Annotated in this window: 49 protein-coding genes and 1 riboswitch (1 of these 50 running past the window's edge); of the genes, 21 read left to right on the top strand and 28 right to left on the bottom strand. The window is 38.2% G+C overall.

The window, feature by feature from the left end; genetic code table 11:
• Positions 1–103: 103 nt before the first annotated feature.
• The 3 genes from fadA to WAX86_RS16015 are packed head-to-tail and all read right to left on the bottom strand — an operon-like array spanning position 104 to position 4,753.
• Positions 104–1,267: an acetyl-CoA C-acyltransferase FadA gene (fadA, locus tag WAX86_RS16025; RefSeq protein WP_065171490.1), complete on the bottom strand. Its 1,164-nt coding sequence runs from the start codon at positions 1,265–1,267 to the stop codon at positions 104–106.
• 14 nt (positions 1,268–1,281) lie between these two features.
• Entirely contained in the window at positions 1,282–3,429 is a 2,148-nt protein-coding gene (gene fadB, locus WAX86_RS16020; protein WP_341489670.1) for a fatty acid oxidation complex subunit alpha FadB, read from the bottom strand.
• A 16-nt stretch (positions 3,430–3,445) separates the two neighbouring features.
• Positions 3,446–4,753 (bottom strand): acetyl-CoA hydrolase/transferase family protein, encoded by a 1,308-nt coding sequence (locus WAX86_RS16015; protein ID WP_237030497.1) that lies wholly within the window; start codon positions 4,751–4,753, stop codon positions 3,446–3,448.
• Positions 4,754–5,019: 266 nt separating this feature from the next.
• Between WAX86_RS16015 and WAX86_RS16010 the strand changes: the two genes are divergently transcribed.
• Positions 5,020–6,051, top strand: coding sequence for an AraC family transcriptional regulator (locus WAX86_RS16010; protein ID WP_065171487.1), 1,032 nt, complete (start codon positions 5,020–5,022; stop codon positions 6,049–6,051).
• A gap of 35 nt (positions 6,052–6,086) precedes the next feature.
• Here WAX86_RS16010 and WAX86_RS16005 read toward each other — a convergent pair whose 3' ends face one another.
• The 5 genes from WAX86_RS16005 to WAX86_RS15985 form a co-directional block, all read right to left on the bottom strand.
• Positions 6,087–7,652 carry an MFS transporter gene (locus tag WAX86_RS16005; protein WP_341489669.1) on the bottom strand — a complete coding sequence of 522 codons (1,566 nt, stop codon included), beginning with the start codon at positions 7,650–7,652 and terminating at the stop codon, positions 6,087–6,089.
• 52 nt (positions 7,653–7,704) lie between these two features.
• Entirely contained in the window at positions 7,705–9,363 is a 1,659-nt protein-coding gene (locus tag WAX86_RS16000) for an MFS transporter (RefSeq protein ID WP_341489795.1), read from the bottom strand.
• Between the two features lie 34 nt (positions 9,364–9,397).
• Positions 9,398–11,065 (bottom strand): amidohydrolase family protein, encoded by a 1,668-nt coding sequence (locus tag WAX86_RS15995; RefSeq protein WP_341489668.1) that lies wholly within the window; start codon positions 11,063–11,065, stop codon positions 9,398–9,400.
• A gap of 36 nt (positions 11,066–11,101) precedes the next feature.
• Positions 11,102–11,932 (bottom strand): hypothetical protein, encoded by an 831-nt coding sequence (locus tag WAX86_RS15990; protein WP_341489667.1) that lies wholly within the window; start codon positions 11,930–11,932, stop codon positions 11,102–11,104.
• 117 nt (positions 11,933–12,049) lie between these two features.
• On the bottom strand, positions 12,050–12,964 hold the full coding sequence (locus tag WAX86_RS15985) for a LysR family transcriptional regulator (RefSeq protein WP_005304687.1): 915 nt from the start codon (positions 12,962–12,964) through the stop codon (positions 12,050–12,052).
• A gap of 297 nt (positions 12,965–13,261) precedes the next feature.
• Here WAX86_RS15985 and WAX86_RS15980 point away from each other — a divergent pair, with 297 nt between their 5' ends.
• Positions 13,262–15,283: an FAD-dependent oxidoreductase gene (locus tag WAX86_RS15980; RefSeq protein ID WP_341489666.1), complete on the top strand. Its 2,022-nt coding sequence runs from the start codon at positions 13,262–13,264 to the stop codon at positions 15,281–15,283.
• Positions 15,284–15,351: 68 nt separating this feature from the next.
• On the opposite strand, the gene WAX86_RS15975 is transcribed toward WAX86_RS15980, so the two are convergent.
• From WAX86_RS15975 to WAX86_RS15965, 3 genes are all read right to left on the bottom strand, one after another.
• Positions 15,352–15,879 (bottom strand): NADPH-dependent FMN reductase, encoded by a 528-nt coding sequence (locus tag WAX86_RS15975; protein ID WP_238055778.1) that lies wholly within the window; start codon positions 15,877–15,879, stop codon positions 15,352–15,354.
• A gap of 242 nt (positions 15,880–16,121) precedes the next feature.
• The gene (locus WAX86_RS15970; RefSeq protein WP_341489665.1) at positions 16,122–16,910 is read right to left on the bottom strand and encodes a sulfite exporter TauE/SafE family protein; all 789 of its coding nucleotides are present in this window, start codon (positions 16,908–16,910) and stop codon (positions 16,122–16,124) included.
• Between the two features lie 127 nt (positions 16,911–17,037).
• Entirely contained in the window at positions 17,038–19,089 is a 2,052-nt protein-coding gene (locus tag WAX86_RS15965; RefSeq protein ID WP_341489664.1) for an FUSC family protein, read from the bottom strand.
• 285 nt (positions 19,090–19,374) lie between these two features.
• Between WAX86_RS15965 and WAX86_RS15960 the strand changes: the two genes are divergently transcribed.
• Positions 19,375–19,665, top strand: coding sequence for a putative quinol monooxygenase (locus WAX86_RS15960; RefSeq protein WP_036765555.1), 291 nt, complete (start codon positions 19,375–19,377; stop codon positions 19,663–19,665).
• A gap of 62 nt (positions 19,666–19,727) precedes the next feature.
• On the opposite strand, the gene WAX86_RS15955 is transcribed toward WAX86_RS15960, so the two are convergent.
• A complete protein-coding gene (locus WAX86_RS15955; RefSeq protein WP_341489663.1) occupies positions 19,728–20,630 on the bottom strand; it encodes an SDR family oxidoreductase in 903 nt (300 codons plus the stop codon).
• A 146-nt stretch (positions 20,631–20,776) separates the two neighbouring features.
• Here WAX86_RS15955 and WAX86_RS15950 point away from each other — a divergent pair, with 146 nt between their 5' ends.
• On the top strand, positions 20,777–21,664 hold the full coding sequence (locus WAX86_RS15950; RefSeq protein ID WP_068969438.1) for a LysR family transcriptional regulator: 888 nt from the start codon (positions 20,777–20,779) through the stop codon (positions 21,662–21,664).
• Between the two features lie 2 nt (positions 21,665–21,666).
• Here WAX86_RS15950 and WAX86_RS15945 read toward each other — a convergent pair whose 3' ends face one another.
• The 4 genes from WAX86_RS15945 to murQ form a co-directional block, all read right to left on the bottom strand.
• Positions 21,667–22,362 (bottom strand): class I SAM-dependent methyltransferase, encoded by a 696-nt coding sequence (locus WAX86_RS15945; protein ID WP_068969439.1) that lies wholly within the window; start codon positions 22,360–22,362, stop codon positions 21,667–21,669.
• A gap of 24 nt (positions 22,363–22,386) precedes the next feature.
• Positions 22,387–22,707 (bottom strand): YbjQ family protein, encoded by a 321-nt coding sequence (locus WAX86_RS15940; RefSeq protein WP_237031736.1) that lies wholly within the window; start codon positions 22,705–22,707, stop codon positions 22,387–22,389.
• A gap of 27 nt (positions 22,708–22,734) precedes the next feature.
• A complete protein-coding gene (locus WAX86_RS15935) occupies positions 22,735–23,079 on the bottom strand; it encodes a hypothetical protein (RefSeq protein ID WP_065171985.1) in 345 nt (114 codons plus the stop codon).
• 194 nt (positions 23,080–23,273) lie between these two features.
• Complete coding sequence (gene murQ / locus WAX86_RS15930) at positions 23,274–24,170, bottom strand: N-acetylmuramic acid 6-phosphate etherase (protein WP_237031735.1); 897 nt, start codon at positions 24,168–24,170, stop codon at positions 23,274–23,276.
• A 221-nt stretch (positions 24,171–24,391) separates the two neighbouring features.
• On the opposite strand from murQ, the gene WAX86_RS15925 reads away from it, so the two are divergent.
• Positions 24,392–25,843, top strand: a complete 1,452-nt coding sequence (locus tag WAX86_RS15925; RefSeq protein ID WP_081283014.1) for a lytic transglycosylase F — start codon at positions 24,392–24,394, stop codon at positions 25,841–25,843.
• Between the two features lie 59 nt (positions 25,844–25,902).
• Here the strand turns inward: WAX86_RS15925 and WAX86_RS15920 are convergent, their stop codons facing one another.
• Positions 25,903–27,543 carry a phosphoethanolamine transferase gene (locus WAX86_RS15920; RefSeq protein ID WP_237031733.1) on the bottom strand — a complete coding sequence of 547 codons (1,641 nt, stop codon included), beginning with the start codon at positions 27,541–27,543 and terminating at the stop codon, positions 25,903–25,905.
• Positions 27,544–27,934: 391 nt separating this feature from the next.
• On the opposite strand from WAX86_RS15920, the gene WAX86_RS15915 reads away from it, so the two are divergent.
• Positions 27,935–28,366 carry a hypothetical protein gene (locus WAX86_RS15915; protein ID WP_005304671.1) on the top strand — a complete coding sequence of 144 codons (432 nt, stop codon included), beginning with the start codon at positions 27,935–27,937 and terminating at the stop codon, positions 28,364–28,366.
• 58 nt (positions 28,367–28,424) lie between these two features.
• On the opposite strand, the gene WAX86_RS15910 is transcribed toward WAX86_RS15915, so the two are convergent.
• The 3 genes from WAX86_RS15910 to WAX86_RS15900 form a co-directional block, all read right to left on the bottom strand.
• The gene (locus tag WAX86_RS15910) at positions 28,425–28,661 is read right to left on the bottom strand and encodes a DUF3389 domain-containing protein (RefSeq protein ID WP_036765547.1); all 237 of its coding nucleotides are present in this window, start codon (positions 28,659–28,661) and stop codon (positions 28,425–28,427) included.
• Positions 28,658–29,092, bottom strand: coding sequence for a hotdog fold thioesterase (locus tag WAX86_RS15905; protein ID WP_065171904.1), 435 nt, complete (start codon positions 29,090–29,092; stop codon positions 28,658–28,660). Before WAX86_RS15905 ends, WAX86_RS15910 begins: the two co-directional genes overlap by 4 nt.
• 137 nt (positions 29,093–29,229) lie before the next feature.
• Positions 29,230–30,237 (bottom strand): OmpA family protein, encoded by a 1,008-nt coding sequence (locus WAX86_RS15900; protein ID WP_341489662.1) that lies wholly within the window; start codon positions 30,235–30,237, stop codon positions 29,230–29,232.
• 387 nt (positions 30,238–30,624) lie between these two features.
• On the opposite strand from WAX86_RS15900, the gene WAX86_RS15895 reads away from it, so the two are divergent.
• Positions 30,625–32,103: an NAD(P)-binding protein gene (locus tag WAX86_RS15895; RefSeq protein WP_341489661.1), complete on the top strand. Its 1,479-nt coding sequence runs from the start codon at positions 30,625–30,627 to the stop codon at positions 32,101–32,103.
• Positions 32,104–32,178: 75 nt separating this feature from the next.
• Here WAX86_RS15895 and dbpA read toward each other — a convergent pair whose 3' ends face one another.
• From dbpA to WAX86_RS15870, 5 genes are all read right to left on the bottom strand, one after another.
• A complete protein-coding gene (gene dbpA, locus WAX86_RS15890; protein ID WP_065171906.1) occupies positions 32,179–33,570 on the bottom strand; it encodes an ATP-dependent RNA helicase DbpA in 1,392 nt (463 codons plus the stop codon).
• 130 nt (positions 33,571–33,700) lie between these two features.
• Positions 33,701–34,003 (bottom strand): antibiotic biosynthesis monooxygenase, encoded by a 303-nt coding sequence (locus WAX86_RS15885; protein WP_065171907.1) that lies wholly within the window; start codon positions 34,001–34,003, stop codon positions 33,701–33,703.
• Positions 34,004–34,195: 192 nt separating this feature from the next.
• On the bottom strand, positions 34,196–35,773 hold the full coding sequence (locus tag WAX86_RS15880; RefSeq protein ID WP_341489660.1) for an alkaline phosphatase: 1,578 nt from the start codon (positions 35,771–35,773) through the stop codon (positions 34,196–34,198).
• Between the two features lie 207 nt (positions 35,774–35,980).
• Complete coding sequence (locus tag WAX86_RS15875; protein WP_341489659.1) at positions 35,981–37,600, bottom strand: sulfatase-like hydrolase/transferase; 1,620 nt, start codon at positions 37,598–37,600, stop codon at positions 35,981–35,983.
• Positions 37,601–37,796: 196 nt separating this feature from the next.
• On the bottom strand, positions 37,797–38,345 hold the full coding sequence (locus tag WAX86_RS15870; RefSeq protein WP_341489658.1) for a carboxymuconolactone decarboxylase family protein: 549 nt from the start codon (positions 38,343–38,345) through the stop codon (positions 37,797–37,799).
• 232 nt (positions 38,346–38,577) lie between these two features.
• Here WAX86_RS15870 and WAX86_RS15865 point away from each other — a divergent pair, with 232 nt between their 5' ends.
• The 8 genes from WAX86_RS15865 to WAX86_RS15830 all read left to right on the top strand — a co-directional run bounded on the left by WAX86_RS15865 (position 38,578) and on the right by WAX86_RS15830 (position 45,992).
• Positions 38,578–39,165 (top strand): TetR/AcrR family transcriptional regulator, encoded by a 588-nt coding sequence (locus WAX86_RS15865; RefSeq protein ID WP_341489657.1) that lies wholly within the window; start codon positions 38,578–38,580, stop codon positions 39,163–39,165.
• Positions 39,166–39,263: 98 nt separating this feature from the next.
• Positions 39,264–39,363, top strand: a riboswitch (TPP riboswitch).
• Positions 39,364–39,459: 96 nt separating this feature from the next.
• The gene (gene thiD, locus WAX86_RS15860) at positions 39,460–40,293 is read left to right on the top strand and encodes a bifunctional hydroxymethylpyrimidine kinase/phosphomethylpyrimidine kinase (protein ID WP_284634729.1); all 834 of its coding nucleotides are present in this window, start codon (positions 39,460–39,462) and stop codon (positions 40,291–40,293) included.
• 9 nt (positions 40,294–40,302) lie between these two features.
• A complete protein-coding gene (locus WAX86_RS15855) occupies positions 40,303–41,070 on the top strand; it encodes an ABC transporter ATP-binding protein (RefSeq protein ID WP_341489656.1) in 768 nt (255 codons plus the stop codon).
• Positions 41,063–41,854: an ABC transporter permease gene (locus WAX86_RS15850; RefSeq protein ID WP_341489655.1), complete on the top strand. Its 792-nt coding sequence runs from the start codon at positions 41,063–41,065 to the stop codon at positions 41,852–41,854. The genes WAX86_RS15855 and WAX86_RS15850 overlap by 8 nt, the downstream gene beginning before the upstream one ends.
• A gap of 35 nt (positions 41,855–41,889) precedes the next feature.
• Entirely contained in the window at positions 41,890–42,837 is a 948-nt protein-coding gene (locus WAX86_RS15845; RefSeq protein WP_376788122.1) for an ABC transporter substrate-binding protein, read from the top strand.
• Positions 42,838–42,891: 54 nt separating this feature from the next.
• Entirely contained in the window at positions 42,892–43,551 is a 660-nt protein-coding gene (locus WAX86_RS15840; protein WP_341489653.1) for a TenA family protein, read from the top strand.
• Positions 43,552–43,965: 414 nt separating this feature from the next.
• On the top strand, positions 43,966–44,628 hold the full coding sequence (locus tag WAX86_RS15835) for a TrkA family potassium uptake protein (RefSeq protein ID WP_036765538.1): 663 nt from the start codon (positions 43,966–43,968) through the stop codon (positions 44,626–44,628).
• Complete coding sequence (locus tag WAX86_RS15830; RefSeq protein WP_068945389.1) at positions 44,625–45,992, top strand: TrkH family potassium uptake protein; 1,368 nt, start codon at positions 44,625–44,627, stop codon at positions 45,990–45,992. Before WAX86_RS15835 ends, WAX86_RS15830 begins: the two co-directional genes overlap by 4 nt.
• A gap of 56 nt (positions 45,993–46,048) precedes the next feature.
• On the opposite strand, the gene WAX86_RS15825 is transcribed toward WAX86_RS15830, so the two are convergent.
• On the bottom strand, positions 46,049–46,882 hold the full coding sequence (locus WAX86_RS15825; RefSeq protein ID WP_068945388.1) for a hypothetical protein: 834 nt from the start codon (positions 46,880–46,882) through the stop codon (positions 46,049–46,051).
• A gap of 211 nt (positions 46,883–47,093) precedes the next feature.
• Between WAX86_RS15825 and WAX86_RS15820 the strand changes: the two genes are divergently transcribed.
• The 5 genes from WAX86_RS15820 (at position 47,094) to WAX86_RS15800 (ending at position 53,673) form a co-directional block, all read left to right on the top strand.
• Positions 47,094–47,705, top strand: coding sequence for a 2OG-Fe(II) oxygenase (locus WAX86_RS15820; protein WP_265413876.1), 612 nt, complete (start codon positions 47,094–47,096; stop codon positions 47,703–47,705).
• 197 nt (positions 47,706–47,902) lie between these two features.
• Complete coding sequence (locus tag WAX86_RS15815) at positions 47,903–49,282, top strand: endonuclease/exonuclease/phosphatase family protein (protein WP_341489652.1); 1,380 nt, start codon at positions 47,903–47,905, stop codon at positions 49,280–49,282.
• 324 nt (positions 49,283–49,606) lie between these two features.
• The gene (locus WAX86_RS15810; protein ID WP_086368129.1) at positions 49,607–50,701 is read left to right on the top strand and encodes a NapC/NirT family cytochrome c; all 1,095 of its coding nucleotides are present in this window, start codon (positions 49,607–49,609) and stop codon (positions 50,699–50,701) included.
• Positions 50,702–50,722: 21 nt separating this feature from the next.
• The gene (locus tag WAX86_RS15805) at positions 50,723–53,170 is read left to right on the top strand and encodes a molybdopterin guanine dinucleotide-containing S/N-oxide reductase (protein WP_138241423.1); all 2,448 of its coding nucleotides are present in this window, start codon (positions 50,723–50,725) and stop codon (positions 53,168–53,170) included.
• Positions 53,171–53,310: 140 nt separating this feature from the next.
• Positions 53,311–53,673 (top strand): VanZ family protein, encoded by a 363-nt coding sequence (locus tag WAX86_RS15800; RefSeq protein ID WP_068969456.1) that lies wholly within the window; start codon positions 53,311–53,313, stop codon positions 53,671–53,673.
• 30 nt (positions 53,674–53,703) lie between these two features.
• On the opposite strand, the gene WAX86_RS15795 is transcribed toward WAX86_RS15800, so the two are convergent.
• Positions 53,704–54,390, bottom strand: a complete 687-nt coding sequence (locus WAX86_RS15795) for a VC0807 family protein (protein ID WP_341489651.1) — start codon at positions 54,388–54,390, stop codon at positions 53,704–53,706.
• Positions 54,391–54,882: 492 nt separating this feature from the next.
• On the opposite strand from WAX86_RS15795, the gene arcC reads away from it, so the two are divergent.
• Entirely contained in the window at positions 54,883–55,812 is a 930-nt protein-coding gene (gene arcC / locus WAX86_RS15790) for a carbamate kinase (protein ID WP_036765535.1), read from the top strand.
• Positions 55,813–56,557: 745 nt separating this feature from the next.
• On the opposite strand, the gene WAX86_RS15785 is transcribed toward arcC, so the two are convergent.
• Positions 56,558–57,671 carry the 3' portion of a divalent metal cation transporter gene (locus tag WAX86_RS15785; protein WP_331434048.1) on the bottom strand. Its footprint extends 155 nt past the window's final position, so only the last 1,114 of its 1,269 coding nucleotides appear in the window; its start codon lies beyond the right edge, outside the window; the stop codon is at positions 56,558–56,560.

Genomic DNA, 57,671 nt, shown 5'->3' with positions numbered 1-57,671 from the left:
AATTAAAATATTTGACCTTTTTTATTTGACTAATCAATTCTTCAACTAATAAAAAAGCCACCCAAATGGATGGCTTAGATTTTCAAACAGGTTAGTTTATATATTAATAACGCTCGATTACAGTTGCTATACCTTGTCCCATGCCAATACACATAGTCGCAAGGCCGTAATGTCCATCTTTTTGTTCCAGAATATTAAGCAAAGTTGCAATCAAACGAGCACCTGAACAACCTAGAGGATGACCCAGAGCAATTGCACCACCATGTAGGTTTACTTTGTCATCTCTTACATCCCACAGATCAAGATCTTTAAGGCATGGAATAGATTGCGCAGCAAACGCCTCATTAATTTCCACATAATCCATATCATGAATGGTCAGTTGGGCTTTTGCTAATGCTTTTGACGTTGCAGGAACTGGACCGTACCCCATAATTGCAGCAGGCACACCCGCAGTAGCCATTGAGATAATTTTTGCTCTTGGTTTAATACCTAAGGCTAACGCTTTTTCTTCGCTCATCACGACTAAACATGACGCGCCATCAGATAAAGCAGACGAAGTTCCCGCAGTTACCGTACCATTTACAGGATCAAACACAGGGCGAAGTTGCGCAAGAGTCTCTTCTGTGGTTTCTGGGCGTATCACTTCATCGTGCTTGACTAAAAACGGAATACCATTTTCGTCATGCCCCATCACAGGAACAATTTCATTATCAAATAACCCTTCCAACGTTGCTTGATGAGCTAAACGATGAGAACGCGCACCTAATGCATCTTGCTCCTCACGAGTACATTTATGAATTTTACCCAGAGCTTCAGCCGTTAATCCCATCATCGCGGATGCTTGTGCTAACGTTTTATCATTAGATGGGTTCATATTGATGCCTTTAGTCATAGGAACATGTCCCATATGCTCAACACCACCCACTAGAATCATATCGGCATCTTCCGCTTTAATCGCACGAGCCGCAATATGAAGTGCATCCATAGACGATCCGCATAAACGATTAACCGTTGTAGCTGGAACTTCAACAGGAATATCAGCAATGAGAGCAGCATTACGCGCAACATTAAGCCCTTGTTCTTCTGTCTGCTGAACGCATCCCCAGATAATATCATCAACCATAGTTGGTGCGAGTTGAGGATTACGTTTAAACACGGCTTTCATCAATTCAGCAGAAAGATCATCGGCGCGAACATGACGAAATACACCATTTTTTGAGCGTCCCATTGGGGTACGAACGGCATCAACAATAACAACATTTTTCATAGTTTATCCCTCTCTTATTTTGTATAAAACGTTTGTTTTTGTTGCGCACGATTTAGAACACCTTCAGGAATCTGGTATAGCGTTCCTAAATGTTCAAATGTCTCAGCCAACGAGATCAGCTTCTCCATACCAAGTTGATCCATGTAGTAGAACAAACCACCTCTAAAGGCTGGGAAACCCGTTCCATAAAGCATGGCAATATCAGCCTCTTCAGGACTTGCTACAATGCCTTCATCGAGACAACGAACCGCTTCAAACATCATAGGGAGCATCAATCGCATCATCATTGTTTCAGCGTCATCCTCGCATTGAGAGGCAGCAAGTTTAGCAATCAATTCATCACTTTGAGTATTGCGCTGAGGTTTGAGGCGTCCCTTACGATCTGCCACATGTTGGTAAAAACCTTGATGGTTCTTCTGACCTAAATATCCCTCATCGACTAAGGTCTGAATAATGTTTTTTTGCGGTTTTTGTAATCGATCAGGGAATGCATCGTCCATCACATCAATACAGTGCGCTGTTGTATCAAGCCCAATAACATCTAACAGCATTGCAGGCCCCATTGGCCAACCAAACTGCTTTGTCATGATCTTATCGACAACAGAGATATCAGCACCGTCAGTCAGTAGTTGGTTAAATGCAAGGAAGTACGGTGTTAAACAACGATTGACCAAAAAGCCTGCACAATCATTGATAACAATTGGTGTTTTTCCAAGTTGTTTTACATATTGAACCGCTTTATTGATGGTTTCATCTGATGTTTTCTCTCCCTTAATCACCTCAACCAATGGCATACGATGAACAGGGTTAAAGAAGTGAATTCCGCAGAAATTTTCTGGGCGTTGTAGTGACTTAGCCAATCCTGAAATATTTAATGTTGAGGTATTAGAAGCAATCAGGGCATTTGGGGCTTTCTGTTCAATATCTGCCAAGACGTTTGCCTTAACATTTGGATTTTCAACCACCGCCTCAATCACAAGCTCCGTCTCCGCTAATGAGATATCATGCAGTGTCGGTTGAATACGATTTAGAACTTGTCCCATTGCCAGCGGTGTTTTTCTTTTCTTAGTAACTTGCTTTGATAACAATTTGTTGGCTTCTTCTAGACCTAAATCCAACCCCTGCTGATTAATGTCTTTTAAATGAACATGCATGCCCTTATCAGCTGAAACATAAGCGATGCCCCCACCCATAATTCCTGCACCAAGAACAGAAATATCATTAAGAGGCTTTTGCTCTGAACTGAATCCTTTTGTTTTAGCTTTCACTGCCATATCACTTAAGAACACAGATACCAAAGCATCAGCAACGCCCGTTTTCACACATTGACATAAGTGTTCACGCTCAATAGCCAGAGCTTCATCTCGACATGATCCTGCGGCTTTTTCAATGGCATTTAGCATAATCATTGGTGCAGGATAGTGTTTACCTGCTGTTTTAGCGATCATGCCTTTTGCAACACTTACTGACATACCCAGTTCGTATTGATTCATTCGCAGCGATGATAATTTCTCTTTTTTGCGCTCTTGCCAATCTAACTCACCTTTAAGGCATGAATTTAAAACTTGAATTGCAGCTTCAACTGGATCTTGTTTATTGGAATCAATCACACCATCAGCAAAATGGCATGTCAGCGCTTTACTTGCATTAAATTTCTTTCCAGTCGTTAACCATTGCAATGCAGTATCTAAACCTAATAGTCTTGGCAAACGCGTTAGGCCACCCCAACCAGGGAAAATACCTAGTTTAACTTCAGGGAAAGTAACAGCAGCATCGGTGGTCATCAAACGGTAATCTGCAAGTAGAGCTAACTCTGCGCCACCACCTGCGGTAAATCCATTTAGCACGACAACCTTTGGTATTTCTAAATCTTCAATACGGTTATAAATACTATGAACCCATGTTAGATAGTCATTAACCGCTTGTTCTCCCTGAGCAAAAAGAGCGCGAAACTCCTTAACGTTTGCCCCTCCGCAAAATAGCTTTTTATCAGAACGAATGATCAAACCAGAAAGATCAGATTGATCTATCGTATCCAATATTCTTGATAGTTCTTCTAACGCAGCCTTACCTAACGTATTTACGCTGTCTTTTGTTGAGGATAAAATTAGCTCACCAAAACTTTGGTTGCGTTTTAATTGAAAATATTCGCCTTGGTACATAAATAAATCCCTCTTTTTACAGTAAGCCAACTGCTTTTGCTTGTTCTATTAATTCATTACGAAAATCTGGATGAGCAATCTTAATCAGTTCTTGAGCACGAGCATTTGTCGTCAAACCGCGAAGATCGGCATAACCATATTCAGTCACAATAATCTGAACATCATTACGAAGAGTTGTAATTGGCGTTCCTGCAGGAAGAGCCAATTTTATGGTTGAATCAACAGTTCCAGCTTTTTTGTCTGTATGGGTAGAAGCCAATGCAATAATAGAAAGGCCATTGTTTGACATACGAGCACCACGAACAAAATCAACTTGCCCACCAGAACCTGATATTTGTTGATGTCCAATCCCTTCTGAAGCTACTTGGCCGGTTAAATCCACCATGATGCAGGTATTGATAGAGACAAAATTATCATTTTTGGCAATTTCGACGGGATCATTAACAACACAGACATCCCCTATCTCAATATTGTCATTACCATCAACAAAATCGATAAGCTCTTGAGATCCAGCAGCAAAAGCCGCTACAATTTTATTAGGTTTGTAATTTTTACGAGAGCCGTTAATTACCCCTAATTTACAAAGTTCCATCATAGATTCAGTAAACATTTCAGTATGAATACCTAAATCTTTATGATTAACCAACCCCATACCTAAAGCATTTGAAATTGTACCGATACCAATTTGGATCGTTGAACCATTAGGAATGAGTGGTAACACATGGTCGGCAATATTTTTTTCAATTTGACCTGGTTGTTCGGGTTTTGGTCCCGCAATGGGATGATTACCAATTGCAAGAAAATCAAACTCATCAACATGAATTAAGTTATCTTCATTGGCGATAAATGGTTGATATTCATTGATAATTCCGATGATAAGCTCAGATGATTCGAGACCATATTTATTACCTACACCACCACATGCGCCAAGAGATACATAGCCAGCTGCATTTGGAGGTGTGACCTCAATAACTGAAACATTACAATTTGCTTGTTTTAACACTTCGTCTGCGTTAGACAAATGATAAGGAACAATTTTCGCATTTCCACCATGCTGAAATTTCTTTTCTAATGGCCCCATGAAAAGACTATTATAATTAAGATGCCCTAAATATTCAGGCTTAAGAAATTCATAAGGATAAGTTAATAATCCAGCATATAGTGTCGTATTCTCTAAGTTAGAGGCCTTTTTACTTAACTCTTGTAGAAAACACACTGGGACTGATAAGTATCCGCCAGCCCATACATTATCTCCAGATTTTATTTTATTTGCAGCGTCTTCTAAAGAAATGATTTTATTATCACAATTATTATAAACGTTCATTGTATGTCCTCTTATATTCTAGACACTTTATCTGTTCCACAACTTGATAATATCGAATATAAAAAGACTATTTTTTCTTATCCTGCCATAAATTTAGCCTAAATTGACAAATATATAATATATGACAAGAATCACATATTTACATAACAAATAATTCTTTTAGGTTTATTTAAATATAAAATAGTTTACCGCCAATTATTACGTTCAAGATCAAATAAATTTATAAATATCCTTGTATAATAAATTTAAGTATAAGGAAATATTTTATGAATAAAAAACCAAATAAAAAGAACCTCTCCATAAATACGGGATGGTATAAGTTACTTAAACTGTCAGCTGAATATCTAAACATCGAATGTATTGATCCAGAACATACAAGTGATAATATCAATTTCAATTCCTTAGATGTACGAAGTGTAAGAAATTTCCAACGTTACTTAACAGAGCAAAAAAGTGATCCTCTTGTTTCGATAACCGCCGCGAAATTTGTCAATCCCCTTTCTTTTGGCCATTTTAGTTTGTGCTTATGGACTGCTCCTAACTTACTTACCCTTTTAACAACAGCTTGCGATTACAGTAAAAGTCTTGGCAGTCCTATTAAGCTTCATTTTAAAATGACATTAAAAGGAGATGCTGAGATTTATATCATTCAACATGAGCCTTATGATAAAGAGACCGTAATTACTCAACTTGGTCTCAATCTCTTCATTTCAACTATTATAGAAATCATCAATAAAACAAGCGATTACTCTGTAGTAAGTCATATCATGCTCCCTTCTTGGCCATTTTCAGATACAGATAAAAAATGGATTGAAAATGAAACTAATTGTAATATTCATACAGGAAGTACCATGCGTAAAATTATTATTGAGCGCAGATACCTTTATACAGAACTAAAAGATCGTGATCATGATGTTTATACAACAAGTCTTAATGCACTAAGACAACAGGTAATAGATTTAGAATCTAATGATATTCGATTATTAGTCTATAACTTTTTAGATAAACAAAGTAATTTAATCGATATAAATGGAACTGATATAGCCTCTTATTTAGGTATAAGCTTTAGGACATTAAATAGAAGACTTGCAGAAGCAGAAACCAGTTATCGTAGTATTTTACAAGAATATCGATTAGAAAAAGCACTAAATCTTTTGAATAACGATAAAATCAATATGGCCGAAATTGCGTTTCGATTAGGGTTCTCAGACCTTAGTACATTTTCTAGAGCATTCAAGAGATGGACGGGGGAATGTCCTAGTAAACTCAATGTTAATAACTATCGTCCAAATCTATAATAATAAGGCCACAATTATAAATAGTGGCCTATTAGTTAACAACTTGCTACTTTATTACCAATTGGTATGCTTAACAGAGTTAATACAGAGCCAACCAATAATACTATTGATACTGCTTTAGTTTTTATAACATTATTAATTACCATTAATTCTGGTTTGTTATAAGCAATTAGAGCTTTATCAAAGTAATCCATGAGCTGTTCATTACCCATAAAATTAATACCATTAACGATACTCTTGTCTAGAGTATCAATATTTAAAAACATGGTGTTATTTCCTATCACATCAACAAACTCATACTTTGTTGCATATGTTAGTAACATTCCAAAGCTAATAACACCTAATACATAACCTATATTTTTTGCAGATGCTTGTGCGCCTGATGACTGTCCAGAAAATTTTATTCCAACTGAGCAATTTATAACTAAGTTTATTTTTGTTGCAAGAAATCCACACCCAATACCAATAGGAGCCAAAGCTATATAAAAATAATAGCTTGGTATTTTAGGTTGCATAACAAATGCTAAAGAGAATAAACTTATTGTAATAATGGTAAGTCCCATTGTATTGAGTTCTTGGCTAGTTTTCTCTTTTAACACTGTTGCAGCAACAACGGAAGAAATGAACATAGATATAGCAAATATTGTTGTTGATAATGCCAGTGTTATTGATGAATATTGACCAAGGGAAATGTAACTTACGATTACAAACAGTACTCCCCCATAGATAACATACAATAATGCCAACATGTAGAAGCCACATAGTGAAGTTACTGTATAAAAAGACTGCGGAATAATTGAATTATTTTCATTTTTTATATTTAAGTAGATACAAAAAGTAACTATTGAAGTTAAAAATAGAACTAAAGGTATACTGATATAATCAAATAGATAGAACCCTATTGATAAAGAAGGAGTGATAAAACCAAACTTTGGTATTAAAACAATAGCCAACAAAAACAGCATTAGAGTAACAAATACCAAGATAACTTCACTTAAATTAATTTTTAAATTCGACCTTATAAAATAAGGTTCTGGCATTTTACATGATAATCCTAGTACTACTAACGATAAAATTGCTAATATAATATATCCAGATCGCCACTCCCAATAGAAATGAAGTACATTAAGTAATAAAGGAAAGAGTGCAATAACAACAGCTACAGATGTACCCCATATGCTAAATGCTAATACCCGATTTTTTTTTCGAATTATTGTTGAAAGCAAAGAAACACAAGCAGGGAGAATAAGTGATGCTCCAAGGCCAAAAAATACTCTTGAGAGCCCAACAAAGCTGAGAAGGTGATGAGATGTTATGGCAAAAACTTCACCTAAGAAGGTAAAACAAAGTCCTAGTTGAAATATTTTCTTCCAATTTAAAAAGTAACCAAAAATACCACTAATTATCATTAATGAAGCACAAATAACTGAATAGAACGCAGTAATTATTTGACCAGTAGATAAGTTAACATCAAAAAATAACATGATCTCCTTTATTGATAGTGCTGTCGTAATATTATCTGCACTTGTGATGATTTGTGCCAAACACACACACAATAATAAATAGACTTCATAGGATAACCATCCTTTCCTATTATTCATAACGATTCCTTACAACAGAAAAAGCCCCAATTAAGGGGCTTTAGTTGTTAAATTAACGTTCAAACTGTTCAAAAACTTCATCAACCTCATGATCTTTTTTAACCATAAGGCTTCGTGATGGTAGATTTTTCAGTGAAAATAAGAACATCAACATGAAAATAGCAACTGCATATAAACCAGCTCTAGCAGCATTTAAACGCACCTGACTATTAATGTTTACCGCTGTTGCAACTTCTTGAGCTTCTGTAATATTTTTTTCATTGATATAAGTGGTAAACTCTTTATCACTTAAGAATGGAACTGCCGATAGTTGTTCAATAGTTTGCTTCGATTTTTGCGTAAAGCTGGTTGTATCAGCTACTTGCTGTTTATAATCAGAAGTCATTACCATCAACATGGTAACACCCATTATTGCAATACCTACCGCATAACCAATATTTCTAACCGTAGCTTGAATACCACCAGATTGTTGCGCTTCACGAGGTTCAAGTGCATCTGTTACAATAATTGAACATTGTGATGCCATCGCACCAACGGAACATCCCATTAGAGTCTGACCTAAGATCAACAAGCCATTTACACCACCCGCTTCTAATCCAAGCGACATAATAAATGACGAAACAGCGGCACCGATTAAACTGCAAGCACAAACAGTTTTCACTTTAACTTGACTCAATTTAGCTGGCAAAAGCATTGCAACCAAGACGGTTCCTAAACTCATACCAATTAGTGTCAGTCCAGCTTGTGCTGCAGAATAATCCGCCACTAACTGCATGTATGGAATCGTAATAGCAACTGGTGCAGCAGAACCAACCCAGAATAGAGCACCTATATATAAACCTGTTTGCACCTGCTTATTATAAATAATTTTAGCCGGCATCAGTGCCAAACCACCTTCAGCCTCATAACGCTTTTCCCAGACAAGTAGCAAAGCTAAAATCACTAAACCCGCAATAACCATAATAAGGGCTGGAGATAAACCAAATACCGAAAATGCAGTAATTGGTGAAATTACGCCCCAAACTGGAGTTTTTAAGGTTCCAACAATAACCAGTAATAAGCCAAATGCAGCTAAAATAATACCGATAATATCCAGTTTTGGTTTTTGCTCAGATACCGCAATATCTTGAACTTTTACAGAAGCAATAAGAACTAAAGCAAAAATTAAGCTCAGTAAAAGATAGGTAACTTTAAAGCCGACAAGATCGAGTAATGTACCAAATACAACTGGCATTGCCGCTGCAGCAATGCCTGAGGCCGCAGCCAAGGCACTAAATGCAATAGCTTGATCTTTCCCTTGATAATTACCAGCAATCAAGCCAAGTACCGCAGGAATAGTTAAACTTGCTCCTGCACCTGTTAATACACGAGCACCGTAGATAAACACTTGAATATTTGGTGAAAAAGCTGCTATTACTTCACTAATACATAATAGAACTAAACCGATTCGAAATGATTTTCTCCAACCAAGGATTAATCCCATTAAACCACCAGCAATCATCAACGCACCAGCAATAAGTGAATATGTTGCATTAGCCATTTGAATCTGGTCCATTGAGGCACCAAATAGCTTAGTTAAAGACGATGCTGAAACACCAACGGTTGAGTTATCACCACTTGTACCAACTTGAGCTGCGCACAGAACAAGCAGAGTTAGCCATTTATTAGAGTTATTTACTTGTTGATTCATCATATTAATGAAAGGCTGCATCACACAGCCTTTTACTCCTTTAATCGAAAACGCGTTATGCTTTCTCACCACCGACAAAACAAGCTGTCGCATTTAATAGCTTCAACTGTTCGATATCACCCGTCATCCAATCAAAATCAAGTACCGTAAAGTCTGCAAGCTTGCCAGATTCTAAAGTACCGATTTGATGTAGAAGGTGTTGCTCAGCGGCATCAGAAGTGATACAGCGTAAAGCTTCTTCACGCGAGATAGATTCTTGAGGAAGAACTTCTGTCCCATGATAATCACGACGGCTCATCACGATATACGCGCCCATCATTGGGTTAGTTGGCATAAGAGGAATATCGGCGTTAACACTGATTTTCATACCAGCATCAACAGCAGAACGAGCACGTTGTAACTGAGAGAAGCAACTCTTTGGTAGCAATTGTTCTTTCTGCCATGATTCATAGAAATGATAACTATAATAAGGAGTGATACTTGCTGATGGTTTATGTGTCATCTCTTTAACACGCTCGAAAAACTCATCATCTGTAAAGCCCATATGCTGAATAAACATCTGACCGTCACGACCATTTCCATTAGTAGACAATAACTCTAATGCATCCAGTACCTTAGCGTGGGCTAAATCACCTTGGGTATGAATAGCAATGTTAAAATCGTTATCCCAAAATAGTCTCATATCTTCTGGCAAAGTATCTTCGGTTCTATCAGCAAAACGGTGTAACCATCCTGTTTCTCGACCATCCTGGAACGGTTCTTTTGTAATGATTTCGTAGTCTGATACCGCTCCATCAGCAAAGAACTTAATACACTTCACCGGAAATAGGGTTTGATTATCTTTATTATCCAAATAATGCTGATTGACGTAATCAAAGGTTGTTTGTGCTGACCAATCTTTAGCTTCATATACCTTCTGCCAACCAAACATATAGCCTTTTCGACACTTAGGCATATTGGGTACATTTTCAGATGCTCGTAGCAGCTGTAATTCCGCTTCTAATGGCATTGTTATCCCAACACCCATATCTACGCACGATGTCACCCCTTTATTTCGACCTTGTGCAAGAACACTTTCAAGGCCTTTCATAATATCGGCTGGCGTCGCCTTAGTAAGAATATGTTCAGCAGCAATCTTAAACATAGCTTGTTCAATAAGTACGCCCGTTGATTTGCCGTCATCGCCACGAAGGAAACCAAAAATATCATCTGGTAATTCATTAACTTTAAATTCTTCGATGGCTTTACTGTTCATCGTCAATTTATGAATCGATGCTCCCCAAACAGCAAATGGACGAGAGTTATCAATTTCATCCAACATTGCAGTTGTGAGCGGACCATGCAAAGGCTCATAATGCCCCCAAACAACTAGGGTTTCTCGATCTTTAAATTCTTCAACTCGGGATTTTAATGCTGATAAAAATGACTCAGAATCACGAACTGCGGTATATACACGCCCATCTATTGTCCAATCAGTAAAACTTGCTGGAATTAATGTAGCAAACATAGCTGCAGTACCAAGAATATGTAAATGAGGTTCAATAAAACCAGGGTAAATATATTGTTCTTGGTAATCATAATTAACAGTTGCTGTTGGATACTTATTAATAAGTGAGTCTAAATCACCCAGTTCAATAATTTTATCACCATCAACAGCTATTGCCTCTTCACAAGAGAAATCATTATCTACTGTATATATTTTTTTTGCTTTATAGATTTTCATATTAAATACATCCCTACTATTTATAATGTATATATATTAGAAGTAATAAGTTACACCAGCTCTGAATTGACGTTTATCGTCATTGGCATACATAGATTTATCAGGCATAGAACTAATGTCTGAACTTAAATCACTGAACGTTTCTTTGTATGTTAAGTTAAACCACCAACGGCGATTTTCAGTAATTGGTGTACCTAATGTTGTTTCTAATAAAAGGTCTTGAGTAACATAACCATCAAAATCCAAATAAGAATACTGAGGGCTAAACATCATATACGTACCTTTTTTACTTAGATAAATGGCATTATATAAATTAACCTGTATACCGATGCCATCATCTGTTCCTGCGAGCTTATATTCATCTTTTACATTAGCTTGCACGACAGCAATATTTGGATAAATAACCCAATTGCTTAATACTGGAACTTTAACAATACCACCAACAGCAATAATATTATCGATAACATCCGAGTCATCGTTCGAACGATCAATAAAATCCAACGAATAACCTGCTTTAGGTAACCCTACTAATCCAGTACCAAAAACCTGGAACCAACGAGCACGCATCTCTCTTAAATCAAAGCCATCTTCAAACGGATCTTCTTCTTTCTCTGCACCTGTTACAGAAATCATAGTTAAAAAGTTGTTGTCAGGATTGAAAGAACCGCCAATCTTTAACTCTCCTTCAAGAGCAAAATCATTATTATTACTATTTGTACCCGCAGATAATTTAAAAGAGGTGACGACTTTTGTTACATCTGCAGGATCTGGAGCATCTTCTTTTTTATTATCAGCAAATGTAACTGAAGAAGATAATAAACCAGCAGCTAAAATAGATGCTGTTAGTAATGTTTTTTTATTTTCCATGATTAATGAGTCCAATTTATATTTTTAATACGCAGACTCATTATAAAAAACAGAAAACTTAAAACCATAAATTCATATATATAGTAGATATTAGGAAAAGTAATAACCAAGAATAAATTAAAAACAACTCATATTTACAAAGCTATTTCTTAAGTACTTATGAAATAAATCCTTTTCCATGACAGAATGCCAATACATATAACACTTTCCTTTTGGTAAAGTCATATCCAGCTCTATTTTGGATAACTCTTCCGTATTAACCAAACCTACAGGTATAAATGCAAGAAACTCTGTATCAATTAGTGCTTTTGCAACTAAATCATATTGTGAATAAGATAATATAGTATTTAGAAACTTCCCGTTTTTATTAAAAACACTTTTAACCTCAATACCTAGTTTCCCATGAAATTTGAAATCAATAAATTTTTCACTATAGAGTTCATCAAAAGTAACCTTGCCACTTTTTCGTTGTAATAATGGGTTATTTTTATCTGCAAATAACCCATACTCCATTTCTCCGATATTAACCTGATGGATATTATTTGATAATCCGTCAAAACTTCCTATTAATAAGTCTAAATTTCCATTATTTAAGTCTTCTACACAAGCATCATAACGGTTAATAATTTCAAATGAGACTGCAAAATTCATGTCTTTAAGAATATCCAAAGATTTTTTCGATACTAAATCCATTCCAATACCATCAATAATACAAATACGATACACTTTTTTCATCGTATCATTTGTTTTGTGTCTCATATGGAAAATATCAATAGCACTTGATATATGAGCTTCAAGCATTGGATATAAAGTTAATGCAAATGGCGTTAAAACCATCTCATTATTGATTCGAACTAGCAGATTATCGTTAAAGATGTAACGCAGCTTTGAAAGCTTTTGACTAACAGCAGATTGAGAAATGCATAAATGCTTAGCGGCATTACTAATGTGTTTTTCTCTTAACAGTACGTAGAGAGCGACCATTAAATTTTGATCATACTTAATCAAGGGTTGAAGATAGTTGCTTTCCATTTTGATACTCTACTTATGCCAAGTGCAGTGATTCTTCGCTCGTAAGAGTAATTACTTTCTCACTCAATAATTGTTAATTTAGGACATTCTTTTGTCTTTTTATGCCAATGGATATTTTTTTGACATTACGCAATAAAACTAAGCTCATACACTAAGAGCACATTCTCTGTAATATTTGTCTTAGATCAAACAAGAAGGATATGGCAAGAAAAGTCAAACCATTGGCAGTCTACGCAAACTCTTTTGTCTCGATATCCGTTTAATAGTTATCAGATAAAATAAAGCAAGGTAGATCTTATGAAGCAGGAACATCAAATATTATTTACACCATTAAAAATTGGAACATTAACACTGAAAAACCGCTATTCTATGGCTCCGATGGGAACATTAGGGTGTGTAGATTCAGATGGCGCTTATAATGCTCGTGGCGTTGAATATTATGTTGCAAGGGCTAAAGGCGGTGTTGGATTAATCATCACGGGTGTCCAAATGGTAGAAAACGAGCTAGAGCAGTTTCCGATGCCATCGCTACCATGCCCAAGTTATAACCCTACCGCTTATATTCGTAGCGCCCGTGAACTGACTGAACGTGTTCATAGCTATGGTTGTAAAATCTTTGCTCAGCTTACCGCTGGTTGGGGACGTTCATGTATTCCAGGTTTTACTCCTAATGATAAATGTGTAGCACCATCAAAAGCTGCAAACCGTTTTGATCCAACCCTTGAGCATCGAGAATTAGCGACTCAAGAAGTTAAACATTTTATTGCTAAATTTGCTGAATCCGCGGCTATTGCTCAAAAGGCTGGCTACGATGGTGTTGAAATTCATGCTGTCCACGAAGGATATTTACTTGACCAATTTTCTCTAAGTTTCTTTAACCAACGTACAGATGAGTACGGTGGCAGTTTTGAAAATCGTTACCGTTTCGCAGTTGAAATCGTAAAGGCAATCAAATCAGTTTGCGGTGAACGTTTCCCTGTATCTCTACGATACTCAGTAAAAAGTAATATGAAAGGCTATGGCCAAGGTATTCTTCCTGAAGAAGATGCTGTCGAAGTTGGTCGAGATCTAGAAGAAGGATTACGTGCGGCTAAATATCTTCAAGATGCTGGTTACGATGCGCTAAATGTTGATGCAGGTACTTATGATTCGTGGTATTGGAACCACCCAGCAAATTACTTTAAGCCGGGTATGTACCAACCTTATTGCAAGGCGGTGTCTGAGGTTGTTGATATCCCAGTACTAATGGCTGGACGAATGGAAAATCCAGACTTAGCAGCTAAAGCGGTACAAGAAGGCGTCGCTGATGGTATTTCAATGGGCCGTCCACTTCTTGCCGACCCAGATGTTGTAAACAAAATCCGTAGCGGTAAGTTTGAACAAGTTCGACCGTGTCTTTCATGCCATCAAGGATGTTTAGGACGCATGGCTGAAGTTGGCAATATTTCTTGTGCGGTAAACCCAGCTTGTGGCCGTGAAGAAGAATACAAACTGACTCCTTGTTTGATAAAAAAGAAAGTAATGATCATCGGTGGTGGTGTCGCAGGGATGGAAGCTGCGCGAGTTTCCGCTTTAAGGGGCCATGAAGTTCATTTGTTTGAAGCAACTTCATACTTAGGAGGTAACGTTATACCTGGTAGTCAACCACCCTTTAAGCATGACGATAAACTTCTGATTAGATGGTTTGAAGGTGAACTACAACGCCAAGGTGTTTATGTTCACCTCAATACCAAGGTAACTCAAGATATTATTCAAGAATGTAATGCTGATGCCGTTATCTTCGCAACCGGTTCAAAACCCGAGGTTCCCGCTTGGTTATCTGGTGCAGATCAATCACACGTATCCGTTGCAGAAGATATCTTAATGAACCCAGAACTAATAATAGGACAATCAGTTTGTGTTATTGGCGGTGGATTAGTCGGCTCTGAGTTAGCACTATGGCTTGCTCAAAAAGACAAAGATGTTACTCTTATCGAAGCTGATAACGACATTATTGGCGGCCCTCATGGAACATGTTTTGCAAATTATCAAATGCTAAAAGAGCTACTGGTAAAGCATAAAGTTGATGTGAAGCTCGCAACAAAACTGCGTACTATTACAAAAACGGGCATTGAAATTGAAGATAAAGATTCAAATATCTCTTCTATAGATTACCCACATGTTGTTTTAGCTCTTGGCTATAAAGCAGAATCATCAATCTATGATCAATTGGCTAACCAACTCGAGGTTGATGAAATCTATAATATTGGTGATAGTCAACAAGCAAGAACAATTATGGCAGCAATTTGGGAGGGTTACGAAGTTGCTCGTCAGATTTAAGTAGACATAAATAACCCCCAATGTTGATCGATCAACTATTGGGGGTTATTTATCAGGTTCGCTTTTTATTATTTTACCAACTCTTCAACGGCTTCTTTAAGCTTGGTATCAATTTCAGCGTTAGTAACTTTACCGGTCGCCATATCAAAATTATCGTAGAAACTTGGTAGTGAAACAGACGCTCGAACATCTCCTGCAAAATATGGAGCAGAGCCAACTGCACTGCCTAACACACTAGCTGCGCCACCAGGACCTGGTGATGTTGCTAATAGAAGCATTGGCTTTTCTTGAAAAACTTTTTGATTAATACGAGAAACCCAATCAAAAGTGTTCTTGTAAGCAACTGCGTATGAACCATTGTGTTCCGCAAAAGAAATAATGATGGCATCAGCCTCGCCCAGCTTTTTATAAAACTTTTGTGCCAGTTCTGGCTGACCTAATTGCTCTTCTCGTTCAAAGCTAAAAATCGGTAGTTCGTAATCATTAAGATCTAATACTTCCACTTCCGCATTAGGGACTAAAGAGGCTGTATAACGAGCAAATTGTTGATTGATTGAGTTGCGGCTATTGGTTGCACCGAATGCTAAAATTTTCATATTATCGCCTTTTTATTGTAATCGTTTCTTTGTTTGGAGCGTATCGCTCGACTTGATGAAACCAGTCTACATTAAGCTTCATAAATCATTAATAGCACCAAAGTAACAACACTATTTCCATATGACTTACAATCAAGTAAAACAAGTATATTAACCATAGCAAGCAGATAGTAAAAAGCCCAAAGTCATTAAAAAATCACTTTGGGCATTATGTATTTTGTATTGATATAAAAAATATACAGCTATAGAAGAATCGTAATACCAATAACTAATAAGTAAATATAGAAGATACGCTGGGTTATCGTAGGACCAATGTTCTTCACAATTTTCAAACCAACAGGAGGAAAAATCGCCATTGTAATCGAAATGAATAAAAATGCAGGGAGATAAACATAACCTAATAAAAAGTGAGAACCCGAAATATCAGCATGAAGTCCTGACACAATATAGCCAACAGTACCAATAATTGAATAAGGTACTGCCAAAATTAAGTTTGTTCCTAAAACAGCTCTGTGCTCAGCATATCGAGATAAGAAAGGGATCATCAAAATACCCAGAGCAACCCCCGCTAACCCGCTTAATGTTGTACAGATCAAGCTCGTTATCATTAATAATAACGGTTCAAGCGGCTTTTTGACATCATCTTTTTTATTAATAATTTTTAATAACTTATAAGATGCAATCGCAATAATTAGAATAGCTATATAAACTCTAAGTATACTAGATGGCAACAAATGAGAGATTAGCGGTGACAGAATAGCTCCGCCGATCACCCCAGGTAAACACCATTTTACTAACTCTACATTAAAGAGCTTCGCCTTAATATAACTGATTGAACCAGAGATGCTACCGACAATAAGAATAGCTAAACAAGAAGCAACTGCCACTTTAAGTGAAACTGCTTCAGGGAAGATATTGAGAAAAATGAGTGACAGCACAGGTAAAATAACAAGGCTACTTCCACTACCAAGAGCACCAATTATAACCCCACCAAAAGCCCCTACGAATAGATAGAGTAAACCAATTTCCATTATTATTAGACCGAACAAAAAATTTTAAGAAATAATGTCGTTAATTTATTGTCATGTAAATAGGTATATCTATTATGTAAGATTACACTAGAGTAAAACATCCATGGAATAGAAGAAAAAAGCACATTTAGCTATTGTTGTTTTCTATGTTATCTCTGACTAAATCATGCAATTGCTTAATCGTCATCAGCGAGAGCCACATTAACTCAGCAACAGTTTGAGTCTCTATAGATGGACTGTCTAGCTCTTGGAGTACTGTTTTATTCAAACAAGGCAAATCTATAACGTTGTGTTCTTTAACACTTAATATGAGTGCATCTATTGATTGTTCAATATGTTCCAACCATTGAGGCGATAAAGTTTGAGTATTACTTCTGGCTAAAGGTAATAAGAGGCATAGATAATGAGATAAAAGATGATATTGACTAATAACTTTTTCATAGTAGGCAGGAGCTTTTCTTGTAAACTTAGGCTCTTGCTGCATTTCACTATAGATCAACTCAAGAGCATTCTCCGCATTCAACAATTCAGCTCGTATTAGAGAAAGTTGATTCGCATCTTTGTATTCAGAAGATAACTGCAGTTGCTGGTAACAAGTGATGAAAACTTTTTTAGCCGCCCCCAATGCTTTTAAAGATTGATCATGAATTTCTTTTCCTCTCCACTGCGGCCACAAAATACTGTAGCCAGCAAGAACCGTTATACACCCAATAATATTATCAATTAACCGAGGTCCTACAAGACTCATGCCCTGGCTTGTCATTATTTGAAAAACCAAGATTAGCATTGCTGTGATGCAACCTATAGCTATGGAGTAATTACGCAGAATATTAAACATGGCGACAGGGAGTAAAATAGCAATTACAACAAAAATACCAATATTGGATATTCCCATATGAAGAAAAAGAATCGCTAATAAACCACCGCTGATAGTCCCTAAACAACGATGCAATATTCGACTTCTTACTGCACTAAACGTCGGTTGAATAACCATTAATATTGATATTAATACCCACTCAGGATGCAATAATTGAAAGTATTGTGCCAGTCCAGCCCCTAACATATAAATCAAAGTAATACGAGCAGTATGTTTCCATATCGGATTATCTTTACGCGGCCAAATAAATGTTAATATAAATGGTTGTATGTTAAATTGTCTTTCATAAGTTTGTTCATTAAATTCAATTCGTTTTGACACATGCTTTATCGCCGATGCCCAATATATAAACCTTGGTTGTTGCCCGAAATCTACTTGTAATAAATATATGAGGTTTTCTGTAATCGCTAATATTGATTGTTCTGGAAAATGCGTTTTCGTTCCCGTTTTTAGTAATTGCTCAACCTTAATTTGTAACCGTTGTTGACAATTATTCTTCCATTCAATTAACAGTTTCTGCTTTTTAATATCATTTTGAATAGCAAAAAGAAGATCTGGATTCTGGGTATGACTACTTAACAAACCTTCAAAAATATCAAGAGCTAAGACTAATTCGTTTTTTAACGTATCATCAGTTTTCTTGCCCATACGAAAGGCTTCCGATTGAAATGCTTGCTCAAATAATTCAACTAACTGGAATTTTATTTTTGTCCATTCATCTTCAATATTATGTCCAAGTAAAAATCGAACCCGTTGTCCAATAAATAGACTAAGATTTTGATAAATTGCAGATAAGCTGACTCTTAAAGCATAATCTTTCCACAACAGAAACCAAAGCCAGCTGAACAACGAAAACAGTAAAGGTCCAAAAATCAGCATAGTATACTGAATAAAATCGACTGTATTTGACTTAAACAACGATAAGGTAACAGCAGCGATCAGAATACTAGACATTCCTAATCGCCCCCAGAATGGTCCATTTACAGACATACTCACCAAAATAGTAGAGAGCATACCAAATATTAGCCACAATGGTAATTGAAGGGATAACAATAGATAAGTAAAAACAAGTGTTCCAGACCACAACAATAAAGTAATAAAAAAACGAGTCCAGCGCCTTGGACCTGCAACATCTAGCCCACTGATTAATGCAGCAGGTAATGTCATTAGAGCTGTCATTGCGCTATTAATCTCTCCAACTATAGCGCCAATCCCCATTATCAGTACGATAGCTGAAAAAGCACGAATCCCTGTATTTATTTGAGGAGAATACCACATTTGTCGAAATAAATTAGAAACCATAACTTATAACCAATACTACAATGTGTTTATATATCTAATTTTATAAAGTTAACACTAACAGATTCATATTACGATAAAGGTTTTCTTAACCCATAGATAACAAATTTAAAACTAAGCTGATTACAACAAATAGAACTCAACAGTAACCCTGATTTTCAAATATTACTTAAAACAGATTCAACGAGTTACCGCTTTATTAATATGCTTGTTGCACATATCATTTTGTGCCATAAATTATCTAATGTTGCCAAGTTGCAGTATTCATTCAGAAAATAAGGAATAGCTATGTCTAAATTGACTGTTGTTGCAAATATTATTGCAAAGGAAGGACAAATTGATCTCGTAAAATCAGAACTGTTGAAGTTGATTGATGTGACACGAGCAGAAGATGGCTGTATTAGCTACGACCTTCACCAAGATAATGAAAACCCAGCTCATTTTGTATTTTTTGAAAATTGGAGTTCTGAAGATAAGCTGCAAGCCCATTTAAATAACACACCAATTGCCGAGTATGTCAAAGCTACTGAAGGCGCCATCGAATTATTTACTATCAATAAAATGACTCATATTGGTTAATCACTAAATAGGCCTTTAATAATAAAGGCCTATTTTAAAACTCACTCCGTTAATACACTAGATTAAGCAGATTGTTCAGCTAATGAAACTAAAGTCTTTTTATTGTTTATTAACCAATCAGAGAACGATTGTGGTCTTTTTCCTGTCAAACGCATAAAGTCATCATCATTGCCATCAGCGAGATCTTTGCGATTATGCTCATCCATAGTTACACATAATTCAACAATGGCTTTAGGTAAACCAAATGATGCTAATTTAGCTCGGTACTCATCGTCAGTTAACGGAACAAGTTGAATATTTGTATCTAATGTATCATTGATGATATTAAGCATCTGCTTAGCGGTTAACGCATCAGAACCATTCAGTGATAGAACTTGTCGAGTATCGCTATCATTGACAATAGAAGCTGCGGCAGCATAGGCAAGATCTTCACGCGAAATTTGAGCAACTTTACCCTCACCTGATGATGTTAACCAAAATCCTGTCTGGAAAATACTCGCAAAATAATCAATAAAGTTTTCGAAATACCAGTTATTACGCAAAATAGTCCAACTTTGAATGTTACTTTTAGCGATCGCCTGCTCTGTCGCTTCATGTTCAAAAGCAAAAACAACCGGTGACTTATCTGCAGAGCCCATTGAAGTGTATGAAATATGACGAATTCCAGCCATTTCTGCCGCATTGACCGCATTTAGATGAGCTTCTGTTCTTGGGCCATTTGCATCAATACTGATAAATAACATTGAATCTGCACCCGTAAATGCTTTGACTAGAGATTCTGGTTTAGCAAAGTCAGCTTCACGCACATCAACACCACGATCAGATAAAAACTTCAATTTATTTACGTCACGAGTAGTTACAATCAGTTGTGTAGGATCAATATTAAACTTCTCTAAAAGCTGCTCAACAACAAGTAAACCAAACTTTCCAGAAGCGCCAGTTACTAATAGTTTACGACTTGACATAATTTTTACTCCATCAATATTTTTAATACAGCATCACAGTTAATTGCTGTCTCGTGCTGTTGATGGTTCTACTATATAGTTTACAAATAGATTAATAATTACCTTTGAGATAAACTCATTGTTTAATAAAAATAAACGATATAACTATGATATCTATTGATGACATGATGATTTTCGCTCAAGTTGTTGAAAATCAATCTTTTACACAAGCAGCTGAAACGTTAAACCTAGGTAAATCACGAGTTTCACAAATCATCACTAAACTGGAAACAGAGCTAGATACTCGGCTTCTAAATAGAACGACTCGATCATTATCTTTAACTGATGCTGGCGAAATATATTATAAAAAGTGTCGACTAATTAGAGAGATAGCACTAGAGGCTAATACAGAGATTACCGATACAACTCACCGGCCAAGCGGAACAATACGAATTTCAACGCCAAGTTTTGCACTAATAGATGTTCTTAGCGAATTTATGCATCTCCATCCTGAGATTAACTTAGACATTATCGAAAGTGATAGTTATAGCAATTTGATAGAGTCGAGATGCGATTTAGCCGTTAGAGCCTCCTCTGCTTTAGAAGATTCAAGCTTATATGCAATAAAAATGGGGTATTTTTGCGATATGCTCTGTGCCAGCCCGGAATATTTAGAAAAGGTAGGGATGATCAATCACCCTCAAGATTTATTAAATTTAGACTGGATCAGCCATGAGATTGTACACAGTAGCAACGTATTAAGGTTAACGAGTTGCAACGGACAAACAATCAGTCTCAAACATAAACCTAAGATTCAAGTCCGAACAACAGCTTCAGTTAAAGGCTTTGTACTCAATCACCTCGGATTTGCAATCATGCCTAGTTTCGTTATCCGAGATGAACTAAATAGTGGTCAATTAGTTCGTATACTGCCACAAGCGCATGATCTACAAATACCCTTTTATATTGTCTATCAAGAAAAATCTCTTATGCCATTAAGAGTACGAACTTTAATTGAGTTTTTAAAGCAAAAGGGAGATTGCTATCAACTTTAAATTTACTTTTCGCAGCGGATAAAAATAAAATTCGGGTTTCGTGATAGTCTCTCATACGTTTCAGGAGAAATCTGCTTAGCTTCTTTCGCTACTACCCCTTCGGTCAATCGACTAATTACAAATCCGGCAGCATTAAGAGCTTCTGTTATCTCAGTTAACGAACGACGATAAAAACGAACTGTAACGGGTTCACCAACGGTATCCCACTCTTCTTCTATTTGCTCACGCTCATAATAGTTACCCGTTACAGAACACTCAAAGTCGGCAAATGGATGGTGCATTGAAAAAACCATATACCCACCCTTTTTCAGGACTCGATATGCTTCTTGAAAAAGAGCTGGTAAGTCTTCTAAATAATGCAGTACTAATGGGCAAATAATAGCATCATAAAGATTATCTGGCTCTTGAGGTAAACCTTGACTCAAATCCTGAACATAGGCATTCACATTAGAACCATGCTTTGCTTTAACAAGTTCAATCATCTCCGAAGAAGCGTCTATACAAGTTAGATAATTCACATTGTGAGTTAAAAAGTATTGTGCGTAAATACCTGAACCACATCCCATATCTAATACCGTTTTTTCGGACAACGGACTCAGCAGAGCTATGGTAGATGGCCTTTCTAATAGCGCATTATAAATATTACTTTGTGCCACAGCATCGTATCGCTTGGCATGCTTTGTATACATATCAGACATTGTATTTCTCTAAACTTTAAATTTTTAATGTTTGTGCAATGTCACTGCCGTGCCAAAAGCCATAACTTCAGAAGCACCTTCAGTAACGGAGCTTGTAGTAAAACGAACACCTATCACAGCATCAGCACCAAGATTTCTGGCTTCCTCAAGCATTCGTTCAATAGATATACTGCGTGCTTCATTATACATTTCGGTATAGCCTTTAAGCTCGCCACCAACAATACTTTTTAAATTAGCCATGATATCTCGACCTACGTGCTTAGACTGAACGACGTTTCCTGTCACCACACCAAGTACATCTGTAATTTCATACCCTGGCATTGTTTCAATTGTTGAGTATTTCATAAGCAGCTTCCTTTATTTGATTCCAAATTATGGGAGTAACTCATAGTCGATAGTACCGTTATTATGGATCGAAAATAGCCACATATTGCCATTTTCTTCATATTGATACTTCGCGATATTCTCGACGGGCTTAAGATGTTTCTCAAAATCACGAATTTCATGTTGAGGTAACGAAAACCGTCCACTTGAAGAATTCAAATCTAAATCATTATGTACAGTAATTTGAGTTGCATCTTTTGGTACCACTCTCGGTAGCCAACCTCGATCAAACACGCCATCATCATCTGCAATCTGATAAGTCTCGTATTGACTGGTCACAACATCAGAACATCCCAAAAGAGACAATGTAAGTAAAAGTATTCGTTTTTTCATAAAAATATCATCCACCTTCTATATTTCTAACAAACTACTCCTATTACTGGCCAAACTCTGTCCTTTTATTGTCATAATACCTGCTAAACAATAGCTGTGAGGATACAAATGGTGAAGACGATATATTCACCATCGCTACTATAAGCTTTATCAAAGTTATCAATTCCTTTTACTGAACATCAATATAGAGAAAATTAGCCTAATGCACTACGAATAAAGCCATTGTGGTTTGCTAGTTGCTTTTTTGCTTGTTCCGCATCAAGCCCAGCTAAAATCATCAAAATAGCAGTCTTACAATGTCTATCGCAGGCACTTAACGCTTCTTCTGCTTGTGCCGCATCGCAATCAGTCGCTTGCATGACGATATTGGTTTGACGTTGGATCAACTTAGCATTGGTTGCTTCCACATCGACCATTAAGTTACCAAATACTTTACCAGTACGGATCATAGCGCCTGTTGTCAGCATATTAAGTACGAGTTTTTGCGCAGTTCCAGCTTTCATACGAGAAGACCCAGTAACAACCTCAGCTCCAACCACAGGAGTAATCGCAATATCAGCTATTTTTGTCATTTCACTTTGTGGATTACAACTTACCGCAACAACTTGAGCCCCAACAGAGCGCGCATATTTCATTCCGCCAATAACATAAGGAGTACGTCCACTTGCAGCGATACCGACCACCACGTCATTTTCGGTTAAGCCTAAATTTTGCAGATCTTGTTCAGCCAACTCTTGATTATCTTCAGCATTCTCTACCGCTTTTAATATGGCTTTATGACCACCAGCAATCAGCCCAACCACTTGATTAGGATTACTTCCATATGTTGGCGGACACTCGCTGGCATCTAAAATACCCAACCGACCTGAGGTTCCTGCCCCCATATAGATAAGTCGTCCCCCTGCCATAAATGCATCAGCGATGGCATCTACAGCAAGAGCAATCTCAGGTAGTGTTTTTTCAACAGCTAAGGCTACTTTTTGATCTTCTTGATTGATGACAGTAACCATATCAAGTGTTGATAACGTATCAATTGCATTACTTGCTTGGTTTCGACTTTCAGTTACTAACTGAGATAAATCAATTTTCATAATAATTATTTCGTATTTTTAACAATCAGAATTACTCACATTATACCTAAGTCATTTCAAGGTGCTACGGTAGGAAAATTCCCCTTTAATCAGAAATAAGAGTATAAATTTTAGTTATTGAGGATCTAGAGCCCAGCATAAAAATTGTCAAATATGCGATCACGACATAAGCTTTTTAGAATTGCTGATGTTTTACGAGCAATCTTTATGAAGAAATCTATATGAAGAAAGTAATGCAATTTTTTGCCCTGATACTAATGGCCTCAAGCTTGAGTTTATCGACTTATGCTTTAGAGCTATCGCCCCTTACGAGTAAGCCCTATACTGGCGATCTTGCGGTTATTGAAAAGAAGAAAGTCATTAGAGTGCTGGTTTCTGCTGATTTGGGGTTTTACTATATTGAAGATGGTCAACCGAAAGGCATTGTTGCAGAGCTTCTCGCCCATTTTGAACAACAACTTAAAAAAGAAAACAGACCATTGCATATCCAGATAATTCCGGTAACACGAGACCAATTAATTCCGTTGCTGATTGAAGGTTATGGGGATTTGATCGTAGCCAATTTAACGATCACAGCAACACGAGAAAAAGAAGTCGCATTCAGTGACCCTGTTTTGGATAATATTTCAGAGCTTATCGTTACCAATAAATCTCATCCACCGATTACAGAAATCACTCAACTTAGTGGGCAAGATTTCTGGGTAAGAAAAAGCTCTAGCTACTATCGAAGTCTACTTAGAGTTAATAATCAACTGGAATTACAACAACTGGCTCCTATCAACATCCATTTTATTGATGAAACAATCCAAGACTATGAATTAATAGAAATGATTAATGTAGGGCTCATCAATGCAACTTTATTAGACAGCCATAAAGTAAAAATCTGGCTCTCAACCATGCCTAATATCCAAGTAAACGAACAATTCCCGTTAAGATATAAAGGGGAAATTGGGTGGGCAGTACGTAAAGATAGTCCTAAATTTTTAGCTTTAATCAATAACTACATCAAAACAGTAAAATCAGGGACATTAATGGGTAATGTTATTTATAACAAATATTTAAACCAGCATTTATGGTTAAAAAAATTCCTCAGCCCATCTAAAATAGACAAAGCAAAAGAACTATCTAATATCTTCTTCAAATTTTCCACTGAATACGATTTTGACTACTTGATGATGATGGCGCAAGGTTATCAAGAATCAGGGCTGGAGCAAAACAAGGTTTCTTATAAAGGTGCCGTTGGTATTATGCAAGTTTTACCAAGCACAGCTCGAGATAAAGCAGTCAATATTTCAAACATTTACAATCCAACAAATAATATTCATGCGGGAATTAAGTACATGGCTTACTTAAGGAAGTACTTTTTTTCCGATGAGAGCATTGATTATCAAAACCAAGTTTACCTTTCTTTAGCCGCGTACAATGCAGGGCCGGGAAATATATCTAAAATGCGAAGATATGCTAAAGAACAAGGCTATAACCCAAACATCTGGTTTAAAAATGTTGAGGTTGTAACAAGAAAACATATAGGAAAACAGCCTGTTGTTTATGTAAAGAATATTAACCGTTACTTTATTATGTATAAGCAACTAATTGAGTTAAAAAAAGAACGTAAAGGTACAGTTAAACCCTTCCATCCTCCGTATAAATACAATCCAATAAGCTTATTTTAAAGAAAAAGCCTCAATGGTCACATCACTGAGGCTTAATCTCCAGCTATTTAAAAATCGAATTATTCAGAACGACACGTTTTAAAAATATCCAGTTTAGGATTGTATACTTTCGTCTGAACATCCATCACTCCAAGCATTGAATGGAATACGTTATCTTGAGAGAAGTGACCAGATTCCGCCTCTTTTTCTAAACATGATGGGTTGATACCGCGGTCTTGCTCAAACCCTTTCGACATCCAAACCATCATTGGAACAGTAGTTTGATACTTTGGTGCTAAAGTATAAGGAGTCCCATGTAGATACAAACCATCTTCACCTAGTGATTCACCATGATCCGAGATATAAAACAGAGCGGTGTTGTATTCTTTGCTATAACCTTTTAGTTTTTGGATTAACTGATCAATCACATAGTCGGTATACAAAATCGTATTATCGTAGCTGTTTACTATCTCTTGAGTTGTACAGTTTTCAATATCCGCGCGTTGGCAATCTGGCTTGAAAAACGCATGATCTTTGGGATAACGCTTATAATAAGTAGGACCATGACTTCCCATAATATGTAATGTGATAAATTTATTTCCCTTCATATCAGAAACTTCTTTATCAAAATTATTAAGTAAAGCCATGTCATAGCATGATTCACCATCACATAATGGATTATCTGAACTTCGATCTAATACAATCTTATTGATACGGTCAGCAGCACCTTTATCACCACCATCATTCTCTTTCCACAACATGGAAATACCTGCACGATGTAAAATATCAATAAAGGTATCTTGGTTATAAGCGACTTCTCGGTTGTAATCACTCTTGTTCATAGCTGAAAACATACATGGAACAGAAACAGCAGTTGCAGTACCGCAAGAAGACACCGACTTAAATGAGATCACGCCGTCTTTCTTCGTATATTGGTTAGTAGGTCGAGGGTAACCGTTTAGCTCATAGTTCATTGAGCGCGCTGTTTCGCCAAGAACAAAAACAAAAAGTGTCGGCTTACCATTATGTGTTTTGGACACAACTTGTTTTGCATCTGTACCAATTTCTTGATACTTCATTGGTTCAGTGAAATATGTTTTGTTTACGTATTTACCTAGAGCATAAACATAAGCAGGGTTAATCACGCGGTTTAAGTAATGATTATTACGACCAACAGAGCTGTAATCTTTATAATAGAAAAACGCAACAAGACCTATAATAACTAATGAAGCCAAAATCGAAACCAACTTCATCAGTACGAACTTAAGAGCTGAAGAATATGGTTTTATGGGTGTTTTTAACAGTAAGATAACGGGTAAAACACCGAGAACTGTAACCCATACCACACCAGTAAGGCTAAAGTATGACGTTGCTTCTCCTGCATTGGTCTCAAAAATATTTTCCATCATGCCATAGTCAAAAATGGCACCATATTGATACATAGCATAGCAGACGAGAGCTGAGAAAAAGATGAGGATACTAAAAAAAGGCTTAGTAATATAAGGCCATGAAAATAGATTAAAAATAATGTTCAAAGCCGCAGTTAAAAAAATTGGCAAAGAGATAATAAAACCAATTTTAACAGCAGGAAGGGTTTGAAATATATGCTCAAAAGTACGCCAAAGCGGAAGATTAAGCACAATGGCAAAATAAAGAGCCAATAAGAAGGTAACCATCCCTACTGTTTTTGGCTGTTTAATATGAGTGAGTAAATTCTTCATTTATTTGTTATCTATTTATCTTATATGAGGATATTGATGTAAAAAGTAAACAACTTCTAATTAACGGTGTGGCAGAATCCCGCTAAGGCAGTAAGATCTCGCATTAACCGTGAAATTTTTGTGAAACTCTGGTTTTAATAATAAAAAACAGTGAATTTTGACACAAAAGGAGTAGTTATCAGCACAATAAATACCCTAAAGACATAAAACAGAAAAATACGAGCAAATTTCTGAATGGATACTTAACATTGAAGTAGCTAAGCTTTTAGATACGAAGATTGCGGAGATATTTAAGATAGTTGTTTTCAGAATGCTAGACTGTAATTGTTCAAGACAAAGCGAAAGGTTCACCGTATAATCTAGCCGTTTTTGTAATTTTACGGTATTAAATGTGACTCAATTAAGTCTAGAAGCGATTCGCCAACAACTCACAGAGCGTCATTTTCACGCAGATAAAGTTAAGATTGTCACTGTTGAAGCAATGGATCCAGCAGATTTAGAAAGCTGTACAACAGTTGAAAATGAGACTTTCTATAATAGCTACATGAATGTTATTTATGGCAAGGGCGATCGTTACGTTTTGGGCTACCGCTGTAATGAAGCCGAAATTATTGATCAAGCTATCATCCGTAAAGGTGATAAATACTATGATCCAACACTACAAGCAAATAGTGATAATTTCGAACCTTATCAATTTGCTCTTCTTACTGAATTTCAAGTTTTCGATATGATGAAGAATGCAAAATCAAATAAGGATTTTCCACCTGACGTTGACTTCTTATTTGCTCGAGCAAAATACTATAAAAACATCATTAATAAGTAATAAAGCTCATTAATTTACAAATAAAGGGAGTTAGTCGCTCCCTTTATATTACTAATTTTCAATAACAAGTAATCGCGATACCTATCTCTGATGCTAAGCTTTGTAACTGCTCTTCTGTATCTAATTTAATAGACCAACTAAGACCACTTCCTGTTGCTGTTACAACATTAGCGCCAGCAATCAATGTTATTTCATCAACTTGGGATTGCAGCGATACCCTAGCCTCACCGTTTAATCGAATAACGACTTCACGTTGATTCGCAATAATTTTTCCTTGAGAAAATTCAATGATCATGATTCTTTCTTTTTATGTTTCATCACAGCGATAGTTAAACGGCTTGTACACACTAAGCGATCTCGCTCATCAACAATATCTATTTGCCAAACTTGTGTTGTTACCCCTAAGTGGGTTGGTTTAGCAATACCTTTAACAAAACCACTACGCATCGCTCTAACATGATTGGCATTAATATCTAAACCAACACAATAATGTTCTTCTGAAACACAATAATTGGCTGCTATTGAACCCAGAGTTTCAGCTAACACAACCGATGCTCCGCCGTGCAACATCCCTAATGGCTGGTGTGTCCGATGATCTACGGGCATAGTGGCCGTTAAACTTTCATCATTAAATGAGATATACTCAATACCAAGATGCTCAACTAACGTATTTTTTGACGTTGCATTCAAGTCTTCAAGCGTAAAATGACGCTTCCAAATCGACATACTAGCCCCTTTTTAAATGATCTATTGAATTTTAACGAAGTTAATACGATAACCCAAGCAGTGATCTAGGTAACCAAACCGAATACTTACAAAAAAAGGCATCCGAAGATGCCTTATCATTACAAAAGTAAACTCAATTATTCAGCAAGAACTTGAGTTACTGTTTCAATATCGATTGAAGGAGAAACGATCTCAACACGACGGTTCTGTGCGCGACCTTCTTCTGTTTGGTTAGAAGCAACTGGATCTGCTTCACCACGGCCTTCAGCAATAATACGAGAACCATCAACATTTAGATGTGCACGAAGCGCATCAGCGACAGCATCTGCACGACGCTCAGACAGTTTCTGGTTGTAAGCTTCAGAACCTTTGCTATCGGTATAACCAACAACATAGATTTGTGCTGCATCTTGCTCTTGTAGACGCTGCTCAAATGGAACTAGCTTAGCTGCATCACCTGCAGAAATTGATGAGCTATCAAAGGCAAATGGAACGGCCAGTTTAAGCTCTTCTAAAGTCGCAACAGAGACTTGATCTACATATACAGGTTCTGCAACTGGCTCTGGAGCGCCCCAGCTATATACTAGGCTTAGACCATAGAAGTGAGTGTCCCAATTTGCACGAACATCTTTGTCTTTTAGTTCTACATCATGGTAGTACTGATATTCTAGACGAGCAGAAAGATGATCATCTAAGAAGAACTCAAGACCTGCACCTGCAGTACCAACTACACCATCATCTTTATATTTTTCTGCACCAAAACCTTTCGCCTCTGAGAAGTAGTATGCACCACCCAGTTTCGCATAAAGACCCATATAGTCTGTTGCATGCCATGTAAATTTACCAACAAGATCGATCGCTTGCTGATCAACTCGCATTTTGTAGTTGTTATCAAACTCAGCACGGCCTAGCCAAGTGTAGCCAGTTTCAATCGCGAACCAAGGAGTTACGTTGTAACCTGCAAACAAACCACCGCCCATATCATCGCGGTCAAATGCAGAATTACTGTCCACACCATTTACAGAAATATCATTATAGTGAGTAGCACCAACTCGGAAACCCGCATACCATGGGTTATCTGCTGCTGCGTTAGCGACACCTGAAATTAAAAGTGCCAACGGAAGAACATAACGAACTTTAGACATGAAATTATCCTTTTATTTTTTTACCACTGCCTTGTTGTTTTAGTCTAGAGATCTTAGCTAATACAAACCAAGGTCACAAAAGTGTTACCGACATCACATTTACATAGCAAATGATTAATCCAAACATTTATAGATTAACATAATATTTTATTTTAACCACAAATGTTATAAACAATAGCAAATTAAATCAATTAGATATCAATAAATATTTGGAAAAGGATTATCACTATAATTTTGTTAAAAACCGATAGCACCGAGCTAAAAACTTATATCGTTATGCACTATCAATTCCATAGTTTTCTTGACGTTTAATTGATTACCATAATCAAGTAAAATAGCCCACAGAATATTTTTGAGCTGCATAGACAGGATATTGAGTACAACACTATGGTTTTTCATAACAATAATAAACAATCAAACTGTAAAGTAGGTATTATTGGTGGTGGTGTGGCAGGCTCTACTGCGGCATTGCGTCTTGCCGAATTGGGTATCGATGTTGAGCTATTTGAAGAAGGTAAAAGCCTAGTTAATGGTCCTCCTATCTGCCACCTTCATGCTGGTGGTAACCTTTATCGTGAAATTAGTGACGAGCAATGTGCGACATTACTTAAGCAATCCATTGATACTGTCAGAGCTTACCCTGCTTCTGTTAATGTTCGCCCTACAGTGTTAGCCGTTCCCACCCATGATGCTGGCGACCCTAAAGAGTTACTGCCACGCTTAACGATGTTACAAAGCCTTTATGCTCAACTGGTTCTACAAGATCCATGTAATTCAGTTCTAGGGAATCCAGATGATTACTATCGTCTATATAATGAAGCAGATATAACAGCACTCGCAGTCCTTGAACAACCTCTTTGTCCACAAACTCCCGATGAATGGATGATTCCTGTCGCAAAATCGATTAACCCGAAACAATTTAAGTACCCTATTGTGATGGTTCAAGAGTACGGCTTGAGCGTCTTTCGAATAGCCGCAACTGTCAGTCTAGCGTTGGCACAAAAAAACAACTGTATCGTGCACACTTCAACAAAAGTGACGAACCTCAGTTATCTGGCGGATTCTCAAACTTGGACGCTGGAATTTTCAAATAACAGTATAAATAAGCCACAAACCGAACACTTTGATTATGTTGTCAATGCAAGTGGGTTTAGAACAGGGACTATCGACGATCTTATTCATGTCAAAAGAGACCGTTTAGTTGAGTTTAAATCGGCTTATGTTACACATTGGCAAGATTGTCACGCACAATGGCCGGAAGTGATTTTCCATGGTGAGCGAGGAACTCCGCAAGGAATGGCACAATTAACGCCTTATCCAAACGGTTACTTCCAACTTCATGGTATGACTGAAGATATTACTTTATTCAAAGATGGCTTAGTTCATAGTACAACCACTAGCTCTCAACCACATTTAGCAGCGAGTTTTTTAACAAAAATATCTGATCGTTGGAAGCAACAAGAAGTGTCTGAGCGAACAGAACGTGCCATTGCTCATATGAGTCAATTTGTACCAAGCTTCACCACAGCTACGGTTGGTGGAATGCCTCTATTTGGCGCTCAACAAATACCGGGGTTAGATCCTACGCTTCGTGCTGCAGATGTCTCATTTGCCGCACAACGCTATGCTCGTTCAGAAATTGTCAAAGCCTCTTCTGCTTTAAGTGCGGCAAATGAAATCGTTGCCGATCTTATTGCCAATAAACTGATTGATCCGCTTAATAATACAGACATTATTGAAGAAGAATTTAAAACCAACCAAACCCTTTCATTAGATGATGTTGTCAATAAAGCTGTAGCAATTGCCAAAGAGCGTGGATACCCTCAAGAACTCGCAATACCAACAGGCTATCAGCGAGCAATTTAGTTTTTATAAGCATAAAAGAAAAGCAGAGCCTAAATTTAGAGCTCTGCTTTTTTATGCTGTTTATCTTGTCACAACTTAGCCGCGAATCATGCGAGCTCGGAAGTTACGACCTTTGATCTTACCATTTTCCAGTTTTTTCAGTGCTGCTTTAGCAATATCACGCTGTACAGACACATAAGCACAGTAATCAAAGATATGAATCTTTCCTACTTGGCTGCCTTGGATAGACTTATCACCACCAGTTAGTGCGCCTAAGATATCACCAGGGCGAACTTTTTGCTTTTTACCACCGTCAATCAATAATGTCACCATTGCAGGACGGTATGGCGGTTGATTTAATACACTTCGATCAGGTAATGCTTCGCCAGAAATTGGGCGATCAAGGTAATCTTCAAGTAAAGCGACTTTATAGTGTTCTTTATCACTAAATAATGAACACGCAATACCTTTACTTCCAGCGCGGCCTGTACGACCAATACGGTGTACATGCACTTCAGTATCACGCGCTAGGTGATAGTTAATCACAGCATCAAGAGCATCAATATCAAGGCCACGAGCGGCAACATCAGTTGCAACCAAAATAGAACAGCTCTTATTGGCAAAGCGAACCAATGTTCTGTCACGCTCTCTTTGTTCCAGATCACCATGAAGCGCCAGAGCACTAAAACCTTCGTCTACCAGCGTATCTGCCACTTCTTGAGCTTCTCGCTTAGTATTACAGAAAATAACCGCAGATTCTGGATGATGTTTAGCCAGTAACAAACGCACTGCATCCATACGCTCTTCATTATTATCTACTTTATAGAAATGCTGAGAGATACTGCTGTTATCGTGAGTCGCTTCCACTTTCACCATCGCAGGCTTATTCATAATGCTATTGGCAATCGAAGCAATTTGAGTTGGATATGTTGCACTAAATAGCAGAGTTTGGCGTTGCTTTGGTGCACAATCAATGACAGCATCAATAGCATCTTGGAAACCCATCTCTAACATGCGATCGGCTTCATCTAAAACCAATGTATTTAGATTATCTAGCGAAAGGTTACCTTTACGTAAATGCTCTTCTACTCGACCTGGCGTACCAACAATAATATGTGCACCGTGTTCAAGAGAGCCAATTTGCGGACCAAAAGGCATACCACCACACAATGTCAGTACTTTAATATTATGAATTGCACGAGCTAAACGACGGATCTCTTTAGCAACCTGGTCAGCCAGTTCACGAGTTGGGCACAGAACCAATGTCTGTACACGAAAACGCTTAACATTAAGGTTATTAAGCAAACCCAAACCAAATGCCGCAGTTTTACCCGAGCCCGTTTTACCTTGAGCGATGATATCTTGACCCGCAAGAATAATAGGTAAACTTTGTGCTTGAATAGGCGTCATCTTTTCGTAACCCAGCGATGCCAAGTTAGCTAAAAGATCGGGGTGAAGATTTAATGTTGCAAATGAGGTCTGAGTCACAACCGTGTCCTACTAGAAAAAAGGTTGTGGAGTATATCATTAACTAGCAAGCTTTCTAAGTGTTTATGCTTAAGTAGAAAAACACTGCGTCAATGATTAAACGCAGTGTTAACATTCTATTGCTGTCTTTTTAGAGGCAAGATTCAAAACCTTCAAAGTTTGGCGAACCTAAATAAATGTCTTTATTACCACGAGCATTAGCATGCGCTTTGCGGAAAGCTTCTGATTGAGTCCAATCTTCAAATGCTTGACGAGAGTCCCACACCGAATGAGAAGCAAACAAGGTATATTCCTCATTTGAGGCACCTTGCAATAAATTAAAGGAGCGAAAACCTGGTACAGTCTCAAGATAAGTATCGCGATTTTTCCAAATATCAATAAATTCTTGTTCAGAACCTAAACGGATTTTAAAACGATTCATAGCAATATACATAGCGCTTCCTTAATTTTCCTGTGGTGGCTTTTTATATTTTTTAAAATAATAGCAATTCACACTAAAATTACTCTTTGCTCTTTTCTATCATTGCAATAGTTAACTTGCCACTTCTTTGTACTCTCTCTAGGTACAATATGTGTTTGCAAAAAAGAAAAACCGAGCTGTATTTAACCGCTCGGCATAAATACTCTATTTCACCTGCGATTTAATATATTCGCCTAATTCTGAATGATGTAAAATCTTCGAAACAGGTAGAATGACATCAGTTGGTCCCCATGCGAACACATTAACTGGCGTATGTGTGTGAGTTCCTGTTCCCCACACAATATTTTGCTTTGTTCCCTGCACTCTTGCTAACAAATTTGCTCTGTCATTGTAAGGATAGAAAGCATCAAAATCATGAATCGCTGGAATCGTACTTTCTGATAAGTAACTATGCCCATCAACGTGGTAAGGGTTAGTTTTATCCGTTAATACTGCTTTTGCTTGTGCTTCAGTAATTGCAAATTCGCTGTTGTTATTCACAATTTTCATTAACTGCTTTGCGGTCTGCTTATTCTTTGGCAGCTGCCCAAACTCAGTTAACATTGCTGAATATGTTTTTTTCTGTTGATATAAACCATCTAAGATTGTGAATGCTCCAAAGTTAAAATTTGGCGCATAATCGCGTTGAGCAAAAGCTTCACCAGAACGTTTTTGCGGCTCAGGTAATTGATATCCAGAGTAACTAAAACCAAATGATCCTGTTTCATGGTCTGCGGTAACAATCACTAATGTGTCATCTCGCCCTTTAGCCCATTGATAGACAGCATCAATAGTATTATCAAATTTTAACATTTCATGCAGCATGGTACCTGCATCATTGCTATGACCCGCCCAATCAATCTGACCGCCTTCAACCATTAGGAAAAATCCTTTGTCGTTTTTAGCTAGGACTTCCAACGCCTTTTCCGTCATTTCACGCAATGTTGGTTGAGTACGAGCAGGATCTTCCTTAGTTTTACTGTATTCAATGCCGTCAGCCATTCCTGAGCTTGCAAATAAACCCAGCACCTTACTGCCTGTCGCTTCTTCTAACATCTGTTTATTAAATGCAAGGCTGTAACCTAAGTCTTTAGCTTCTAATAGTAAGTTACGTTCGTCTTTTCGTTTCGATTTTAACCCAACATCACCATGTGTTAGGGTCTGTAATTGTTGGTAAACTTCACCTTGTTGGTTTGCTGATTGTGGAATCCAGTTACGCAAGCCTCCAGATAACAGCACATCGACTTGAGTTTCTAACATATCTGAGGCTATTTCATTTTCTAATGAACGATGCGGTTGATGAGCAGCAAAAGCTGCAGGTGTTGCATGAGTCATACGAGTATCAGAAACCAGTCCTGTTGCTTTACCCATACGTTTTGCTTTCTCTAACACCGTTTCAATAGAGTTACCGTCAGGATCAATACCAATCACCTCAGAACCTGTCGAGATACCGGTCGCTAACATAGTCGCAGAACATGCTGAATCCACAACGATGGCATCATCAGGATGAGTTAATGATGAACCAATCACACCATCTTGAGCTAATTGATAAAGTGCAGTTGGTTTGCCCTTATATATCGAGTTTGGAGCTAACTTAGCGTAACTTTCAAGCAAACCGACTTGCTGAGGCCCCATACCATCACCAATCATTAATATGACATTTTTTATTTCGGCAGAATGGACATTAAGAGAGAGGGTCGATGCCGCAATAATGGTTGCCAACGGTTTAATGTACTTGTTCATTAATTATCCTTGTTTTTATTGATTCAGTTTTTTATTAACTGGGCGTATTTAAACAAGGATTTTTGACAGATTTATGGCGATTTTAAGAAACAAAAAAGACACGTAAACTTTTGCTTATAATGGCGCATCATTCCGTGTCTTAATTATCTTTTATCTGTATTAGCAATAGGTTATCGCAACTCAAATATTCGAATCAAATAGGAATAGTTACAATAAATTTGAGGGGATCCCCTCTTTTTCAAACCCAGCTAAGATTCGGGTAATAAAATCGCCCCCTTCTTTATCGAAATCCACCATTCCATATGGCAGAGCATTGTTAACAGGTAACCACTGTTTCATTACTTGTTTTATTACTTGATAGTTAGGATCCGAGGCTAAATTATGATGCTCATTGGGATCGAGATTACGATCATAGAGCTCTTCTGAACCATCACGATAACGAATATAAGTGTATTGCTCATCGCGAATAGCATGACACTGATAACCATAAGTCGTCACTGCAGGGATTTTTCTGTCAAAACGGGGATTATTCAGTAAAGGTTTTAAAGAGATCCCTTCATTCGTTGCTACTTTAGGTAAATGGCAAAGCTCAATTAATGTTGGATACAGATCCAATAGGCTTACGGCTTCATCACACACTTGCCCTTTCTCTTGCTGCGGTAAGCGGATCATTAAAGGGACACGCGTCGATTCTTGCCACAGAGTTTGTTTACGATAATTCATGTGCTCACCAAAGTTTTGGCCGTGATCCCCCCAAAACATCACAATGGTGTTATTGGCATAAGGACTCTTTTCCAAAGCATCCAGAACTTTACCAACTTGAGCATCCATAAATGCAATACAGGCTAAATATGCTTGCACTAACTCTTTACGAATCCCTAATTTATTAACGGCCGCCGCATCACCTCCAGGAATAATACCTAGAGCTAACGCTTTCCCCATAAGTGGAATATCAGTCATCTCTTTTTCAATCGTTTCAGGTACGATAATACTCTCAAGAGGGAACATATCGAAATATTCACGGGGAGCTGTATAGGGAACATGAGGTCGGATGAAACCACAAGCTAAGAAAAACGGTTTCTCATAATGGCGTTGTAATCTTTCGACGGTCCAATCCGCAAAATATTCATCAGGCATCACACCACCATTAGGAATATCGTGACGATCTAATGCACCACTACATAAGCTAAACCCTCTAGTTCCGGGTCCATATTCTTGAGATTGAATAATTTGTCCACCACCGACAGGAAACGGATAATATTTATGGTCATCCACACCATAAGAGCCATAACCGTAACCATTTGCTTTTAAATGCTCATCACGCGGTCCAATAACATACAAGGGTATTTCCTCATCCCATTGCTCTTTGTGACGATAATCAGCAGTACCATGATGAGAAATCTTTCCCGAAGCCATGGTGTAATAGCCGTTATTTTTAAAATGTTGAGGTAATACAGGCGTTGAACCTAATACCTTTTCAGCGACAGGATCGAACGGCTTAATGCCCAACTCTTTATTGGTATAAAGACCCGTTGTTGTGGGCGCCATTCCAGTTAGTAGCGCTGTACGGGATGGTCCACAAACTGGGACCTGACAATGAGCATTTCGAAATGCGGTCGACCGTTTATACAGACGATCGAGATTTGGGGTTTTAACTTGCGGGTGAGCTCCTAATGCGCCAATCCAATCATTAAGATCGTCTACTGCTAAAAATAACATATTAGGATGTTGCGTGGAGTGCTCCGCTTGCACAAAACAGCTGGAGGTTGCTGTCACCGCACCGACAGCTGCAGTTGATTTTAAAAATTTTCTTCTTGAAAGTTCCATTTTCCAAACACCTTAAATCGAAATATTCTTTTTCACAAAGTAAAGAATTATGAAAGCACAAATTATACAAAATCGAAAAATCGCAATATAAATAACGATCACACTCTGTGCTTTACCTTTATTTTCTTTCGACTTAAAGAATAATGAAAGTGCAATCCGATTATAAACGAAATACCGAATTGCACTTTCTTTGGATTTATTTCGTCCAAGTAAATTTTTGGAACATAGGATCAACAGGCGTTTTGGCTACTCGATTAACGTAATTACTGATCACTTTTTGCGATAGGCCTAAAATGATTTCAAGAACTTGCTTATGCCCGTAACCCGCATCATAAAAAGCTTGTAACTCTTCATCCGACACATTGCCACGTTGACGAACCAGGCTCAACGTTAGATCTTTTAAGGCTTGAAGCTTAGGTGTTGGCATTACATCGTCATTTCGTAATGCTTCAATCAATACAGGATCGACTTTCATTGAATGAGCAATCAATGTATGAGCAGGAACACAATAGTGGCACTCGTGTTCCACATTAATAGTTTGCCAAACAACAGTGAGCTCTTCTTTATCAAACGAAGTTTCAGTAAATAGTTGGTGAAGTTCGGTATAAGCCTTAAGTAACTGCGGTGATTCAGCCAAAGTTGCAATCAAATTTGGGATACTTCCCATCGTTTTATGAGCATTGTTTAAGATAGCTTTTGTCGTTTCAGGTGCTGTTTCAATTGTGTGAATAGTAAAGACTTTCATTGTTCTTTCTCCATATAGTAGTTATTGCTATTAGCCTGTTGTTTGGCTTAATTAAACCTTACTTATTTTTGAACTATCGTTCAAGTTTAATTTTGAACAAATGTTCATCAATTAATGCAAGATTAAGATAATCTCCTGATTAAAAAGAGAAAAATTCTTTATTTTTTCTTACTTTACAGAAGATAATCTACCGACTAAAATTTTGAACAATTACTCAAAAAAGAACGATATTATGGCAAATACTCCAAAATTCGACCGCCAACAAGTGATCGAAAAAGCAACAAATTTGTATTGGCAAAAAGGCTTTCATGCAACGTCTATGCGTAATTTGCAAGACGCAATTGATATGAGGCCAGGGAGTATTTATGCCTCTTTTGGAAGTAAAGAAGGTCTATTTAAGCAAGCACTGCAACATTATCAGCAACAAGGTGTTATTGAGCTAAACCAATGTCTGGCCAATAGTGCATCTCCCCTTGCTGGACTAAAACGCTTTATCCAACAATTGGTACTTGAAACACCAAAGTCAGCACCAAGTGGTTTGTGCCTTCTCGCAAAAACAGTGGCAGAACTGACTTGTGATAACCAAGAGTTGTTAGATGAGGCATGTCGACTTCTGAATAAAATGGAAGCGGAGTTTGAAAAAGTCATTATTTCGGCTCAACAGCACGGCGAAATTACGAAAGAAAAAGACTCTGCAGAGCTAGCTCGTTATGTACAAGTACAAATTGCAGGGCTACGAACTTACGCTAAAACGCATCCAAACAGTGGAGCGATATCTACAATGATCGATGATATTTTTGCTCACTATCCATTTGTTTAATATCAAAATATTTTTAGTATGTTTAGCCAAGTCACTATTTTATAAAATAAATTTTACTAGAAAGTCGTGACAAGATAGTTATTCTTGATTAGGATAAATAACGTTAGTCGGGGGGCCTTTAGGCTGAGATCACATAAGTGGGACCCGTTGAACCTGAACCAGTTAATACTGGCGTAGTGGAACTAACGGATACCCAATCTTTCACCTTCGATGTATCTATAGAAATTACCTCTCAATACATCTTAGTGTCTCTTTGTGTAACTGCAGTTATCTCTACGCCATGTGGAGATCATGATGAATAATCAAGCAGTACCATCTAAAACCCCAATTACATTAACAATTGCAGGATCGGATAGTGGCGGCGGCGCTGGTATTCAAGCTGATATTAAAGCGATCTCTGCTACGGGTGGCTATGCCTGCTCTGTAATTACCGCTCTTACAGCGCAAAACACCCAAGGTGTCCACAGTATCTACTCCATTCCTGCCAATTTTGTTGCCGAACAACTTGATGCTGTTTTCCAAGATTTGGATGTAAAAGCGGTTAAAATTGGGATGCTAAGTGACAGCAATATTATTTCAATCATTGCCCATAAACTACGTCAATACCAGCCTAAATATCTAGTGGTTGATCCAGTTATGGTCGCAACCAGTGGCGATCTATTATTAGAACATAACGCCATCTCTACATTAAAAGAGCAGCTACTCCCACTGGCTGATGTGATCACCCCAAACCTTCCTGAAGCGGCTGCATTATTAGATTGTGCTCAACCTAAAACAGAAGAAGACATGGAAGCCATGATCGAGCAATTACGCCAACTGGGGGCTCATTCTGTTTTACTTAAAGGTGGACATCTTGACAATACAACCAATAGTACTGACCTCTTAATTCTTCCACATGATGTGCTTCGATTTACAACGCCACGTATTGATACACAAAATACCCATGGAACAGGCTGCACTCTCTCTGCTGCCATTGCTTCTTATCTAGCCCAAGGATATTCGTTAACAGAAGCAGTAAAAGCCGCTAAACACTATATCAGCAATGCGATTGCTCACGCTGATGAACTGCAGATCGGATCGGGGCATGGTCCGGTGCATCACTTTTTTAACCTAGCCAACAATAAGTAAGGTAACCTCATGGCGATCCTACTTACCTGCCACTCTCTTACTTACCCTAATGCCTCTATGGCAACGCTAAGCAATGTATCTTTACAACTACAAGCCAAGCAGTGGACATGTCTGCTTGGCAAAAGTGGCAGTGGCAAATCTACCTTGCTACGGCTTTTAGCAAATCTGTTACCCGATGATGTACAATTTATTGGCAATATTCAGACCGAACACGATGAAAATATCCACCAGCATATTGCTTACATGGCCCAACAAGATTTGCTTCTACCTTGGCTGAACGTGATTGACAATGTTTGCTTGAGTTATCAATTTGGCTCTCAAAAATGTCAGTCAGAACATAAACCCTACAATGAGAAAAAATCCGTTTATCAGCAAGCGATGACATTACTCGATAAAGTGGGATTAAGACACTACGCCGACCATATGCCCCAGCAGTTATCTGGAGGTATGAAGCAGCGCGTTGCCCTAGCCCGTACTCTCATGCAAGACAAGCCGATCGTATTAATGGATGAGCCATTTTCAGCATTAGATGCTGTAACTCGCTATAAGCTACAAAATCTAGCCGTTGAATTGCTACAAGAGAAAACCGTCGTTCTTATTACCCACGACCCACAAGAAGCACTCAGATTAGGCGAGCAGATCATTATGCTCACAGGTACACCGGCATCCCTACGCCAATTAAAGACCCCTAATAGCCCAATCCCACGTCAGCTTGATAACGAATTTGCGCAATATCAGCAGGAGATACTGTCAAATTTGGAGGCAGAATATGTCTGAGATCTCCCCGGTAGAGTTAAATAAACGCAAAATTTTAACTCCTGCTTATTTACAGTCCTATATCAGAGTCGTTGTTACTCTAGGTCTACTGCTTTGTCTATGGCAAGGAAGCATTTGGCTGTTCTCTCTGCCTAGCTTTATTTTACCATCCCCAATTGCAGTGCTAGACCGACTCTACTATCGCCATGATGTGTTATTGCATCATACCTGGATAACGGGTTGCGAAATCATACTGGGATTAGCTCTAGGTTTACTGATGGGCTTATTCTTCGCTTTACTGATGTTGCTTTTTGCTCCAGTAAAACGTTGGCTACTTCCAATATTGATTGCCAGTCAAGCCATTCCTGTCTTTGCTATTGCGCCCATTTTAATGCTGTGGCTGGGATATGGAATGGCATCCAAAATTGTGATGGCAGGATTAATTATTTTCTTCCCTGTCACCACCTGCTGCTTTGACGGACTACGCCATACTCCTCAAGGCTATCTCGATCTTGCTAAAACCATGGGCGCAACACCGTGGCAATTGCTGAAAACCATCCGTTTACCTGCGGCCTTACCTGCTCTTGCTTCTGGCATTCGAGTCGCCGTTGTTATTGCGCCGATAGGTGCCGTGGTTGGTGAGTGGGTAGGCTCAAGTGAAGGTCTTGGCTATCTCATGTTACAAGCCAATGCTCGGATGATGATCGATGAAATGTTTGCAGCTCTGACCATCTTAGCGTTGCTTTCCATCTCTCTGTACTACTTAACCGATAAGTTATTAAAAAAACTGATCCCATGGCAATAACCCCCAGATATCACAACATTGATTCAAGGAATATGATGAAAACAGCTACAAAAACAGCCTTAACGATTGTGTTAACCGCATCCAGCTTTAATCTATGGGCTGCACAAGAGCAGAGTATCTCATTAATGCTCGACTGGTTTGTCAATCCAAATCATGGCCCAATCATTATCGCCCAAGAGCAAGGATTATTTGCAAAAGAAGGACTTAAAGTAACGATTCAAGAGCCCGCCGATCCAAGTGTTCCTGCAAAACTGGTTGCAGCGAATAAAGTCGATTTGGCCATCAGCTATCAGACCAGTTTAACCACAGATGTCGCAGCGGGTTTACCCTTAATTCGTTCGGCAACTTTAATCGCAACGCCTCTTAACACCTTAATGACTTTAGATAATGGCAAAATCAAATCCATCGCCGATCTAAAAGGCAAAAAAATCGGAATTGCTGTTGCAGGAAATGAAGAAGCCACACTTGGCACCATGCTAAAAACGGCAGGTATAAACTACAAAGATGTACAGATCATTAATGTTGGCTGGGCGCTTTCCTCATCTTTAGCATCGGGGAAAGTGGATGCGATTTGGGGTGGTTTACGCAATTTTGAGACAAACCAATTAGCGCTTGAAGGTTATAAGGCGAAGGCCTACTACCCAGAAGAATATGGCGTCCCCTCCTATGATGAACTGGTGATTGTCGCAAACAAAAACCATTACAACAAAGCTACCATCAAAAAATTTAATCATGCCTTAGAGCTTGCGACTCAATATATCGTCAATCACCCCGATCAAGCTTGGCAAACATTTATCAAATACAACCCAGATACCCTAAATAATGAACTAAATCATCGAGCTTGGAACGATACCATTGCTCGTTTTGCCCTTCGACCATCAGCTGTTGATTTAGAACGTTATAACAAACTCGCTAGCTTTATGTATCAACACCATATTATTAACAATGAGCCAAAGGCAAAAGATTACGTACCCGCGTTGTAACAGCACAACCGTTGAACACAATCATCGCTTTTATTTATGATCGGAATGCACTCTATGAATTACCAAGATCTTATTACTGCATGCCAACAAGATTGGAATTGCTATACCCAGCATAATTTTGTTACACAACTGGCAGCAGGTACTTTGCCTCACCAAGCCTATTTGCACTATTTAAAACAAGATTTTCTGTTTCTAAAACATTACGCCAGAGCCTATGCCTTAGCCATTTATAAAGCAGATAACGTAGCCAATATGAAACAAACGCTTCCAGGATTACAAGCTTTAATCGAACATGAAATGGATCACCATGTGAGCTACTGCGGGCAATGGGGATTAACAGCTTCAACGATGGAAGACGAACCAGAAGATGTTGGGACTGTGGCTTATACTCGATATGTACTTGAAACTGGGCTAAGTGGGGATTTAATCGATCTGTTTGTTGCCCTAGCTCCGTGTGCAATTGGCTATGCCGAAATTGGTGAACACCTTATGTCTTCCCCAACCACCAATAAAACTCATAATCCTTATTTAAGCTGGATTGAACTCTATGGTGGTGCAGACTTTCAGCAAGGAGGCAGTAAGAGCCGACAGAGACTGAATGACCAATTAAAAGATATTACGCTCGATAGTCCCAAAGGCCAACGTCTATGCCAAATATTTAAAACTGCCACTCGAATGGAAGTTGGGTTTTGGCAACAAGCACTCGATCTATAATCTTAAGAGCCAACACACATGCTGTTGGCTCTAATATTCCAACCAACCTCTTTTCCTATTCAGTAAATATTTGTCTACTGAGACCCCATCCATTGCTGCATTATTGAAGAATAAATCAGCAACACAGACCTAGATGTAATAATTTGTGACAGATTTGACAACTTTTTGACGAACTTCCATTCTGATTATGCAAACTGTTCATTTTGTGCTTGAATTCAATGTATTGACAATCTAATGATGTTAACCACTGTTTTATTGCTAACATGAAAACTGTGATCTACGTCTTGATCTTGAATTCATTGACAATTGGGAGCACTATTTCACACTTGCGTATAAAACCTCAAGCTGTGCGTCCCATTGAGCACACAAAACATAAAAGAAGATAAGAAAATGTTTCACCTTTGGGGAAAGACCATGAGTCCAGAAGATAAGCAGTTTGCAATTGTTGGCCTAGGCCGTTTTGGTATGTCACTTTGCAAAGAATTAAGCGCGCAAGGTGCTCAGGTACTCGCGGTAGACTTAAACGAAGCCTGCGTTAAAAAAGCGGCAGATATCGCTACACAAGCCGTAGTCGCTGACTGTTCTAACGATGAAACTGTCGCAGAGTTAAAACTTGATGACTACGATATCGTCATGGTCTCTATTGGCGAAGACGTTAATGCCAGCATCCTGACCACTCTGGTACTCAAAGAAGCTGGAGTTAAAGCGGTTTGGGTTAAAGCAAAAGATGATCATCACGCCAAAATTTTAAGCAAAATTGGAGCAGACCGTATTATTCGTCCAGAACGAGATATGGGAATGCGTATTGCTCGTAACATGTTAGATAAGCGTATTTTCGAATTTTCTGATCTGGGTAGTGGTATCTGTTTGGCTGAAGTCGTAGTTTCTCGAAAAAATATGGGTAAGCAACTGTGTGAGCACCCGTGCTGTCGTCGCCAAGAGCTACAATTACTAGCCTTAAAACGAGGTCCTGAAGTGCGTAAAAATCCTGAATCAGGAACACAACTTCAGATTGGTGATATCTTAATTGTTACTGGTCCTCAAGCTATTCTTACCGAAACGTTGCGCCATCTATGAACCGTTTACCTAATAAGGGCGTTTTCGTCCCTATTAAAACTGAAAAACGAGGTAAAGGCTGGTCTGAGCCTCGTATCATTGTATTCAGTTTCTTAGCGATACTTGTTCCAGCCGCTATTTTGCTGACTTTACCTGTCTTTTCTGTTTCTGGATTAGATTTTACTGATGCTCTATTTACCGCAACCTCAGCCATCAGCGTGACAGGCTTAGGTGTGGTTGATACTGGCACGCACTTTACGCTAAGTGGCAAAATCTTGTTAATGATATTAATGCAGATTGGTGGTTTAGGTCAGATGACGCTATCTGCCCTACTGCTTTATATGTTTGGTTTGCGTTTAAGTCTTAAGCAACAATCGTTAGCAAAAGAGCAGTTAGGTCAAAGTAGTTCCGTTAACCTACGTCGATTAATTAAGCATATCATTACATTTGTGCTTATCTGTGAAGCCATCGGTGTGGTGTTATTATCCATTCGCTTTGTGCCACAAATGGGATGGGAAACAGGATTATTTACAGCTCTGTTTCATTCTATTTCTGCCTTTAACAATGCGGGATTTTCAGTCTTTTCCAACGGCTTAGTTCCCTACGTTGGCGATCCACTGGTTATTATTACCATTGCCATGTTGTTCATTTTAGGTGGTCTTGGCTTTACCGTTGTATCTGATATTCGTAGAAATATTCGCCGTGGTATCACTCATTTAGCCCTACACAGTAAAATCATGTTAACAGCAACGCCAATTTTACTGCTTGCTGGTACATTATTTATCTGGCTATTAGAAAAAGATAACCCAAAAACCTTAGGTCACCTTTCAGAAGGAACTCAATGGCTGGCGGCTTTTTTCCAATCAGCAACCGCTCGTACAGCTGGATTTAATAGCGTTGATATCTCACAATTTACCGATCCAACCATGTTAATCATGATCATTTTGATGCTTATTGGTGCAGGCTCAACATCAACCGGTGGTGGTATTAAGGTATCTACGTTTGTCGTAGCAATAACGGCGACATGGACATTCTTACGTCAACAAAACTTTGTTACTTTATTCAAACGTTCAGTACCGTGGCCAACAGTCACTAAATGTTTAGCTATTGTGGTTGTGAGTGGATTCATTATTGCAACGGCAACATTTAGCTTGATGATTACCGAAAAGTCACCGTTCTTGCAGACCTTGTTTGAAACAATATCAGCCTTTGCAACGGTTGGCGTTACGGCTGGTTTAACGGCTCATTTAACTGAGCCTGGTAAGTACATTATGATCGTGGTCATGATCATCGGTCGTATTGGCCCTCTTACCCTAGTTTATCTATTAGCACGACCTAAACCGACTCTATTGAAATATCCAGAAGATAATGTGTTTGCTGGTTAATAGTCAAAATTAAATCTATAAAAGGCTCATCTAATCAATTAGTTGAGCCTTTTTATTTAATTGATTTTAAATAATGTTCGTAACCGAGTACCACATTCTCTTAATTGTGGTAATTGATTAGAGCGGGCCCAAGCCGAAGGATGGGTCGATTTTTTTAGTAAAATATGACGCGGGTTATAAGCATCATATAACTCCTTCATAACTAATCCAGCTAGATCAAAAGAGCCCATAAAAACCAACTTGTCGTCACTGCTATTAACCGCATCACTGTATCCAAACTCTTCAAATAATAACAAACTAAAAGCTTGTTCAAAGTCTTGTCTGCGTCCGGATGAAAAGGCTTTAGTCTGTGTCATTTTACCCTCTCGCATTAAGTAAAAATCTCCCGCAGTACAGGCATTAATAGCAATAATGGGATCTAATTCTTGTAACCGTTTTTGTAGATATTCGATTCGACTTGGCCAATATTTAATAAAATTACGAGTCCGATATAAAGCCGTATCTTGACCTAAAGAACATTGCTCTTGTAAAGCGTTAATGACAATAATTGGATAATAGCCATCTTCTAGAGTAAGTTTGATTCCCAATAACAAGCCTATCAGATATTGGCGAATGTTATTCCCCGTTACCCCATTCACAGGTCGAGCATGAACCAGTTCTTGTGTTAAACAATCATAAACCTGGCCTACTTTAAACTCTTCAATATGGGGACTTTCCGTCACAAATAAGATAGGGCGTTTAAATGCAGTTTGATTAGATAAGTAATAAGGAATACTGACAAACCGCTGTTGGTGATCTTTTGTTCTTCGAATGAATCCATTACCGTCTTTTACTACCAGAATACCAATGACCTCATCATGGCATGTCTTTAAGTTATCATTGGCATCCATTATTTTATCCTTTCTTTTGTTTCTTCCTGAATAACTGGATATTTATCTTATACCCATTAAGCATCCCAATAAAGTATCCTCTTAATTCACTGATTTAAAATGATTTTATTCGCATTGTTTTTTTCATCTCAACAATAAAAATTTTGATTTGTTAACGTGCTACAAGACTTTTATAACACGCAAAAAAACAATCATAAATGGCACAACAAGAATGAATAAAATCGATAAAATGCTCGACGCTCTAGCAACTGAAGGTTATTTCCTGTGGGATGATTTTTTAAATAACGAACAGGTTGAGCACCTACGACAGTGTATTCCTGATAATTGGAAAAAAGCACGTATCGGTCGTAATGATGAAATAATGCGAGAATCATCTATCCGAAGTGACAAAATTCAATGGTTATCTCCAAAGCAAGGTTGGCCGATTCAAGATTACCTTGAACGGATGGAAGTTATTCGCCGAGAGGTCAATCAGAATTTCTTTTTAGGGTTGTTTGAGTACGAAGCGCATTTTGCTAAATATGAACAAGGTGATTTTTATCAGAAGCATCTCGACTGTTTTAAAGGCAATGAGAACCGCCGACTCACCACTGTTTTTTATATGAATGAGAGTTGGAGCCCTGAAGATGGCGGTGAACTTGTGGTCTATGACTTAAACGATCAAAAAATTACAACCATCGCACCTAAGTCAGGTCGATTGTTTGTTTTTCTATCTGAAAAATTTCCTCATGAAGTGCTACCTACAAATACCGAGCGATATAGTATTGCGGGTTGGTTTCGTATCAACGGAGTTAAAGATAACCAACTCGATATAGCACAATAAACAACCTTATTGATACTTAGGTAGATAATACAACTACCTAAGTATTGTGATCTTGAGTCAGTATTTTGCATTAAAACCAGAAAGCAAACGATTGTATTACATATTTATGAGCTATTGATCACTCTTATTTTTTAGCGCTTTTTTATAATGCCCACCATCAACATTGTGACACTTTTCCCAAATAATTGAGCGCTACTATGAAAATCATCAAAACAATTGCGGCAGCTGCCATATCTACAGCCTTACTAGCCGGTTGTAATAGTGACAACAATATCTTTACTGACCCAACATCTTCTCAAGTCTCTATCGCTACTTTTAACTTATCTTTTGATCGTAAGACTTTTGAACAGTTAGTCACTGAAATGCAAATTTCTCCAGCGAAACAACAAGAACTTGTTGACGGTTTCATAGCAAACACCTTGAATGAAACAGATAAAACACTGGCTGAAAAAGTGATTCAAATCCGAAACGTTGCAGCAATTATTCAAACAAAACGCCCAGATATCATCTTATTAGCAGAATTTAACAATGATGGTATTGGCGAAAATAAAGCAGCGCTTAAAGGATTCCAAGATAACTACTTATCGGTAGCACAAAGTCCTAATAGCATTGATGGTGGCGATAAATTAGAGCCTATCCACTATCCGTATTTTGAATCTTATGCTACCAATACGGGTAAGATGAGTGGCTTAGACCTTAATAATGACGGTAAAGTAAATAGTGGCCCTAACGATGCGTGGGGATTTGGTACTTATCATGGCCAATATGCATTTGCGCTTATGTCAAAATACAAAATTGACACGGCTAATACTCGCACGTTCCAAAACTTTAAATGGAAAGATTTACCAACAGCAGAAAATCCAATTATCACTAACTGTAATGACCCTAAAAATGCTATCCCTGCGGGCATGAGTTGTGGTGATAACTGGTACACTCCAGAAGAATGGGATCAGGTTCTATTATCATCTAAAAACCACGTAGATGCTCCTGTGATTGTGCAAACACCAAATGGCGAAGAGACCATTCATATTCTAATGTCTCACCCTACTCCACCTGTGTTCGACACTGTTACTCAAAACAACAAGATGAAGAATCGCGATGAAATTCAGTTTTGGCACGAATACATCAGTGGTCAGAATTTTATTTATGACGATAATGGTCAGCATGGTGGTCTAGCACAGAATGCTAAGTTTGTTATTGTTGGCGATTTAAATGCAGATCCACTTGCTGGGGATGGCTTTACAGGTACTATTGATTCACTACTAAAACATCATAGAGTTAATCAAGAAGCCACCATTGGCACATACGTTCCGACCAGTTTTGGTGCAGAAAACTGCTATCCAAGTAAAGAATGCCGCCAAGATAACCCGTATCCAAATCGTTTGACCAGTACGTTTGGTTTACGCGTTGACCATGCGATTCCTTCTGAAAACTTAGCTATCATTGATTCTGCAGTATATTGGCCAGCAGAGAACGAGTCGGGACATTTACTGATGAATGATTCGCGCATTGGCTATGGTAACGGTAAATCTATTTCTTCCGATCACCGTATGGTTTGGATTAAAGCTCAGCTCTAATACCTTTGCTTCACTCGAACTACCTAATAAAGCTCGGCATTTTTGCTGAGCTTTTGACGTAATACCGCTTTGCGTAACATCATTTTAAATGCTCTATAGCACCATTATTTATATACCTGACAAATGAGCAACACGTAGAATATAAATCTATTAAAACCGCCTTGCTTATTCATATAGTGAAATATTAATCACATTTTATGTAATTTTATTAATTAATATTTCAAAATATTGCGGCACGTCAATTACTCACATTCTCTATATAGCTAATTTAGATATACCACTAAATGGTTATGTATTTAGATACAATGGATATGTGAGCACATCATGAAAATTAAAAAAACTACCGTCGCAGTTCTTGTTGCAGCAGGCATCGGAATTGGATGGTTAACCCTAGGCGGTACCCACTACGTTTTAGAAAAAACCTCTAGTACCGAATTTTGTTTATCATGTCATACCATGGAAACGCCTTATAAAGAGTATCAAGGCTCAGTTCACTTCAGTAATAGCAAAGGTATCCAAGCTCAGTGTGCAGATTGCCACATCCCTACTGATACCAAAGACTATCTTCTAACTAAACTGCGTGCGACAAAAGATATTTACCACGAATTTATCACAGGAAAAATTGATACTCCTGAAAAATACGAAGAACATCGAGCTGAATTAGCAGAAACAGTATGGGCACAAATGCGTGCCAATGATTCAGCGACTTGTCGTAGCTGCCATAATGAAGATGCCATGGAAACTTATGAGCAATCAGAAGAAGCTCAAAAGATGCATAAATATGGTATAGAAAACAATCAAACTTGTATTGATTGCCATAAAGGTGTTGCTCACCTTCTCCCTGAAACCAAAATGGATTCGAGTGCACTTAATCACCTCTTAGAGCAAGCCAAACAGACACCAAGCGGTGCTGAATTTGTATATCCAATTCAAACAATTGCCATGGGTGATCTAGGTTCTATTAATCCAGCGACCCCACTTAAAGTGCTTAAAGACGATCAAAATAAACGTACAATTGAGCTTTCTGGCTACCAAATGCAAGGTGCTGAACAAGTTCTTTATATGGGACAAGGTCAACGTGCAATCATCGCAACTTTATCTGATAGTGGCGAAAAAGAGCTGAAAACGGGTAAATTTGTTACGGACAGTTACGGTAATAACTGGCGTACAGCATCATTAACAACCACAATCGATAGCCCAGTGCTTGATAGCCAAAAACCTCTTTGGAGTTACGCAGAGCAACTCGACAACGTATATTGTTCGACCTGTCACGCCAAGATCCCTGCAAATCACTTTACCGTTAATGCTTGGCCATCAGTGGCTAAGAGTATGGGAGATCGTACTTCAATCTCGGCTGAAGATCTTGAAATCTTAACCAAATACTTCCAGTACAACGCTAAAGATGTTGTTGGTCATTAATTGCAGGAAAAGGATTATCTTATGACATCATTATCACGCCGTAGCTTTTTAAAAGGCGCTAGTGCATCTGCAGGTGCTTTAGCTATTTCAAATATTACTGCTCTACCTGCATGGGCCGAAGAAAAAGCAACAAGCGCAATATTGAGTTCGACGCGTTGGGGACCGGTTATGGTCACCGTAGAGAATGGAAAAATTATCTCTTCTACCAACGCTCTACCCCAAACAGTTGCAAATAGTTTGCAAACAACAGCTAAAGATCAAGTTCATACAAAAGCCCGCGTTAAATATCCTATGGTTCGTAAGGGATTTTTAGAAAACCCTAGCGCACCTCAGGGCCTAAGAGGCAAAGATGAATTTGTTCGAGTAAGTTGGGAGCAAGCTCTACAACTCATTCATCAACAACATCAACGTATCCGTACCACCTATGGAGCTGAGTCGGTATTTGCTGGATCTTATGGCTGGCGTTCAAGCGGTGTACTCCATAAAGCACAAACTTTATTACAGCGCTACATGAGTATGGCAGGCGGTTACTCTGGCCATTTGGGTGATTATTCGACAGGTGCGGCGCAAGTTATCATGCCCCATGTAGTTGGATCAATTGAGGTATATGAGCAACAAACTACATTTCCAGTTGTAATGGAAAATAGTGATGTTGTAGTACTTTGGGGCTTAAATCCACTAAATACCTTAAAAATCGCATGGAGCTCATCTGATTGCTCAGGTCTTGAGTTTTTCCACCAGCTGAAAAAGTCAAATAAAACCATTATCGCTATCGATCCTATGCGCTCAGAAACCATCGAATTCTTCGGTGATAATGTACAGTGGATCGCACCTCACCCAAGTACCGATGTGGCGATGATGCTAGGTATTGCTTATGCTTTAGTCGACAAAAAACAGCATGATGTCGCCTTCATCAACAAATACACAACAGGTTACGATAAATTTGAAGCTTATCTTCTTGGTAAAAGCGATGGTGTAGCCAAAACACCACAATGGGCCGAACAAATTTGTGGCGTACCTGCTAAACAGCTTGAGATTTTAGCGGATATGTTTAGCAAAAACCGAACTATGCTCATGGCTGGTTGGGGAATGCAGCGTCAACAATATGGTGAGCAACGCCACTGGATGCTTGTTACACTTGCTTCAATGTTAGGCCAAATTGGTTTACCTGGTGGCGGTTTCGGTTTCTCTTACCATTACTCTAATGGCGGAAACCCAACTCGCGATGCTGGTGTACTTCCAGCTATCTCTGCTGCCATTGACGGAGCATCGTCAGCAGGTAATGACTGGGCAATATCAGGTGCCATAAACAGCTTCCCAGTAGCCCGTATCGTTGAAGCATTAGAAAACCCAGGACAAACCTATCAGCACAATGGTCACGAAAGAACCTTCCCTGAGATTAAGATGATATGGTGGGCTGGCGGTGCAAACTTCACTCACCATCAAGAAACGAATCGTCTGATTCAAGCGTGGCAAAAACCAGAGTTAATTGTGATCTCTGAACCATATTGGACAGCAGCAGCCAAACATGCCGATATCGTACTACCAATTACAACCTCATTTGAACGTAACGATCTCACCATGACAGGCGACTACAGTAACCAGCACTTAGTGCCAATGAAACAGGTTGTGCCACCACAATTTGAATCTCGTAATGATTTCGATGTTTTCGCAGACATGGCAGAATTACTAAAACCTGGTGGTCGTGCTGTATTTACTGAAAACAAAACAGAGATGGAATGGTTAAATGGTTTCTACAAAGAAGCTCAAGCCATTGGTCGTCAAAATCGCATTGCCATGCCAAACTTTTCATATTTTTGGAAGCAAAACAAACTGATAGAAATGAAATGGAATGCCAACAACGCTAAGTTTGTCCGCTACCAAGCATTTCGCGATAACCCAATAATGAATCCTTTGGGTACACCTAGTGGTAAGATTGAAATCTACTCACAAACCATTGATGGCTACAACTACCCAGATTGCCCTCCACACCCAACTTGGTTAGAACCAAATGAATGGGTTGGAAATGCAAAAGATGGTGAGATGCAGCTAATGACTTCACATGCGGCAGACCGTCTTCACAGTCAGCTTAACTACGCTCACCTGCGTGAAAATTATGCCATAGCGAACAGAGAACCAATTTGGATTAATCCAGAAGATGCTAAAACCTTTGGCATAAAGACTGGCGATCTGGTTCGTGCTTATAACCATCGAGGACAAGTCTTAGTAGGAGCATTAGTTACCGATGGCATTAAAAAAGGCTCGGTGTGTATCCATGAAGGTGCATGGCCAGACCTAGATCCAACAACAGGTATCTGCCGAAACGGTGGGTGTAATGTATTAACGGGTGATATTCCAACATCTCGTTTAGCAAACGGCTGTGCTGGTAACTCATCAGTCGTTAAGATAGAGAAATATACGGGTCCTGTTCTGCCTCTTGAAGCATTTACTCCGCCTCAAAATGCGTAACGATTTAACGTAAAAACTCGTTCACGACACCATTAAATCCAATCCCAGCAGTAGCTTATTTGCTGGGATTTTTTTATTTTTGATAACTTAAGATATACTAACTCCAAGTATTTAAATCAAACATCTATAGTATCAACACTATGAAAAGCATCATAAAATCAATTTTCAGCCATATAGAGTGCTACTGGAAACCCATCACAGTTCTAATTCTAATGACGATAACCTTGCTCTCATTGCTACCTCAAGCAGAGTTACCCGCCGTGCCAGGAACCGACAAAACCCATCACTTTATTGCTTATGGAGCTTTGATGTTTGCAGTAGGCCTCAAAAAGCCTAAGAACTGGTGGATGATTGGACTATTTTTTGTAGCATGGAGTGGCGCAATAGAGCTCATTCAACCTTATGTCAATCGCTATGGTGAATGGCTTGATCTTGCGGCCAATACAGGTGGCTTGATTACCGGATTTATTGTTGCACAAATCATAAAAAAGTCGCTGAAATAACAGCGACTTTCCAGTTCAATCTGAGTCAGATTATTTTGAGTTAAAGATCTGGCTCGTTTCTAATTGCGTCATTGAGCGAATTTGACGCCACACAAAATAGAAAATACCAAACATCATCAACATTGATGGAATAGCGATCATTGGGTAACTTAGAAGAGTTAAGCGGCCAAGTTCTTCATTAAATGCTTCAGTACCCGTAGGGCTGGTTACTATCATCTTAGCAAGTACATAATTCATTACTGACGAAAATACGAATGTACTAGCAAAGAGATAATTGGAAACCGTCAAACAACGATCAAATTCAGCTTCTTTATTCACTTCTGATAAACGTGTTTTAATGGTCTCTAGATTCAATACGGTATCATTTAAAATCATCTTCTTAACGATAGGATATCGAGTGAAGCTCGAACCCAATACAACAAGACCAATCACACCAGGAATAAAGGCTTCCTTAATAGCCAACCACTTGTTGTCTAACTCTAATAAACCAATACCACCTGTCATCAAAACACTCACGATACCCAGCAGCGAAATGAAGTTATATTTTTTATAGCGGATCAGTTCATAACCGCCAAAAGCAATAGGGAAAGCGAGGGCAACCAGCAAAGCACCTACCGCACCAAGGTCCTGTTCACCGCTGAATTTCATCAAAATAACCGACGGTACGATTACGTTGAAAATAATCTCACTAAGTGGGCTGTTTTTCTTTTCAGTCATAATAAATTGTTATTCTCTGAATCCTGTCTCTTAAAGTCACTTGGGTATAGTGTGATACCTGCGAGTTCACTGTAAAGCGCAATATAGTTACAAACTATTACATGCTAACTGTGCTCTATCACTAGGTGCGAATTAAACTTGCTTCATAATCTAAAGTCTATGCCATTAATATGAAATGTAAATAAATGTGACCTTGATAACATTATCGCATCATTTATTTTGGTGTTAACGAAGGAAACTTATTCATTTACATAGAATCAATATTTCGCAACTAAGGCAACACTCCTTAAATCTGTTATTCATCCAGAATATTTAGGCAAATTATATAGTTGTATCATCAATAGCATCTAATTCTTTTATATAAAAAGTTACGACTTAAATCACATATCCGTTACAACTAAAACTATATTCTGCCCCACATACACCAAAAGAGTGTTGTCCTCAAAAGCCAATTTTTTGGGGGATAAATTAAATTTATATGGAGATACGATCATGCGCATAGTTTTAGCATTAGGTGGCAACGCCCTACTCGCTCGCGGCCAAGCATTAACAGCAGAAAATCAAAGAGATAACATAAGAAAAGCCGCAGCAAGTATTGCGTCTATCGCTAAAGATAACGAAATCATTATAGTCCATGGTAATGGGCCTCAAGTTGGCCTATTGATGGAACAAAACGCCGCATATCAAGAGTATTCTCCTGAAACTACACCTTATCCTATGGATGTATTAGGTTCACAAACATGCGGTATGGTTGGATATATGCTGCAGCAAGAGTTACGAAATATTGATACCGAACTATCGGTGGCAACACTCATAACTCAAACAGTAGTAAGCCGAGAAGACAGTGCGTTTGCAAACCCAACAAAGTTTGTCGGTCCAGTTTACACAAAAGAAAGTGCAACAGAGATCATGCAAACCAGCGATAAAATTTTCAAAGAAGATGGTCAATACTACCGCCGCGTAGTTCCGTCGCCAAAACCAACAGATATTGTCGAATTAAAACAAATTGAGACACTGGTAAAAGCAGATAATGTTGTTATTGCATGTGGTGGTGGTGGCGTACCTGTTTGCTTTGAAAATGGTACAAGCTCTGGGGTTGAATGCGTAATTGATAAAGATCTTACTGCCGAGCTTCTTGCAGAAAAGATCAATGCTGATCTCTTTATTATTCTGACTGATGGTTCTGTTTATAAAAACTACGGCAAAGAAGATCAAGCTGAAATGCGTCGTGCAACTCCAGCAGGTTTATCTGAATTTAATTTCCCTGCTGGCTCAATGGGTCCTAAGATCGATGCTGTGTGTCAGTTTGTGAACTCAGGTCGCGGCAATGCTGCTATTGGTTCGCTGTTTGAACTTGATAAGATTATCGTTAATGAAGCTGGAACTCTAATTACCCAAGGCGAAGGTATTATCTATTACTAATCCTAGGTAAGCGAGTCACGCCTTAATAAAGCGCAGTTATGTCGGTTTCAGCTAGAAACACTATACTTCATTGCTGCGCTTTTCAATTTGTCACTAAGAATAAAACATGATTCAAATACAAACCAAAAAAAAGCCCCCACTCTTCTTGGAGGCTGAGCCAATTCTCAGTGTTGCCACTGATTCCATCACAAGTTACTCATCCCTTCTAGCTCACAAAATTTTATACCATTAACTCAATGGTAATTATCGGCAATGAATAAATCTATGTCGAAAAAATCGTTATACATTCCGATAATTGGTAACCAATGTAGGCTGGAACAACAATCGTCCCTAGCAGTGTTATCAAAATCATCGCAATGCGCGTTACAATCTTTTTCATAACCAAATGACAACACTCAAAATGACAATGAAGTCGATTATTCATAATCATACTTCTCAGCGATTTCTCTACTTTACGTGTTTCATCTAGTGAGATAAATACTCATTAACAAACATATTGTTGCACCTAGAATAACAATCTGTTTGTCATATAACCAATATAGAACAAAGTGGCGATAAAAAGTCTTACTCATGTCTTTTTTGATGAAATTAACAACAGTAATATATCTTTTTTAGAACAACTTTACGAAAATATGCAAAAAGTATTTTTACTAGAAGAGATTAGTGGGCGTTTGATCAATAAGATAATACCCTCTTTCTCTAAACTCTGGAGCAATTCAGCTTAGAGAAAAAAGGGCACTATTCATCACATCAACCATTTCCACCAAATGAAAATAAAGAGGAATCCAAATAGATAAATTAAGCCAAAAATGGATAAAAGATTCAGAGGAAGTGAGATTCTGTGCTCTTGTGGTATTTGATCTGAGGTAATTAAACGATAATTGAGCAAAGCAAAAATAGGCGTAGTAACAAAAGCCGCTATCATCGCAAAATCTAACATTGCCATTAAACTAGAAGTAAAAAATAGCAAAATCGCTAGTGCAATCATACTAATTATTGCCATCCATGTATTGATCGTACGGCGATGCCCGGTAGATTTCTGTTGTAATAAGCGTTGAGCCTCAGCAACAGCCCTGGAATACCCATCTAGAACAGTTAATGTAGTTCCTGCCATACAAGCAAATGCGACAAAAGCAATTAAATAACGGGACCACTCACCTATTGTACTGGCATACATACTAACAAGTTGGTGAGAAAAGCCGATACCAGAAGTTTTCAATGGTTCATCACTACCATGTAAGATCAAAGCTCCTAATGCGAGAAAAACAATCGCAAGAAGTGCTGTTGTCATATAACCAATATTAAAGTCCAGAAGAGCCGAGTTTCGGGTCACATTTGTATGCTTTTTTTGATTTATTAGCCATATTGATGTTAAGCAAGAAATTTCAATTGGAGCAGGCATCCATCCCATCATTGCAACCATAAAGCCTAAAGCAGCTAATGTCCAAGGAGAGGGAGATTGATACACAATAGGATCGGTAAGTCGATTTGAGTAGGCGATTACGGCAGCGACAACAGTTGCAATCACTAAAGTCATCATTATTATCTTTGAAATCGAATCAAGAGCTTTGTAATGCCCTGCAATCAAAATTACAAATGAAATGACTAACACGATAGCCGACAGTAAAGTAATCGAAACTGATATAGGTAAAAAATAACTTAATAAGCTTGCAGTAAACATAACAACTGCAGCTGTATTAACCACTGCAGCGAATGTAGTTAATGAAAAAAATGCAATTAAATACCCACGCCCCAGTGCATTATATCCATCGACTAGGCTCCGTCCTGTTGCCATTGTATATTGAACACCAGCTCGAAAAAATGGATATTTAAGTAAGTTTACAAGTAATATAACTCCA

It is taken from the genome of Photobacterium damselae subsp. damselae (genome assembly GCF_038086725.1).
GTDB lineage: Bacteria > Pseudomonadota > Gammaproteobacteria > Enterobacterales > Vibrionaceae > Photobacterium > Photobacterium damselae.
The sequence above is the reverse complement of the archived record's forward strand: the minus strand, read 5'-3'. Positions and strand labels throughout refer to the sequence as shown.

What these genes read in the sequence shown, in the direction of transcription:
- WAX86_RS15895 (WP_341489661.1), top strand. Translation starts at nt 30,625, where the DNA reads ATGGTTTTTCATAACAATAATAAACAATCAAACTGTAAAGTAGGTATT.
- WAX86_RS15965 (WP_341489664.1), bottom strand. Translation starts at nt 19,089, where the DNA reads ATGGTTTCTAATTTATTTCGACAAATGTGGTATTCTCCTCAAATAAAT.
- murQ (WP_237031735.1), bottom strand. Translation starts at nt 24,170, where the DNA reads ATGAAAATTGATTTATCTCAGTTAGTAACTGAAAGTCGAAACCAAGCA.
- WAX86_RS15905 (WP_065171904.1), bottom strand. Translation starts at nt 29,092, where the DNA reads ATGTCGATTTGGAAGCGTCATTTTACGCTTGAAGACTTGAATGCAACG.
- WAX86_RS15870 (WP_341489658.1), bottom strand. Translation starts at nt 38,345, where the DNA reads ATGAAAGTCTTTACTATTCACACAATTGAAACAGCACCTGAAACGACA.
- WAX86_RS15935 (WP_065171985.1), bottom strand. Translation starts at nt 23,079, where the DNA reads ATGAAAAAACGAATACTTTTACTTACATTGTCTCTTTTGGGATGTTCT.
- WAX86_RS15805 (WP_138241423.1), top strand. Translation starts at nt 50,723, where the DNA reads ATGACATCATTATCACGCCGTAGCTTTTTAAAAGGCGCTAGTGCATCT.
- WAX86_RS15995 (WP_341489668.1), bottom strand. Translation starts at nt 11,065, where the DNA reads ATGAAAATCTATAAAGCAAAAAAAATATATACAGTAGATAATGATTTC.
- WAX86_RS15850 (WP_341489655.1), top strand. Translation starts at nt 41,063, where the DNA reads ATGTCTGAGATCTCCCCGGTAGAGTTAAATAAACGCAAAATTTTAACT.
- arcC (WP_036765535.1), top strand. Translation starts at nt 54,883, where the DNA reads ATGCGCATAGTTTTAGCATTAGGTGGCAACGCCCTACTCGCTCGCGGC.
- WAX86_RS15980 (WP_341489666.1), top strand. Translation starts at nt 13,262, where the DNA reads ATGAAGCAGGAACATCAAATATTATTTACACCATTAAAAATTGGAACA.
- WAX86_RS15945 (WP_068969439.1), bottom strand. Translation starts at nt 22,362, where the DNA reads ATGTCTGATATGTATACAAAGCATGCCAAGCGATACGATGCTGTGGCA.
- WAX86_RS15800 (WP_068969456.1), top strand. Translation starts at nt 53,311, where the DNA reads ATGAAAAGCATCATAAAATCAATTTTCAGCCATATAGAGTGCTACTGG.
- WAX86_RS15865 (WP_341489657.1), top strand. Translation starts at nt 38,578, where the DNA reads ATGGCAAATACTCCAAAATTCGACCGCCAACAAGTGATCGAAAAAGCA.
- WAX86_RS15990 (WP_341489667.1), bottom strand. Translation starts at nt 11,932, where the DNA reads ATGGAAAATAAAAAAACATTACTAACAGCATCTATTTTAGCTGCTGGT.
- WAX86_RS15975 (WP_238055778.1), bottom strand. Translation starts at nt 15,879, where the DNA reads ATGAAAATTTTAGCATTCGGTGCAACCAATAGCCGCAACTCAATCAAT.
- WAX86_RS15960 (WP_036765555.1), top strand. Translation starts at nt 19,375, where the DNA reads ATGTCTAAATTGACTGTTGTTGCAAATATTATTGCAAAGGAAGGACAA.
- WAX86_RS15920 (WP_237031733.1), bottom strand. Translation starts at nt 27,543, where the DNA reads ATGAAGAATTTACTCACTCATATTAAACAGCCAAAAACAGTAGGGATG.
- WAX86_RS15830 (WP_068945389.1), top strand. Translation starts at nt 44,625, where the DNA reads ATGAACCGTTTACCTAATAAGGGCGTTTTCGTCCCTATTAAAACTGAA.
- WAX86_RS15880 (WP_341489660.1), bottom strand. Translation starts at nt 35,773, where the DNA reads ATGAACAAGTACATTAAACCGTTGGCAACCATTATTGCGGCATCGACC.
- WAX86_RS15795 (WP_341489651.1), bottom strand. Translation starts at nt 54,390, where the DNA reads ATGACTGAAAAGAAAAACAGCCCACTTAGTGAGATTATTTTCAACGTA.
- WAX86_RS15910 (WP_036765547.1), bottom strand. Translation starts at nt 28,661, where the DNA reads ATGATCATTGAATTTTCTCAAGGAAAAATTATTGCGAATCAACGTGAA.
- WAX86_RS15815 (WP_341489652.1), top strand. Translation starts at nt 47,903, where the DNA reads ATGAAAATCATCAAAACAATTGCGGCAGCTGCCATATCTACAGCCTTA.
- WAX86_RS16015 (WP_237030497.1), bottom strand. Translation starts at nt 4,753, where the DNA reads ATGAACGTTTATAATAATTGTGATAATAAAATCATTTCTTTAGAAGAC.
- WAX86_RS15885 (WP_065171907.1), bottom strand. Translation starts at nt 34,003, where the DNA reads ATGTATATTGCTATGAATCGTTTTAAAATCCGTTTAGGTTCTGAACAA.
- fadB (WP_341489670.1), bottom strand. Translation starts at nt 3,429, where the DNA reads ATGTACCAAGGCGAATATTTTCAATTAAAACGCAACCAAAGTTTTGGT.
- thiD (WP_284634729.1), top strand. Translation starts at nt 39,460, where the DNA reads ATGAATAATCAAGCAGTACCATCTAAAACCCCAATTACATTAACAATT.
- WAX86_RS16000 (WP_341489795.1), bottom strand. Translation starts at nt 9,363, where the DNA reads ATGCAGCCTTTCATTAATATGATGAATCAACAAGTAAATAACTCTAAT.
- WAX86_RS15900 (WP_341489662.1), bottom strand. Translation starts at nt 30,237, where the DNA reads ATGTCTAAAGTTCGTTATGTTCTTCCGTTGGCACTTTTAATTTCAGGT.
- fadA (WP_065171490.1), bottom strand. Translation starts at nt 1,267, where the DNA reads ATGAAAAATGTTGTTATTGTTGATGCCGTTCGTACCCCAATGGGACGC.
- WAX86_RS16010 (WP_065171487.1), top strand. Translation starts at nt 5,020, where the DNA reads ATGAATAAAAAACCAAATAAAAAGAACCTCTCCATAAATACGGGATGG.
- WAX86_RS15875 (WP_341489659.1), bottom strand. Translation starts at nt 37,600, where the DNA reads ATGGAACTTTCAAGAAGAAAATTTTTAAAATCAACTGCAGCTGTCGGT.
- WAX86_RS15820 (WP_265413876.1), top strand. Translation starts at nt 47,094, where the DNA reads ATGAATAAAATCGATAAAATGCTCGACGCTCTAGCAACTGAAGGTTAT.
- WAX86_RS15835 (WP_036765538.1), top strand. Translation starts at nt 43,966, where the DNA reads ATGAGTCCAGAAGATAAGCAGTTTGCAATTGTTGGCCTAGGCCGTTTT.
- WAX86_RS15955 (WP_341489663.1), bottom strand. Translation starts at nt 20,630, where the DNA reads ATGTCAAGTCGTAAACTATTAGTAACTGGCGCTTCTGGAAAGTTTGGT.
- WAX86_RS15825 (WP_068945388.1), bottom strand. Translation starts at nt 46,882, where the DNA reads ATGGATGCCAATGATAACTTAAAGACATGCCATGATGAGGTCATTGGT.
- WAX86_RS15925 (WP_081283014.1), top strand. Translation starts at nt 24,392, where the DNA reads ATGAAGAAAGTAATGCAATTTTTTGCCCTGATACTAATGGCCTCAAGC.
- WAX86_RS15845 (WP_376788122.1), top strand. Translation starts at nt 41,890, where the DNA reads ATGAAAACAGCTACAAAAACAGCCTTAACGATTGTGTTAACCGCATCC.
- WAX86_RS15810 (WP_086368129.1), top strand. Translation starts at nt 49,607, where the DNA reads ATGAAAATTAAAAAAACTACCGTCGCAGTTCTTGTTGCAGCAGGCATC.
- WAX86_RS15940 (WP_237031736.1), bottom strand. Translation starts at nt 22,707, where the DNA reads ATGAAATACTCAACAATTGAAACAATGCCAGGGTATGAAATTACAGAT.
- WAX86_RS15840 (WP_341489653.1), top strand. Translation starts at nt 42,892, where the DNA reads ATGAATTACCAAGATCTTATTACTGCATGCCAACAAGATTGGAATTGC.
- WAX86_RS15950 (WP_068969438.1), top strand. Translation starts at nt 20,777, where the DNA reads ATGATATCTATTGATGACATGATGATTTTCGCTCAAGTTGTTGAAAAT.
- WAX86_RS16005 (WP_341489669.1), bottom strand. Translation starts at nt 7,652, where the DNA reads ATGAATAATAGGAAAGGATGGTTATCCTATGAAGTCTATTTATTATTG.
- WAX86_RS15985 (WP_005304687.1), bottom strand. Translation starts at nt 12,964, where the DNA reads ATGGAAAGCAACTATCTTCAACCCTTGATTAAGTATGATCAAAATTTA.
- WAX86_RS15855 (WP_341489656.1), top strand. Translation starts at nt 40,303, where the DNA reads ATGGCGATCCTACTTACCTGCCACTCTCTTACTTACCCTAATGCCTCT.
- WAX86_RS15970 (WP_341489665.1), bottom strand. Translation starts at nt 16,910, where the DNA reads ATGGAAATTGGTTTACTCTATCTATTCGTAGGGGCTTTTGGTGGGGTT.